Genomic DNA, 57,671 nt, shown 5'->3' with positions numbered 1-57,671 from the left:
GAGCAGCCATGAGAATATCGACGTCCGCGAATATCGCGCTTGGTCCGATGGCCGGAATCGTTATCTTCTCGCCCCGTACAATGACTGGCGCTCCCTTGGAATTAAATCCATCCACCGATGCGGCCGTAGGTATGGAGATGAACGGAACGCCCGCGGTATAGGCGGCGTAACGGCTAATATCGTGAATCGTCCCTCCGCCTACCGCCAGCACCGCCTTCGCTCCGCTATGCTGGATATCCAATATGACCTGGATCAGGGATACTTCATCCGCGATGACATCTCCCTTCCGGTCCGGAAGCAGCCGGGTGACCTGGACCCCAATCGAGGATTTCGCGAGCAGATTCAAAAGCCTCTGGCCCGCTTGGTCATAGGTATTGCCGTCCACGACCATGACCACCGAGGTCCACCTTTTCGTCTCAAGGTAGCCCGCCACCTCGTCTAATGCTCCGTGCTGGATCTGAACCAGCTCTACTTCGTCCAGATTCGCAAGCTGATGGGCCGGTAAATCCGCTGCTAGACTCCGGACATTCGATAAAATGGAGGTCATATCCGCGCACCCTTCTTTCCGGTTACCGCCATCGCCGGCAGCGGGTCATTGCAGGTCATGCCGGTAACCCCGCACTCCAGCGAATACCGGACGCCCTGCTCATCGTCCGGGCAATAGCTCCAGACCAGCAGACCCTGTGCCTGGAACCCGGCAACGATTTCCGGCGTAAGCAGTGACATCTCCACGCCGATCCCCCACATTTTGGCGTAGGTGCCCTCCTCTCCGAAGTCAAAGCCGGACATTTTCTCGCCCGGAAACCCCTGAGTCTTTTGGCCATGCGTTTCATGGATATAGGTCAGAACCTGAGCATCGAAGCAGGTGAATACGCAGCGCGGCAGGTACCCGTACCGGTTCAGTATGTCCATCGCCAGGTCGGCGGCCTCTTGGGCATCGGGACTGGGCTTAATCTCCACGTTGCATAGAACCTCGGGGTATTCCCGAAGCAGTTCGCAAAGCTCCGTAAGCGTCGGGATCTTCAAGCCTTCGAATTCCCGGGCAAACCAGCTGCCCGCATCCAAAGCCTTCAGCTCCGCAAGCGTATAATCCCTTACCTCGCCGGCACCATTGGTCGTACGCTGAACCGTTGCATCATGGATAACCACCACCTCCTTATCCTTCGTCAGCCGAAGATCAAACTCCAGCATGTCAACGCCTAACTCCAGTGCCTTGCGAAAGGCCAGCAGCGTATTTTCCGGATAAGCCGATTTATACCCGCGATGTGCAGCCACCATCATAGAGGATGGTTCCCGTAGTCGTTCGATCATATATCCTGCCACTCCTTTACCTGTTGTTATTGGCCCAGAATCCGCTCCGTCTCTTTCTTGAAGGTATCCAGTGTTGCCGGGATATCCTTGCTGTCATACATGATCGCTTCCATGGCCGAGAAGAACTCATGCATAATCTCAGGCCATGCCACATCCTTATTGGTATCTGTAGCGAATTCCAGCTGATCATAGGCGACTTTGCGGTTCGGTTCTTTGGCCCACAGTTCTTGGATCTTCTCCGACTCCACCATCTTCTTCGTGAAAGGCAGGTAACCGGATTGCAAAATAAATTCAAGAGCGCCTTCCTCTTCCATCTCCATCCACCGGATGAACTCCCATGCCGCTTCCTTGTTTTTGGAAGAAGACAGCATCGTCACGTTCGCGCCTCCGGTCGGATTCGCATACACTTCGTCCTTAGGCAGGAATGCCGTCACGTAATCGAAATCCACCGCGCTGGACAATCCGCCGATCGATCCCGTGGATTGGTACATCATCCCGACTTTGCCTTCCACAAACATGCTGTTTACGATGTTTCCGGAATCCTGAGCGGGCGGATAATACAAAGCGCCCGTGCTTTGCAGGTCTTTCAGGTAAGTGAACATTTTGACACCGGCACCGTTATCCGAAAAGCCGATCGACGTATTGTCGTCATTGAAGAACGTGCCGCCGGCTTGCGAAATCATGGCAATCGGATACCAAGTGTCGTAAGGCATCGTGACGCCGTATCGCTTATACTCGCTGCCTTCCTTGACCACCAGCGCGTTCGCGACCTCCTTCATTTCCTCCCATGTCGTCGGGATTTGAAGCCCGAGCTCATCCAGCAGGGTTTTGTTCACGTGCAGGATCGGGGTGGAACGGTTCAGCGGCAGCGACACCAATTGATCATTGAAGGTGGAGTGTCCCATTAAACCGGCAGTGAAGTCGTCTGCGCTGATGCCGGAGCCTTCAAGAAAAGGCGTCAGATCCTCAAGGACCTCCGAATCCGCGAACATCTGGATGTAGGCTCGCTCGAGCATGCTGACATCCGGGCCGGTGCCGGATGCAATGGCCTGCTGCAGCTTGGTTACCGTTTCGTCGTAGCTGCCCTGGAAGGTGCCTACGACTTCGATATCCTCATGGGATGCATTAAAGCGCTGAATGAGCGCGTCCATGTATTCCCCGTTCTTGCCTCCCAGCGAGTGCCAGAACTGTACCGTGGTTTTCCCCTTGTCTCCGGACGGGGCTTCGGTTCCCCCGCTTCCCGGCGCTTCGCCGGGCTCAGCCGAACCTCCTCCACCGCATGCGGCAAGCAAACTGAACAGCAGGATGACGGATAGGCGTGTATACCATTTGGATTTCATGTGATTCATTCCTCCATTAATTATTCGATTATGAATGGCTGAAACCTGTCATTTCCTGTAATTATTTAATGCCTGAATAAACAAATGCCTTCACGATGTGCTTCGAACAGAACAAATAGACAAGCAGGATGGGCACTACCAGAATCACGTTGCCAGCCATGATGATATGCCAGTTGCTGATGCCCTCGGTCTCCCGCAGCATGGCGATCCCCAAGGTCAGCGGCCGGACGGCTGCCGAATCGGTCATGACAAGCGGCCAGAAATAGTCGTTCCAGTGACTGACGAAGCTGAACAGCGCAATGGTGGCAAGTGCCGGCTTCGACATGGGAATCATGATCTTCCGGATGATTTTGAACTCGCTGGCGTTATCCAGACGGGCCGCTTCGATGATTTCCTCCGGAATCTGCATGAAGTATTGCCGCAGCAGGAAGATGCCGAAGGCATTCGAAATGAACGGAATAATCTGCGGGAGCAAGGTTTTGACCAATCCCCAATCCGCCATCATCAGATAAACCGGGATGAACGTAACCTGCCCCGGGATCATGAAGGCCAGTAGGATCATCCCGAACAGCAGCGTTTTTCCCGGGAATTTATACTTGGCAAAAGCATACGCGGCCGGAATCATGATCAGGAACTGCAGTACGATGATGGAGCCGGTGACGACAACCGAGTTCCTGAAATAGGTCAGGAAAGGCCCCGCATTCATCGCTTCCGCGAAATTCCCCCACTGCGGCGAAGCCGGAATCCACGTCGGCGGAAACGTCATCGTCTCCCGGAATGTCTGGAGCGATGTGGAGATCATCCACAGGAACGGAAAGATGAAAATCATGAGCACTGCAGCCTTCAGCAAATAGCCCAGCGCCGTCCATACGATTTTTAAGTCAAAGGTCTTCAAACCGTGCCTCCTTTCTTCGTGGCCAAAGCCTTATAGCCTTATTGATAGTGGACCTTCTTGGATAACAGCCGGAAATAGATGAACGTGAGCAATCCGATAATGGCCATGAGCACAACGCCTGTCGCGGCCGAATAACCGATATTGGTCGTTCGGAATCCGTATATGTAATACACAAGCGTTGTCGTTGCATTGTTCGGTCCTCCGCCTGTCATCACCTGAACAGTGTCGAATACCTTGAAGGAGCCGATCGTCATGATGATGAGAATAAAAAACAGCTGCGGCGAAATCATCGGCAGTGTGATTTTATAAAACACCTTGAACCTGCTCGCATTATCCAGCGCGGCCGCTTCATAAATGCTCGGCGATATGCTCTGCAAGGCTGCCACGATAATCAGGGTGTAATAGCCGATGGCCTGCCAGACCGACACGATAATGACCGATATCAACGCGGTCTTGGAGCTTTGAAGCCATGCCGACGGCGGGAGTCCAACCAGCTTGAGCAGATAGTTGAGCAGTCCTTGATTCGGCTCCATCAGCCACAGCCAGACCAGCGAGATCGATACGATGGATACGACGTGCGGCGTGAAAATCCCGGCCTGGACGATCGAATTGAAACGGCCTTTCTTGTTCAGCCATACGGCGATCAGCAGGGACAGCAGCATGGTCAAAATGACGACCCCGGCCGTATAGACGGAGGTGTTCCAGAGTGCTTTGTAGAAATCCCCGCGCCCGAGAATCTGCGTGAAATTGTCCAATCCGACAAATTTGCTCTTGTCTTTGTTCATCAGGTTGTATTTGAACAAGCTTAAGTAAATCAAATAACCTACCGGATACATCACGAACAGCAGGATACCCGCCATGGCTGGCGCGATCAGCACATAGGGCCTGATCCCTTCCCAGATCCTCCTCTTATCCATGGGCCAGCCCTCTCAGCCGCTCCATGAACTCCCTGTGGCGGTTGTCCTTCTCGTCCACCCGGTTCTCATCCGGACCGAAGAAAAACAATTGGTCGGCCGGCACGCCGAGACAGACTTGCTGATCGACATGGTATCTGTCATCCGGACATTTCACCATGAATGCATGACCATCGGTCGTCTTCACCTGATAAATCGTCTCGGAGCCCAGCATTTCTCGCGTGATGACCTCGCCCTTGGCCGTGTAGTGAAACGATTCCGGTTCCGTGCCGATCACAACGCTTTCCGGACGGAACCCGAACGTCGCGCGATCGTCCCCCAGCGGCGCAATGTTCATGGGAGGAACCCCGATGAACTGGGCCGCAAACAGATTGCTGGGCTTGCGGTACACCACCTCGGGCGGCGCCTCCTGCTGAATGACCCCATTGTTCATCAGCACGATGGTATCCGCCATCGACATGGCCTCGATTTGGTCATGGGTCACGTAAACAAAGGTCGTCCCGAGCTTCTTGTGCAGCTCGATCAGCTCGATCCGCATCTGAACCCTCAGCTTGGCGTCCAGATTGGACAACGGTTCATCCATCAGGAAGACGGACGGATCCTTAACCATGGCCCGGGCTAAAGCCACCCGCTGCCGTTGCCCGCCGGACAAGGTGGAGGGCTTGCGGTCTAAATAATCGTTCAGTCCCACGGTTGCCCCTATGGTTTCCACCAGTCGCTTACGCTCGGCTTTGGGAACCTTATTGTTCACGAGGCCGAATTCGATATTCTCGCGGACCGACATCGTCGGGTAAATGGCGTAGTTCTGAAACACCATGGCCACGCCGCGCTTCCCCGGTGCAATGCGCGTGACATCCTTGCCGTCGATCAGAACGGAACCGGAGGTTTGAGGGTCTATGCCCGCGATCATCCTTAGGAGCGTTGTTTTCCCGCAACCTGACGGGCCGACCAGCACGGTGAATTTTCCGTCCTCGATGGTAAGATCCAAGTCCTGTATGACGGTTTGACGATCAAACGACTTGCTCACTTTCACAAATTCAATGGATGCCAAGAGCGATCCCCCTCACCAATGTGTAATGATGCTGTCATGACAAGCGAAAAATGAACGATTCCATAACATGAAATCCCTTACATGCACCTGATAATAAGTACGCATCAAATGCACATGTAATGATCACTTTTGTTCATTTTTATTTAATTCGATTGTAGATCTGCAATATTAGGAGAGTGTTAGGCCTTCGTACGGATTGTGTAAATTCGCTTCGCAGCAAGGGATTTAACATGGCATTAACATAACGGGAGTACACTAGATAGAAATGGAGCCCATAAGCATAAAAAAGCAAAAGTGCGCATTGTATGTACAAACGCACGCTGCTGCTCATTGTCCAATTAGGAAGGGAGAAATTATCGATTGCTGGCACATGAACGAAAGAAAAGGATCATTGATTACGTAAGGCAGTACCGTACGGCAACGGTTGCCGCCCTGGCATCCGAATTCGGCGTCCACACGGCCACCATTCGCCGCGATCTGGCGGAGATTGAGCAGGAAGGCGCTTTGAAGCGCACGCATGGCGGGGTCATCATGGAGCAATGGACGCATAACGAGCCATCCTTTAATGAACGGACCAACTTTCATCGGGACGAAAAAATACGCATCGGCCAGCTCGCGGCTTCACTCGTGGAAGACGGAGAAAATATCATCATCGATTCGGGGACAACCACCCTTCATATTGCTACGCATCTTGTGCACCGCTCGGATATTACCGTCATAACCAACGATATGAACGTTGCCGTCGAGCTTCGCGATGCTCCGGGCATTAAAGTCATCCTGACCGGCGGGGAGCTGTACCCCTCGAGCTACATGCTAAACGGCATGTTTACCGACCATGTGCTGAAATCCCTGCATGTCGAGAAAGCGTTCATCGGCACCCCTGCCCTGCATCCCCAGCATGGCCTCATGCACCCGGAGGCGCTGCTCGTCCCGGCCAAGCAGAACATGATTCAGGCCGCCGGCGAGATTGTCGTAGTCACCGACCACAGCAAGATCGGCAAGCTGTCCCTGCATACGGTCGCTCCCAACAGCGCTATTCATACTCTCGTTACCGGCAGCGAGGCTTCCGACTCGGATGTCAAGCCTTTTCAGGAACGGGGCATCACCGTTTACAGGGTTTGAGACTAGCAAACTTTGCCTACCTTTGCATACCTTTGCATACCTTTGCATACCTTTGCATACCTTTGCATACCTTTGCGGACCTTTGTGGACCTTGGCATGCCTTTGCATACCTTCGTATCTTCGCGGACCTTTGCATGCCTTCGTATTTGCGGACATTTGCATATCTTCGTACCTTTGCATGCCTTCGTACCTTTGCGCACCTGGCATGCCTGAACATACTTCTTGCAGAAAGCACAAAAGGCACCCCGGGGGGTGCCTTTTTCAAGCTGCTGATCGCCAGCGGCTTGCTTATTTATATTCCACTGCTATGTTACCCATCCATACTCGCTTTTTTTCGCGATTCCCCGCTTAGACCAATAGAGCAAACAGCAGAGATTCACGGAACGTCTATAAACACAATCGACATGTCATTCAATATGTCCAAAATTCAATGGTCGACAGCCAATCCAAGCATGCCCCGGACTACGCACCGTGCGCACAGGGAGCAGTGCGCACGATGTACTTGTTCTTTGGTATAAGGAATAAGGACTTCCTAACGGACTCAGAATACCTTATTACATAGAAAATAACCCTTTTAGTAACTTTAGCGAACCCAGCGGACCTTATTTGCTGTTTTAATCGGTATTTGCTCCTGTATTTCTCATAATAGCGGATCTGGAGTCCGGTACATTCTGAAAAATCGGGTTATAATCTTGAATAACGGAACTAGGGTCCGCTAAAGCTGACGAAAGTCATGAAATCATCGAATGAAGAACATCGACGGTCAGTGAACCGTGAACCCACAATATTTCTATAGGTAATTCCAAGAGCCACCAGGGTCAATGCGTAGCCGACGGAAGCTATCCCCTCTACGCTTATTAGAAACTATCTCCTCTATGCTTATTAGAAGCTATCTACTCTACACTTATTAATGGAAGTAAAAGAAAGAATCCACCCCCCCTTCTCTCATTCCCTCCATACGCATATCGGATGGTTCTTTGTTTCGCGCGGTTCACGCACTCAACTGGCTAAAGCTAAAGAAAAATCCGGCAGTCATTAGACGCCGGATCCGGTCAAACGATCGATTTAAGGGATAACCTTCCAAACTTCGGCAGATCCAGGTGTTTCGCCTTGAGTCCACCATTTTGCTTCATAGTTCACGCCATTGTGGCTGACTTTGCTGCCGCCTAAATAAACGGCTGTTGCGCTCCATGCCGGATAGGTCGTGGAGCTTCCGGATGTTGAAACCGTAAGCGGAGCCGATGCCGATGATTTACTGCCTGAGCTGCTGACGGCCACCACAGTGTACGTATAGGACGTTCCTGCGGTTAACCCCGTGTTGGTATAAGAGGTTGAAGTCGATGTACCCACAAGGGATCCGTTACGGTAGATTTCATAACTGGAAGCCCCGGTGGAAGCTGCCCATGCCAAGGATACGCTGCTGCTTGTTTGGGATGGGGAAGTAAGTCCCGTCGGTGCCGGAACGCCTGGGTTCGGAGTTCCGCCGCCACCGCCGAAGTCTACATCGATGACGTTATAGAAAGCGTTAGCCGTGTCAGCTACTTCCCATACAGCCAGAATGACATGGTAACCGGACTTGGCAGGAACGTTACATGTGGATGCATAGTTTGTCGGAGGTTTTACGCCGCCGTAGTTAATGGAGCAGAAAGGCGTCAGATCGAACGAAGCTCTGCTCAGCGGAGCGTTTTGATCCCAGCCGTCTTTCGTAATGTAGTATTTCCAGCTTGCCGTCGCATGGTTGGCCGTCAAATGCCATTGGAACGTCGTGGTTCCCGGGGAAATGCTTACTTTGCTCCAGCGAGTTGCGGACTGCTCATCGAGTTTAGGGAACGCGCCGCCTGCACTCGCGATTTTGCCATCAGCGGGACCTGCGTTCGGCCAACCTTTAGGAGCTTCCAAGCTTTGCGGCTCATACACGATGGCGCCGCAATCGGTGTTTTGCCCCTGCTTACACAGAATGGCGCGGCTTCCTGGAGAATCGACATATCCGTGGGCAGAAGCTTTATCCGCAAATAAAACCATGAACAAGGTCATCAACAGCATCGTGGAACCAGCAATGATCAAATTCTTGAGCCAAGCTTTGTTCGGCAAACTTAAAGTCATACAATTAATCCTCCTTTAATATAAAAGATAATAAATAAAGCGTTTACACAACCTCCGGCTGCTCAGGCCACCTCCCCTTCTTTGACTAGTTGCCCTCTTAACTTACTGATAACTTGACTGAACTTGGAATCTTCCACAATCATTGTCCAAGCTTTACCAGTACTATCATTATTTTAAAGCATCTGGAAGTCGTATCCCATAACACTAATCAACGATTTGTTACACATTTCAATGAAATTGGATAAATATGTAACCTGGAATGTTATGAAAAACACACGGAACTTGCAGAAAAAAATCGCAAAAAAAAGCATGCCTCCCTGGGGGAATCATGCCTTCATCCATGCTGTTCGATCCGTTCAGACCGCGGAACAACTCCTATTCTACGCCGTCCTTAAAATGCTTCCGGTAATGTTTATCCCCTTTGTGCTCCAAATCCTCGATCGTAAGCTCCAAGGTATGGATAATCTGTTCCTTGACCTGATTCAACGTGTCAAAATACACGTTCTCCTCCGCTCCAACGATGCGTGTGCCACTAAGCGCCTGAACGGCCTGGTAAACCCGGTGCTGTTCGGCCAAATCGTCGACGGCCTTCAGCGTATGTTTCATCTGAAGGAACAGATCCTTATGATGCTGGGTGGTCAAACGTTTTTCAAGCTCCTCGATTCTGGCATTCATGGCGGCTCTCTCCTTCGCAATAAGATGCTTTCGATTATACTTTCTTGGAATCCCCTTTTCCAATAAATTCTTCTTATATATATCACGGTTTCTTTAAGGTGAAACAGGAAATTGACCACTGCTCAGCGAACTATGATAACGTTAACATTTTGCATAACTACATACACTGAGAATGACGAAATCGATCAAACATTTGGAGGTAACAATGGAAAACAACGGACTCGGAGGAAAGAGCATTATCCTCAGACTAGAAATGAATACTCAAGAGATCAAATTCGGTGAAGTTGCATCCGCCATATTTGAAGCCGGGGGAGACATGGTTGCCATCGACGTCATTCAAGCCAGCGGCCACATTACCGTGCGCGATATTACCATTACGGTCACCGACAGCGTCGATATCGAAAAAATTACAAATACAGTAAAACATTTAAAAGGCGTTCGGCTCGTCAATGTTTCCGACCGCACCTTCCTGCTGCATCTCGGTGGCAAGATCGAAACCCAGCCCAAAATCCCTATCCAAAACCGCGATGACCTGTCTCGCGTCTATACGCCTGATGTCGCCCGCGTATGCTCGGCCATTCAGGAGGATCCGAAAAAAGCCTACACGCTCACGATTAAAAGAAATACGGTGGCCGTTATTTCAGACGGAAGCGCCGTGCTCGGTTTGGGCAATATCGGCCCTTATGCGGCCATGCCGGTCATGGAAGGGAAGTCGATGCTCTTCAAACAGCTGGCCGGCGTAGACTCCTTCCCGATTTGCCTTGACACCCAGGACACCGAAGAGATTATAGCCTGCATCAAAGCGATGGCGCCGGCATTTGGCGGCATTAACCTGGAGGACATTTCCTCTCCGCGCTGCTTCGAGATTGAACAGAGACTGCGCGACGAGCTGGATATCCCCGTATTCCACGATGATCAGCACGGTACGGCGGTCGTTCTGTACGCGGCGCTGATCAACGCCCTGAAAATCGTCGGAAAATCCATCGATAACGTTCGGGTCGTTGTGTGCGGAATCGGGGCTGCCGGGGTGGCATGCAGTAAAATCCTCCTGTCGGCCGGCGTTAAGGACATCATCGGCGTCGACCGCGAAGGTGCGCTGGTTGCTGGAAGAGAATACAGTAATAGTATGTGGCAATGGTATGCTGAGCATACGAACCCGAACAAAGTCGAAGGTTCCCTGCGCCAAGTGATCCAAGGTGCCGACGTGTTCATCGGCCTTTCCGCAGGCGGCCTGCTTCGCCGCGAAGACGTACAAGCCATGGCTGATCAACCGATCGTATTCGCGATGGCCAACCCTACGCCGGAGATCAGACCCGAAGAGGTCGAAGATATTGTGGGCGTCATTGCGACCGGACGTTCGGATTATCCGAACCAAATCAATAACGTCCTCTGCTTCCCGGGTATTTTCCGCGCAGCCCTGGACTGCAGAGCAACTACGATTAATGAGGAAATGAAGCTGGCCGCAGCCGAAGCCATTGCATCCGCCGTATCGGACGAGGAACGCAACCCGTCGTATATCATTCCGAGCGTGTTCAACCAGAACGTCGTAAAGGCCATTCGTGAGCTTGTCGTGAAAGCAGCGGTCAAGACAGGGGTTGCCCGGAGAATTCCGCGTGAATAAGAATTCCCTCATCCGAAAGTTCAATAGACAAGCTCCTATATATGAAAGGAACACCAGGCAGCGCAAACTCGGAGAATGGAGACAGCGACTGCTTCAGGGGGTTGAGGGCAAAGTGCTCGAGGTAGCTGTCGGCGCCGGCGCCAACTTCCCCTTCTATCATCCTGATACGGTGGACGTAACGGCCGTCGATTTTAGTCCCGAGATGTTAACCCGGGCGCGCCAAATGGCATCCGAGCTTGGCATTCGGGCCACTTTCCTGGAACGGGACATCGAGACCCTGGAGCTGCCGGAACGTTCCTACGACTGCGTGGTTTCCACCCTGTCGCTATGCGGCTATGAAGACCCCGTAAAGGCATTGAACAACATCAACCGCTGGGCGAAACCCGGCGGCCGCATTTATTTGCTGGAGCACGGCATGAGCACGAACCGGCTGCTCGGCGCCGTGCAGCATCTCGTCAACCCCGCGGCACGGCGGATATCCGGGTGTCATTATAACCGGGACATGATCGATATCGTGAATGCCTCGGAACTGAACATCGTCAAGACGGAACGCTATTGGAACGGCATCATCCATCTGATCTGGGCCCAAGCAACCTGACCGTTCATACATACATTCATTTGGACCTGGCGGCATAATTTTAACATGAGCTCTTAATCATGGATATGGAGGAACTTGTTATGAACACAAGGCCTAATGCTAACGAATATTTGCCCCTCGGCGAAAAATACGTATCGCTTGTCCCTGAAGGCCATATTGCCGAGATCTTGCAGCGGCAGCATGACGAGACGTTAAGATCGCTGAGCGATCTGACGGAAGAACAAGCTAATTTCCGCTATGCGGAAGGAAAATGGAGTCTCAAGCAGGTGGTCGGCCATATCGCCGATGTAGAGCGTTTATGGAGCTACCGCATTCTCTACATTGCGCGCGGGGATGCCCGTGAATTTTCAGGGTACGACCGGGAGATTTTTGTTCAGAATTCCCCGTTCGGCCAGCTTCCTCTGCGGGAGGCTCTTAAAGATTACGCTGCCGTCAGGCAGTCCACCATTACGCTGGTCGGAAGCTTGACGGAGGAAGCGCTGCTGCGACAGGGCACGTTCAACAATTACCCGCTCTCCGCCCGGGCGGCCGCCTATGTCATTGCAGGGCATGAGCTTCATCATATGAATATTTTGCGGGATAAATATTTAACGTAATTGATGAAGCTGCTTAGCGGCATGGTCTAGTATTACGTATTCTTAAACAAAAAGGGGCCCCAAAAGATCTTAGATCTGACGGGAACCCTTTTTTCTGTTAGGAGACGCTCCGTGTACAAATCGTTCCTCCCATCGCTGTTGCCCCCAAATTTCTCGGAATGGTTCAAAGCATGGAAGAAATTCGGGGACAAATGAAAAGGTTGGCAGCGCAGCTGGCTTAGCTCCAATTCCATACCTCGATGCGGCCCAGACGGAATCCCCAGAATTCCGACTCCTCCTTCAGCTTCTCCAGTTCCCGCACAGGTCCCGTGACGGCTGCTCCGTAAACTCGAACTCCATTTTTCTTCAAGTAGGCCAGCCGTTGTTTGTCATCATCCACGCCGTTATATTTGATATTGTTGGTCATCCAGTCAACGTCGGCGATCAGCTGCAACACGTCGTCCGATATTCCTGCCTCCAACGAGAAAATAGTATGCCATGCAGAAAGGAAATGGTTGTCGTCAAACATAATCCTGGGCCTCAATGTAAGATGGGGAATCGTGTGACCAGCGCCGCTAGAGCTATAAGTACCCAGTTTAAACGCCTTCATTTCACCTGAAAAAACAGCCATATTGGTCGCTCGAACATCATAGTCCGACAGGTGCTCCAAAACCTGCTCCGGTGACTTCAACGTTCGAAGCGAGAAGAATAATTCCGCTACGTTGCCGTCCTCCAGTTTCTCTAACTGGTTCATTGCACCATTCGGATGAGAGGAGTCTGTAATCTTCCCACCATCCAGAAGCGCAGAATGCAGAACATAAGGGTCCCTTTCTTCGCGGTTCAGGTAAGGCCCCTGTTCTTCAACGGAATAGGTCAGTTCTCCCCATAACCTCTTCTTCGCGTGAAGCTCTCCGACAATCAACTGCCATTCCCCCACATCCTTATACACTTTCAGCGCTTTCTTCTGGGTGAGGAAGGGCGTCACTTCTACCGAAGACAAGCCGCGTTTATCTACCATCAGTCCACTCTCATGCAATTCAACCGTCGTCATGACAGACCTTATAAATTTATCGTTCAGGCCATTTTTTTCATAATAAATTTGGACGGCTATATAATACATGACATAAGTAAGGAATACGGCCAACGCAGCTAATAAAGCATTAAAGAGCAGCGTTGCCCTTGTCCGCCAGGTCATCCGATGAACATGCAGCATTCGTATCTTCTCCCCCTTCTCACTTAGACAACGGTTTGATTTCGCAAAGGTTACGGTAAAATAAAAAATCGCTACGGCAGCTAGAACACAGCTATCGTAGCGATTCCGTTCACGTTATTCGATTATGGCGCTTTTCGTGGTTGGGCTGTCATGTCCATCCCAGCACTCCACATCCTGAAGCCCCTTGATGCTGTCTTTAGCGAAGACCGGATCGAGGCCTGCCCGCTTCTGCTTCAAGTAGTCATTCAGCGCGGCGAAGGCCGTTCGGGATAGCAGCGCGATGGCGATGAGATTCACGATTACCATCAAACCCATGAAGAGGTCGGCCAAATCCCACACCAGCTTTACGCTGGTTACGGAGCCGAAGATGACCATGGCCAGCACGGAAACCCGATAGATCCATACCCAAACCCGATTCGACTTCAAAAACTCGATGTTGGTTTCCCCGTAGTAATAGTTACCGATCAAGGTACTGAACGCAAACAGGAAAATCATGACCGCCAGGAAGTCGGATGCCCACGCGCCCATCTCCATGGCCAGCGCAGCCTGCGTCAGGGCGATTCCATCAAGTCCGGTCTGCTGGTATGCGCCGGTAAACAGAATAATGAATGCCGTGCTTGTACATATGACCAGCGTATCGATCAGGACGCCCAGCGCCTGAACCAGACCCTGCTTCGCCGGATGGCTTGTCGTTGCGGTCGCCGCTGCGTTCGGTGCGCTCCCCATGCCGGCTTCGTTGGAGAACAGGCCTCTTTTGATCCCGTTCATGAGCGCGGCACCGATCGATCCGCCGACCACCTGCTCATACCCGAACGCGCTTTTGACGATTAGCGCAAAAACATCCGGCAGCTTGGTGATGTTCGCCAATACGATAAACAGCGCGGCACCGACATACAGCACAGCCAGAATCACGACGATCAGCTCCGACATTTTGGCAATTCGCTTCACTCCCCCAAAGATGATGGCCGCAAAAACAACCGCCATGATGATTCCGAGGGTTAAACGATCCGTGCCGAAGGAATTCTGGAAAGCTATCGTAATCGTGTTGGATTGAACCGCGTTAAACACAAGGCCGAAGGACAAAGTGATCAGGATCGCAAACAGCACGCCCATCCACCGCTTTTTTAATCCTTGCTGCATGTAATAGGCGGGACCTCCGCGGAATCCGCCCGCTCCATCCTTTACCTTATAAATCTGCGCCAACGTGCTCTCGATAAAGCTGGAGGCCGATCCGATGATCGCGATGATCCACATCCAAAATACGGCCCCCGGCCCCCCAAGCGAGATAGCCAGGGCAACGCCGGTGATGTTCCCCGTCCCGACGCGGGCCGCCATGCTGATGGCAAACGCCTGAAACGGAGAAATGCTGCCCTTCGTTTTGCTCTTGGGTTCGCGGATGACCCGGAACATCTCCCCGATCAGGCGAAACTGCAGGAACTTGGTGCCCACCGTAAAATACAGGCCAAACGCTATCAGCAATACGATAAGCAGTTTAGACCATAGAAAATCGTTAAAGATAGTAACTACCTGCTGTACAATCTGATCCATTCTCTACCCTCACTATATATATGTCATCACCCATGGTGTAGGTTTGTGAAAAATAGCCCATGTTACATCTAACCATTACTCCCCCTTGGAGACAAGAGGTTAATTGTGGAAGAGGGAGGCAGGGTGAACAGATCAAGGTCCTTCAAGGGAACCCCTATAAAAAAGACCCTCTCCTCGCGGGTGAGCGCAGGAAAGGGTCTTATCCGTAAGGCTTCTTGCTTCAGCTTGCCTACAATGATGCAGGATTCGTGCCCGTGTAAATCAGAATCGCATCGCGGAGGAACTTGGCGGTTCCAGGCTGCTTCTCGTCATAATGGGCGGTAAACCGCTCATCGTCAACATACATCTGGGCAAGGCCGGCATGGGCTTCTTTGCTGTAATCATTCCAATAATAGGTGAGCCAACGCTTGTGAAGATCGGCCGCCTTCTGGGCGAGCTCGCCGGCAGGATCGCCCTGCTTAAACGCTTCGGCCAGCGTTTCGTACAGCTCCTCCGCCAGACGCGTTACTTCATCATGCTGCGCTTGCGTCATATTTTTCAGCTTGGCATTGGATTTATTTACAGTTTCGTCGCCATACTTCTCGCGAATTTCCTTGCCGTATTTCTTCTCATTATCATCAATCAGCTTCTGCTTGAATCCTTCGAATTTCTCTTGGTCACTCATCGTTTTTCTCCCTTCGGCGGAGGCTATCGTGTTCTCCACATTGGTAATCAGCAAATCCAGCTGCCTTCTCTTGTCTAGGAGCTGCGCATGGTGATCCTGGAGCGCCTTGGTCCGATTGAAGGATGGTGAGGTCATAATCTCTTTGATACCGTCCAATTGCAGCCCAAGCTCCCGGTAAAACAAGATCTGCTGCAATTGGTCAACCTCCTCCTGCCCGTAAATCCGATATCCCGACGAGTTGATTCTGGCCGGCTTCAGAATCCCGATCTCATCGTAATAACGGAGGGTTCGCGTGCTTATTCCCGCCAACTTCCCAAGCTTCTGCACCGTGTATTCCATGGTTTCACCTCCTGACAAACTCAATGTACACCTTTACGTAACGTTAAGGTCAACACTTCGTGAGAAAAAAATGATGAATTTCTTATATATAAAAAAAGAAACTGAATGTATTCTTAATAGAATACCATCCAGTCTCTTCAGCAATCCAATCTCGATTCAATCGTTATTCCGTATCCTCATCCGTTTCTCCCGCAGCCGCAGCCGACTTATCAGCGTCGGTATGCTTCTCGTTCACCCATTGCTTCAAGGGCTCGGTCATTTGATCTTTCAGCTTCTGAATCAGTTGATCCTCCGTCATTCCCTTCGCCGCTGCGATCTCGGCCAACGATTGTCCTTCTTCCATTCCAGCCTTCAGCTCGTCCTCCGACACTCCGAGCAATGCCGCGATTTCTTCCGGATTACCGAATTTGCCGAACCCTCGTCCTCCTTTGCCATGACCTTTTCCAAAACCGGCGTCGCTGCTCTCTACGATTTGGGTAAGACGGTCGCTCAGACCCTCTTTCCACTCGGCTGCTTCGGTTTCCGTAATGCCGCCCTCACTCAGACGCTCATCGATGTTGGCGGTTTCCAGCTCAATCAGCTTCTGAACGAACGCGGATTTGGCCATTCCTTTGCCTTCGGCAATTTCGGCAAACGTGCTGCCCGCTTCAAGCGCCTTTCGGATTTCGGCCTCCGTCAGCCCAAGGATTTCGGCCGTTTCCTTCACGATGCTGCCGCCCCGAGGTCCGCCCGCCTTATGACCCATCCACTTCCCTTCCCGGTTCTTCACTGCATCCGAAGCCGTTGTGTCCGTTCCCGTCTGACCGTCCTGAGCTGCCGAGGCTGCCGTATCCGTGCTCGCTGCGGCAAAGGTTTTGTTCTGAAGATACCCGGCTCCCCCCAGCACGATCGCTGCCGCCATGCTGCTTACTAATACTTTTTTGCTTATCGGATTCATCGTCATCTCTCCTTCTAGGATCATGGTTTGTCTTGCTATTTGAAGTATAGAGACGGAATCTGAAAGCAATCTTAGGGGAAGGTTATGCCAGGCTTAGGCTAAGCTGAAGGTTTGCTGAATGTGGCGCTATGCCAATCGGCTTACGTACATCATGAAGCTGCGGAGTACACCCTAGTCGGAAATGGGTGCGGAAGCTAAACAAGCGAAAGAAGACGGGACACGCCAAAAAACCGCGCACAGCTGGATGGCGAGCGCGGTATCCGCAGGTACTAGCGAAAAGACAACGTGCGGGCGGAGGCCAGCTTGCGTACCGTTAGCCACAGGGACAAGAGGAGCAGCAGCTCGAATACGTTCGTGGCAGCCGAGCTTTCGATCGGGATCGGTATGGCGCTCCCGGCAGCCATCAGCACCGTGCCGATGAACAGCAGCGGCGTCTTTTTTCTCCGCCATACGATAATGCCTGCCGTCAGCAGCGGGATCAGGATCAGAATCACCATCAGCGGCGGCCCCCCGGATTCGGACGAAACATAACGCAGCGCTCCATACTCCATGGATGACTGGAGCTTGAGCGGCAGCGTCTCCGTCACCACCTCGAGCACGATCAACGCTGCGGTGAAAAGCCAGGCCCCCCATGCGGCGGCCGGTCTGCTGGCCCAAGGGCTTCCGGCCTTGCGTATCAGGTCGAACGACACGAGTACAAGCAGCGGCGTGGCCAACGCATGCACCCAGAAACGCGCAACGTTAAGCCCCTCCAGCAGATCACCTTCCCCCATGTATTTCCCGATGCCGATCACCCCGTTATCCCAGACCAATCCGGCCGTTACGATCAGCAGCAAGTACCGAAGCCCCGGTGACGCATCCCGCCTCAACAGCACGCACCCATACAGAAACAGCACGGCATATATAGCGGCCAAGCCCAAATACAGCACAGAATCCATGGTTACATATCTCCTTTCGTCCTAATCCCTCATGAGCGGATTTCGATCGACTCGTATAGTACGTACTGATAGGTTTTATACCCGTTAGCCCGCCATCCTAACCTAAGTGTATGTATATGAAGCAGAGGCTGCAGAAGATGCCGCGATTATGTAATGGAGCCGCAAAAGGGAATGTCCGGCGCGCGAAGCGCAAAAAAACCGTAGGAGCAAGTTCTCCCACGGTTTCTATCCTTATTTCCTGCGTTGTTCAATAAGTGGCCTATTCTCTCGTCCGATCAGTTCAAGGCTCCTGATTTTCCTTCACCTCCGCTTCCGAAAGGGCCCGTTTGGCCAAATTCGTCAGCACGACATCATCCATCGGCGGATTATGAAGACCTGCCCGGACATCCCGGTACATACGCTCCAACGGGAGCTTCCGGGAGAGACTCAATCCCCCTACGATCCGCATGGCCTGATCGACAATCCGGACCGCCGCATTGGTCACGACATACTTGGCAAGCCCAAGCTCGGGTTTGAGCGCGGCGCGGTTCTCCGCTTCCTTGTCCCAGCGGTCGGCGGTTTGGTACAGATAGCTGCGGGCCGTCAGCAGGTCCGCTTCGATTTGGGCGATCTGCCTTTGGACGTTCGGCAATTCGGCAATGGGCACCGTCAAGGAGTTCGGTTGATGATGACGGGCAAAATCGATGGCAAAATTCCGCGCGGCATAAGCAATCCCCATATAACATGCCGGGATATGAAGCAGAATGCCTTCCGTAGGCACTTGAAACTCAGGCTTCTCATAATCGGGTCCCCGAATGACTTCCGTGTCCGGCACGAATACGTCCTCCAGAATCACGTCATGGCTTCCCGTTGCCCGCATGCCCATCGTATTCCAGGTCTCTTCAACCTTGACCCCTGGCCCGCTGCGAACGAGGAACGCGCCGACCTTCTCGCTATGCTCGATTCCGGCCGTAACCACGAATTGCTTCAAGATCGGGCTTAACGTGCTGAAGGTTTTGCGTCCGGTGATGTGCCAGCCGCCCGACACCCGCCGTGCCGTCGTCTCCGGCCTTCCGCCCCGGCTGGGGCTCCCCGTCGCAGGCTCGCTCGCCAGTTCATTAATGACCGTGCCTTCTGCTACAACGTCTCTGCACAATCTCTCAAATAACGGCTCCGGCCAAGCCCCGGAAAGGCGCAGCTGCAGTATCTGCCCGATATGCCAGCCTACGGCCAGCGCCGTAGACCCGTCTCCTCGGGCGAGCCGTTCCTGGGCAAGCACCATTTCGTATACGGAGGCTTCTTCTCCTCCAAAGGCTGCCGGAACGGTCAGCTTTAGATAACCGGACTCCTTCAAATCATCAAAATTCTCGAACGGAAACGATCCCTCCAGATCGTGCTGAGGTGCTCTTTCCGCGAATATCGCTCCAAGCTTGTCGGCCCGGGTTGCGATCATCGCTTCGCGTTCATTACGTATGAATGGATCTGTGGAACCGAATCGATTCAAGTTCGTCCCCTCCTTGATAACCCTTGTATTCCGATGGATATATACTTGAAATTGTAGCAACCCTGTTTTGGGGTGTCAATGAAAGGGCTCAGATACCGTTAGATTCCTTGTTCTGACAGAAATGAAGCGATCGCCTCGTTCACATCGTCGGGGTTATCCAAATTCGTTGCGTGATGAGCGTTCCGGATCATTTTCAATTGAGCGGTCGCGATGTGTTCCTGCATATATGCCTGCTGCCTTCCGATCATCGTGTCGCTTTCGCCTTGAAGCAGCAATACCGGGCACTGGATTTTGTGCAGATCATGCGTGCTGTCCATTCGGGTAACCGCATCCCATATCCGAATCCAATCGGAATGAGCAATGGAGCCAAAAGCCTGCTCAATATAGGCTTGATTGCTCTTATTAAATTTGGATAGCATCCTGCCTTGTATTTTTCCGGATAAGGACATCGGCATCAGATAACTTGTTAAGCGGTTTACCGGCACGAACATGCGCTCGAACCAATTAAACGCATTCGTGAACGGCGTGCCGATCAGTACCAGGGCCGCAACCTTCTCCGGATAGCGAACGGCAGTCTGCAGCGAAATATGACCGCCCAGGGACAGCCCGCAAAGCGTCGCTTGTTCAATGCCGAGTTCGCCTAGCAAATCCGCCAAATCCCTGCTGAAATCCTCCGAATCCACCTTGCCGTGCGGCAAGGAAGAGGAGCCATGCCCCCGGATATCCCACACCACGGTTTGATACCGACGGGAGAAGGCATCGACTTGAGGCCGCCACTGTTTATGGTTCCAGGAAGCTCCGTGCGTAAACACCAACGGCTTCCCTTCTCCCTTCACTTCATAATACAAATCGACTTCCCTTCCTTTGTAAACCGGCATAGCCCTCCACCTCTCCATAATAAAATGGGCATTATTCGGTACCGCCTTGAACGAGCGAGGCGAATATGACCTGAAAGCACTCGTCAAACAGTTCGTCCAAGCTTCGGTCAGACTCTTTGATCCAGATCAGCATGGCGCCGCTGATCGCGGCTTGCAGCACCCGGCTGACCCGTGCCACGTCACATGGTACGATCTCGTTGTTCGTGATCGCCTGATCCAGCATCTTTCGGGTAAACTCATCGATGAGCTGCAGCCGGTACCGGGTCTTCTCCAACAAATCCGGATCATTCGTCCCTTCTAGATAGAAGGAGGTGTGGTTGGCCAATTCCACAGGATCCTTCATATGCGAGACGGCGTCCCTGAACACCGTCTTAAGCGCCTCGATTTGGGATTGGCCGGACAAACTCGCATCATGGAAAGCTTGCTTGGTTAATTGAATGACATAATCGCTGTAGGCCAGGAGCAGATTCTTCTTCGAGCCGAATCGCTTCATTAAGGCTGCCGGCGAGATGTTCATTTCATGCGTGATGTCGGTTAAGGCTAACTGGCCGTACCCTTTTTTGCATAGTGCCCGGTAGACACCGTGGAAGATCACCTCGTCTTGAAATTCGCGAGGTCTTACCATGCGCGTTCCTCCCATCGTTAGTGAATGATCATTTACTAACCATTATTTCATAAACGTTATTCCATGTAAATGTAATATTGGTCATGTTGATGGCGCTGGACATAACTGGCGGCTTCCCTGGCAGCAAGATATTCAATGGACCATCCAATGATCGAAATTTCGCTATTTTGTTGATCGTTTGATAGAAATAGCGCAACTTCCTTATACTCTTGGGCGGAATTAACCTCTATACTGTCAGTAGAAGGAAACCATAATCTAGGAGGAGCTGAGCACATTGCGTACCAAATTCATTTACCAGGCACCTGCAAACGGTTATCCCGAATGGAATAATAATCCGAATATTTTTCAGTTGAACCGGCACAAGGCCCATGCTTACATGATGAATTTCCCGACGGAGTCCGAGGCGCTGAGCCTTAACTACGCCATGTCCCCCTGGTATCAGTCCTTGAACGGGACCTGGAAATTCGCTTTCGCCAAAACGCCTGAAGAGCGCATTCAAAATTTCTACGAGGCCGATTACGATTCCGGGAGCTGGGCCGATCTTCCCGTCCCTTCCCATTGGCAGCTTCAAGGCTATGACTATCCGCAATATACGAATGTAAGATACCCCTGGGCCGAATCGGAACCCGAATTGAAAGCTCCCTTCGCACCGACCCGATACAATCCCGTGGGCTCCTACATCCGTGAATTCACGGTACCTGACGTTTGGAAGGAACAGCCCGTTTATATTAGCTTCCAAGGCGTTGAATCCGCTTTCTATGTATGGGTGAACGGCGAGATGGTCGGGTATAGCGAGGATACGTTTACGCCGGCCGAGTTCGACATTACCCCCTATCTGGTTGAAGGCAAGAACAAATTGGCCGTTGAAGTATACCGATGGTGCGACGCGAGCTGGCTTGAGGATCAGGATTTTTGGAGGCTTAGCGGAATCTTCCGCGAGGTCTACCTGTATTCGGTCCCTGCCGTGCATATCTCCGATTTCTTCGTGCGCCCGGTTCTTGACGACGAGTACCGGCATGCCGAGCTGCAGATCGATGCAGCTGTCACCAATTATTATAACGAGACCATCGACAAGGACACGCTCATGCTGGAGGCGCTTCTCTACGATCAGGACCGGCAGTTGGTCCAAAAACAAACACTCACCATTGCGGATTACATCATTGACGAGGGCAGCTTTACCCTGAGCATGAACGTCCCCGAACCCGAGAAATGGAGCGCGGAATCGCCTTATTTATACACCGTTGTCCTGGCATTGAAGAATACGGACGGAGCTTGCCGCGGAGCCGTAAGCTGCCGCACGGGATTCCGCCGCTTCGAGCTGAAGGACGGGCTGATGCGAATCAACGGTCAGCGCATTCTGTTCAAAGGCGTAAACCGGCATGAATTCTCCCCGGATACCGGACGGGCTCTCAGCCGTGAAGACATGATCACCGATATTGAGCTGATGAAGACGCATAACATTAATGCGGTACGGACTTCCCATTACCCGAATCAATCCGTATGGTATGACCTCTGCGATGAATATGGGTTATACGTTATTGATGAAACGAATTTGGAGACGCACGGGACCTGGAGGTATGGGCAGCAGGAGCTGGAAGAAACGGTGCCCGGCAGCAAGCTGGAGTGGCGCGACAACGTATTGGACCGCTGCAATTCGATGTTCCAACGCGACAAGAATCACCCCTCCGTCATCATCTGGTCGCTTGGCAACGAATCGTTCGGGGGCGACAACTTCATTGCGATGCACGATTTTCTGAAGGAGGCCGACCCGTCGCGGCTGGTTCATTACGAGGGAATCTTCCATTACAGGGCGTCCGAAGCGGCCAGCGACATGGAATCCACCATGTATGCAAGGCCGCAGGATGTGGAGAAGTATGCCAACAGCAATCCGGACAAGCCTTATATCATTTGCGAGTACAGTCACGCGATGGGCAATTCCTGCGGCGGGCTTCACCTGTATTGGGAGCTGTTTGAGAAGTACGACATTTTGCAGGGGGCTTTTATATGGGATTGGATCGACCAGGCGATCCGCACCCAAACGGCGGACGGTATACCCTATTTGGCGTACGGCGGGGACTTCAACGAAACGCCGCATGACGGCAACTTCAGCGGGAACGGCCTGATCTTCGCGGACCGAACCAAAACCCCTAAGCTGGACGAAGTGAAAAAATGCTACCAGAACGTCAAGTTCGAAAGCCTGGATCCTGCCGCAAGCCGGATTCGGGTCAGCAACCGCTTCTTGTTTACCAGCCTCGATCCGTATCTTGTACAATGGGACGTAACGCTAAGCGGCAAAGTCAGCCAATCCGGCACGCTCGAGCTCTCGCTTCAGCCTGGTGATCAAACGGAAATCCATGTTCCGTACTCCCCTCTGGATGACGAAGGAAAAGAAGCGATTCTCACCGTCTCCCTCGTTCGGAAGGAGAGCACCAAGTGGGCGCCTGCGGGACATGAGGAGGCTTGGGAGCAGTTTGTGCTTACGCCGCATATTGCCGAGCAGCCCGAAACGGACGCTCTTGCAAACGTGCAAGCACTGGAAGCTGCCGAGTCGGATGAAGAGCTTATCATCAGGGGTTCTGCCGTCTCGTTGCGTTTCCGCCTTGGCACCGGGGATCTAACATCCTACGCACTGTCCGGCAGGGAATGCCTGCTGGCGCCGGCAAGACCGAATTTCTGGCGGGCCGTCACCGACAACGATCTGGGCAACCGGCTCCCTGAACGCAGCGGCGTGTGGAGAACGGCCCATGATCGGCGAAAGCTGCTGTCTTTGCGCTGGCATGCGGAAGGCCCTGCCGTCGTGGTCTCCAGCCACTATCGGATCGAGACCCATCCCGTATCCAGCCTGACGCTGGAATATCGAATCTATCCGGACGGTACCGTCCGCGTGCTTGAAACCTTGATCCCTGGCGCCGGTCTGCCCGACATTCCGGAAGTCGGCATGCTGTTCTTGCTGGATGAAGGACTCGATACGATCAGCTGGTATGGGCGGGGACCACATGATAATTATTGGGACCGGAAAACAGGAGCCAAAATCGGCCGATACGAGGGCAAGGTCGCTGAACAGTTCGTCCCTTATCTAAGGCCTCAAGAGTGCGGGAATAAAACGGATGTGCGCTTCGCACTGCTAACCGGGGAGAATGGCGGGGACGGACTGAAATTCGAGAGTTCCTCCCTCATGGAGGTATGCGCACTGCCGTGGACGCCGGAGGAACTGGAGGGCAGCGACCATGCGTACAAGCTGCCGCCAAGCGATAAAACCGTCCTGCGCATCAACTACAAGCAAATGGGCGTCGGCGGCGACGACAGCTGGGGAGCGCCGATCCATGAAGAATTCACGCTGCCTTCCAACCGCACGTACAGCTTCGGCTTTACGATGGGGGCAGCACGGTAGCATGCTGACCTACTCGATAGGACACATGCAAAAAGAGCAGCTTCGTGTTGAAGCTGCTCTTTTATGTTTCGGTTATTCCATGCCCTCTCACCACGGAGGGGTGGCCACAAGGACGTTTAACCCTATTCCAGAATCGTGCCCGATGCTGGTTCGCCTTCGCTTAGGCGTGTGCCCCCTGCAGCTCGCGGCGATCCGATTCGTCCCGAATGTCGCCCACGATCTCCTCCAGAATATCCTCCATCGTCACCAGCCCGATCGCCGTGCCGGATTCGTCCGTCACGACAGCCATATGCACGCGGATTTGCTGCATTTTGATCAGGACGTCCTTGATCGAAGACGACTCCGGAAAACGCGGCATGTCGTGAATAAAGTCATTCACGCTGCAGTTTCTTCCAGCCGCTATGCCCGTCAGCATCTCCTTCGTATGGATAAACCCGATGAAATCCTCCGCGCGTCCCGATTCCGTCACCGGGTAACGGGTATAGTCGTACTCGCCGAGAACCTCCAGGATATTGGCAAGCGGCCACCCTCGTTCTACCGTAACGATGCGATCTCTCGGTACCATGATTTCGCGCAAGGTGCGCTCCTCAAAAGCAAATATATTGGTCAAATACCCCATCTCGGTCTGGTTAATTTCGCCGCTCTCGTAGCTCTGGTCCACGATCCACTTCAATTCCTCCTCGGAATGGACCGTTTCATGCCCTGCCGGCTTTACGCCGAATACTCGAAGCAGGAGACGCGAAGCTCCATTCAATGCATAAATGAACGGATACATGATCTTCCCGAACCAATACAAGGGAGATGCCAGCAGCAGCGTCATTTTCTCGGCAAATTGGATCGCCAATGTTTTAGGCGCCAGTTCCCCGATGACGACATGCAGGAACGTGATGATCCCGAGGGCAATGGCATAAGAGAGCACCGTTGCCACCGCCGCCGGCACGTCGAATCGTTCAAACAACGGATGCAGCATCCTTTCGACGGTCGGTTCGCCCAACGCGCCCAGCACGAGAGCCGTAATGGTAATTCCAAGCTGGCAGGCGGACAAATAGTAATCCAGCTCATGGGCTACCTTCCTGGCCGTGACCGCCCGTTTATTCCCCTCGGCGATCAATTGATCGATCCGCGACAGCCGCACCTTCAAGATGGCGAATTCGGCCCCTACGAAAAATGCAGTCAGTCCTATGAACACGGCTACCAAAAATAAATTCAACGCGATTATTCCGTCCAATGATTTCCCTCTTGCGAGGGATTCACCTCCAAAAAAGTTATGGTCTGAATGTACACGGGATCATGCCATGCCCTTGATCATCCGTGTCTGAGAATGACGTGTTTGATCTGAAAATTATCCGTTTCCGCTACGGCCCATATATGCTCGCCATGCTGGATCTCATCGCCGTCCTGAGCCGTCGTGCCTTTCTGGTACTGAATCCAGCCGCCGATCGTATCCATCTCCTCGTTATCCTCGAATACCAAACCGAAGCGCTTCTCAAGCTCCTCCAAGAGAACCCGTCCGCTTATCAGGTATTCGCGTTCCCCGATCTTCCGGATATCCGCTACTTCATCTTCATCGAATTCGTCGCGAATTTCCCCTACGATCTCTTCCAAAATATCCTCCAGGGTCAGGATCCCCGCCGTACCGCCGTATTCATCAATCACCAAAGCCATATGCATCTGCTCCTGCTGCATCTTCAGCATGGCATCCTGGATCGGCGTAATTTCAAGCACGACCGGGAGGTCCCGAACGAATTCTTCCAGCTTGCGGTCTCGTCCTGCCACGATGTGGGGCAGCATCTTCTTGACGTTGACGACGCCAACCACCCGATCCTTGCTGCCGTCCTCGATGACAGGGTACCGCGTATAGTTGTGCTCATCCAGGATACGGACGATGTCCGGGTATTCCATGCTTTTATCCAGGGTGATCAGATCCGTTCTCGGTACCATAATGTCTTTGGCCACGCGCTCATCAAACGAAAACACGTTTTCCATGTAAGCCAGCTTGGTCCCATTGATCTCGCCGCCCTGAAAGCTCTGCGCCATGACGATGCGCAGTTCCTCCTCCGTATAGGCCTGCTCATGCGGCGCAGGTTTCACGCCGAATGCACGAAGCAGCACGCGCGAGGCTCCATTCAACGCCCAAATGAACGGATACATCAGCTTGCCGAACCAATACAGCGGGGCTGCAAGGAGCAGCGTCGTCTTTTCCGAGAATTGAATAGCCAAGGTCTTGGGCGCCATCTCTCCCACCACGACATGCAAAAAGGTTACGAGAATGAACGCAATGGCGTAAGAGGCAATCGAGGCCGTAGAAGCCGATACGTCAAACCAATCGAATACCGGGTACATAATGCGCTCAACGGCCGGCTTGCCGATGGCCCCGAGCCCCAGCGCCGTCACCGTAATGCCGAGCTGGCAGGCCGAGAGATAGTAATCGAGATCGCCGGCTACCTTTTTGGCAACAACCGCCTTTTTGTTTCCTTCCGTTATCAATTGATCGATCCGCGACATGCGGATTTTAACGACGGCAAACTCGGACGCCACGAAAAAAGCGGTCAACGCAATCAGTATGGCAAGTATGATTAAATTAGTGATGGTAATAATGTCCAATGATTTCCCTCTTCAGAGGGATTCACCTCCAGATTGAATTAAAGGCCATGTGCTTTTGCATCTGAACAGGTCATGTCTCTATACGATATCTCCATGAAAAAGAGGTAGTTCGCAGAAGAGAATATTACAACCTAGTTCCGCAATTTGATCCATTTGCAATAACGCCTTCCCAATGTACTACCTCCTCTCCTGGAATCTATTTTTCATGTTTATGAAAAAATTATATCATGATCGCAATCAAACCATCCAGTTGCACGTTATGGTTTGCGGACGAATTCCAGCACGAATTCACATAATTCTCACTTGTTTGATGAGGTATATTCCTTGTTGATGCTAAATATGCCCTGTTATGTATTAAAGTGCCCACCCTATCCGGTGCTCATCCATACATAACCAATACGGGTTCCGTCTTGAAGGATATGCGCCCGGGTTCGGCTAACATAAAAAACCGCAGGATCGTGATGCTGGATCCTGCGGTTTTGCCACTGCTAATGAACATATTTCGTTATCAATGGAGATCTACGGTTTTGTTTATATCCGAGTCGCCCTTTGGCTCTTGGCCCACCATTTTCTTGAAGAAGGCTTTCACCGTTTTCGTTTTGTTTCCGGTTTCCCAATACTCCGCGGTGTCCGTGTCCACCTTGATCAGAATAATGTTGGGATCGTCATAGGACGTCTGCAGAAATTTTTCGTACGCCGCATTCCAGAGCGCCTTTTTCTTCTCCAGATCATTCACGACTTCGGCTTTGCCTCGGATCGATACGTAGGATTTCCCCACATAAGCGACATTCACGTTGGGATTCGCCAGGATTTCTTCGTATTTGCTGGTATCCCGCTTCGTTAAGAACCACAAGTCGCCGTCGAATTCGATATCCTGCGTCTGCATCGGCCTGGCATTGATCCCGCCCTCCGATATCGTGGAGAACATGGCCGTTTCGATATCCTTGATAATCTCCTTCACGGTTTCGACCGCTTCCTGGTTTACAACGGTTCCGTTTGCCATCTCAATCACCCCATCCTTGTATTTATCTCTAATTACACTTCCCATAAATAAGTTAAACGATGAATCATGTAACATTTCGTGTCCATTCGTAACGGTCTTCCTGCGTGGATTCAGGCCGGAACGGAACCGTTCCCTGCGCAGAAAAAGCCGGAACTGCAGGCGCAGTCCGACTTTATCGCACGAAACATTCATTTTTAAAAGGACGGCTTCATATCATCACACCTGAGCTCTGAATTCCAGCGCGTAAACGGATGAAGGCCGCAAGTCGTAACCTTGGCGCCATGCCTCTGCAGGAACCCTGCTTTCCTTGCACATAATATGTTCCGGCTGAAAAACGGAGTTGATGTCATCGTAAGAATCGCCGGTGATTTCGTAAAGGGTCGTTTCCCCGGAAGCCTCGAAGGCTTTCAAATCCAGCACGGCCCTAACCGCCTCCAGGCTTCGATTTACGATCAACACGGTGACGATGCTGCCGTCGTCATTCGTCCCCGCCACGATGTCCAGGTCCGGAAGCGCGTCAAGCGCCATAGGCGTCTCCTTCCTCGAAGCCACGGAGAAGGTTCCGCATTCCGCTTGGACGGGAAGGACGCGCCGAACGTCCCGATTGGCGTAAAGCTTCAGCACTTCATAGGTCGGCGTCCCGTAGATCGTAAGGGGATGCCTGCTCCACCCGGGCTGCTTGCCGCAGTATTGGTCCGCATAATAGTCCCCGACGCGTATGCAGCCGCCCAGCCAACCATTTACCAGGTCAGAGAAGCTGCCGATGTGCACCATGTCGCTGCAGCGCATCATTTCATTCAGGTTGGCAGCATTGGCCACCGCGGCTCCCAGCGTGTGCTCATTCGGCAGCCCTTTCCGTACCGTATTCGGATAATACATCGTGTTGTATTCAGTGATCGCCAGCTTGACGTGGCTGTGCTCCGGGCGGGACCGGATCAGCTCCGTCGTCTGCCGGACATGGTGCCGGGTCCACTCGGGATAAGAGGCAATCGCCTTATAGCGATCCTCCGCCGGCGTATCCCGGTTCATGCCGAAAGGGCCGTAGCCGTGATACAAATGCAGCGTCAAATAATCGATGCTCTCGCCGGCCAGGTCCAGCACGGCCTTATTCCAGTTCTGCTCGTAATGACCGCAGGCCAGCAGCACGATGGAAGGGTCCGCCTCCTTCATGGCCTTGGCAAACGATATCGTCCGCTCCGCAAACTGCTCGGCCGTGCAAGTTCCGACCTGCCATTGGCCCCACACTTCGTTGCCGATCTCCCAGTACTTGACGTTATACGGCTCAGGGAAGCCGTTCCGGGCACGTAAAGCCCCCATCGGCGTATCCGCGCCCCCGTTGCAGTATTCGATCCACTGCGCGGCTTCTTCAGGGGTGCCCGATCCGTCGTTCACGCAAATCAGGGGCTCCACCTGCAGCTCTCGGCAAAAGCGGATGAATTCGTCCGTTCCGAAATATTTGCTGGTCCACCCTCCCCAGGCCTCATTGTACATGACCGGCCTTTCCAGGACCGGACCGACGCCATGCTCCCAATGGTAAGCGCTGATGTAATTGCCTGCGAGTCTCATCATGCCCGCATTCAAATCTTTAGTCATCTCGACCACTTCGCGTTTGACCATGGCGATGCTGTCGACGGGCAGCAAAGAGACGTGATCGATCCAGAGCATGCCGGTGGACACGTGATCGATCCACCTTGGATGCTCAGCCGGAACATATACCCGGATTTCGGCATTTCTGCAAGCGCGCGATATGGACAGCTGCGCCTCGCAGTGCTGCCAGTTATGGCTGCCAAGCTCCATGCGAAGCCGCCCAAGCGTCTCTTCCGTGCGCCGGTCCACGGCTTCCACCGTCACGTATTGAAGCTCGACGGAGGCCCGGGCGACAAGACGAACCGTATAGTTCATCGGCCCCTTTAATGCCGCTTTCTGCGTTATGCCGGCATAAGCTTCATCATCGCTCAGGATGCGGATGCGCTGGGTTCTCCCCGAATGCCGGGGCGCCGGTGCTTCCATCGCATACTGGGTGTTGCGTCCGTTCGTATACGCGCGCCAGCTTCCCGATACCGGCGTCTTCGTTTCTGCATCGCTCTCAAAATCCATGTCCTTCAGCGGAAACGCGAGCATCGCCTCCATATGGTCCCGGATATCCTCCACAAAATGACCGAACAGATACGGATTAATCTCATGCTCGCTCTTGCGGCTGCAATCAATGGTAATCGTTGCGTTCGTATTCAAGAATATAACCTCCAATGGAATTTTAAGTTGAGCGGTGCGATCATACCGGCATTACCCTTTGATCGAGCCGATCATGACGCCTTTCACGAAATGCCGCTGCACCAAAGGATACATCAGCAGTACAGGCAAACTGGATACGATAATGACCGCGTATTTGATGCTTTCGGCCAGCAGGATGCTTTCTTCCAGTCCCACGCTGCCGTCCACGGCATCCGATTGGCTGATCAGCAAAATTTCGCGCAGCACCAGCTGAAGCGGGTGCAGGTCTTCGTTTCGGATGTATATGAGTGCATTAAAGAACGAATTCCAGTGGCCGACCGCATAGAACAACACCATGACCGCCAGGATCGGCTTCGATAGGGGGAGAATGATGCTACACAGCAGCCTCCAATTGGAGCAACCGTCGATATGGGCCGCCTCCTGCAGCTCCCAAGGAATGCTCGATTGGAAATACGTCCTCATCACGATCAGGTTGTACGTTGCGATCGCCCCGGGTATGATCAGCGCCCACATCGTGTTGACCATTCCCAAATCTTTGACCAACAGATACGTCGGAATCAGCCCGCCGTTGAAGAACATGGTCAGCGTGATCAGCACCATGATCCCGTTGCGTCCGGGAAGGTCGGGTCTCGACAGCGGATAGGCCGCCAATATCGTCATGATGATATTGATCGCCGTGCCGACGGTCGTGTAGAGGATGGTATTGCGATATCCCGTCCAAATCTTGTCGTTGTGCAAAATATTCTCATAGGCATCCAGCGTCACGCCCTTCGGCAGCAGCCAAACTTCGCCGTTCAATACCCGTGCCGGGTCGCTGAACGAAGCGCTGACGATAAACAACAGCGGGTACAGCACGATGACGATAATGATCGCTGCGATCGCGTAGATCATAATGTCGAATAGCCGTTCACTCGAGGCACCTTTTACTGTTGATGGCTTGGACATGTCCGTCCCCCCTTTACCATAAGCTCGTCTCCGACGTCTTGCGCGCAATCCGGTTCACAAGCAGGAGCAGCACCAGATTGATGGCGGAATTAAACAGGCCGATTGCAGCCGTGTAGCTGTACTCCCCTTTTAAAATGCCCGTCGTGTAGACAAACGTGGAAATAACGTCGCTTGATTCCAGATTCAAGTTGTTCTGCATCAATAATATTTTCTCGAAGCCCACGTTCATGAAATGGCCGATATCCAAAATAAGCAAAATGATGATGACAGGCGCAATGCCCGGCAAGGAAATATGCCAAATGCGCCGCAGCCTTGAAGCCCCGTCCATCTTCGCCGCCTCGTACAGCTGCGGGTTCACGCCGCTCAGCGCCGCAATGTAGATAATGGACTGCCATCCCATGTTCTGCCATATGTTAGAACCGATAAAGATCGTCTTGAACCACCCCGCTTCCTCCAGAAAGCGGATCGGCGTGCCTCCGAAGGCCTCGATCAACAGGTTGACGGGACCGCTGGTCGGAGACAGGAACACGTTCAAGATGCCGACGATGACGACCACCGAAATAAAATGCGGGATATACGTAATGTTCTGCAGCCATTTGCTGAAGGTCTTGCTGCGAATTTCGCTGATGATTAGGGCCAGCAGGATCGGAATCGGAAAGGCAATCAAGAGCGAGAACAAATTGATGGATAGCGTATTCCACAGCAGCCGCCAGAAATAATACGAGTCGAAGAAGCGTTCAAAGTGTCCGAAGCCCTCCCAGCTGCTGCCGAGAATGCCTTTGGCCGGATTGAAATTTTTAAAGGCAATCTGAAGCCCGTACAACGGACCGTAGTGAAACACCAAATACCAGACGATGGGCAGTAGCAGCATGAGATACAGATCATACCGCTTGGCCATTTGCTTTAAGAGGCGGGGGCCCCGCCTCGAATCGCTTCGAGGCAGAGCCATCGCTTTATCGGCGTTGGCGCTCTTCATGGGCATCCACTCCTTCACGATGATGTGGCAGCTTTATTTCTCCATCTTGTCATAAGCATCCTGATACAATTTCTCCAGTTCGCCGATTTTCATCTTTTGGAGCGTGGATTGGAATTCTCCCCACTTGTCGAAGCTAAGCGCGCCCACAATGAACTTCGTGCTTTGCTCCTCGTAGTATTTGTCGATGTCGTTGCGCAGAATGTTGACCTGCTGCGCGGTTTGCTCATCAAACATCGGGGCGGCGTAACGAACCTTCGGCATGAACGGATCCAGCTGCTGCTGCGCCTCCTGCACCTGCGGCGGGTTGATGAACGAAGCGACCTGTTCGCTGATGATGTGAGGGGCCCCTCCTCCCGCATAAGGCGTGATTTTGGCCTGATTGGTAATATCCTTCAGGAAATCCTCCGTATAGTATGGAATCCCGTCCTTGAGCTCGTAGTGCTCCCCTTCCCTGCCGAATCTCAGAAGCGTCGATCCTTCGTCGCTGTAAAAATAATCGATCCAGCGCATCGTGACTTCCGGATACTTGTTGATGGACGTGATGGCAAAGGCACCGAAGTCTCGCGCAATCGGCAAGGCCTGGCTTTGCATCCGGTCTCCGTTCGGACCTGCGGGCGGCGCGATTCCGGTATATTGATCCTGAATCGACAAGAAGTTATTGTTGGTTTGGTCAAAGAAGAATCCCGCATTGCCCGACCCTTGCTTGGCCAAATACTGCGCTTCGGTGTGCGAGAAGATCTCGGGGTCCAGCAGCTTTTCCTTATAAAGCTTGTTTAAGTACATGAGCATCTCTTTATTCTTGTCGCTGCCCATCCAGATGCTCACTTTGTCGTTGTCGATATTGATGTTATATCCGAGCTGCGTATCGAGACCGAATGAGCCGCTCATCGCGGCAACGATCGCCAATCCGACACGGGCCGTCATCGGAATTTCATCCTGCTTCCCGTTGCCGTTCGGGTCACTGTCGCGGAAGGCAAGCAGCACCTCATACAGTTCGTCCGTCGTCTCCGGTACCTCCAGATTCAGCTTCTCCAGCCACATCTGGTTGATCCATTTCTTATCCGTCCGCGCCGCGCCCAGCGTCACAATGCCCGGAACCGCATAGATATGTCCCTCCGGCGTCGTGATGCCCGCGCGGATTTCAGGATATTCCTCCATCAATTTCTTCAGGTTCGGCGCGTATTCGTCGATGAGGCCTTCCAGAGGGATCAATTGGCCTGCCGATCCGTAGCGAACGGCCTCGAGCGGCGACAGACCGGAGCGGAACAAGGCATCAGGCAGCTCGTTGGAAGCAAACAGCAGGTTTTTCTTCTCCTGGAAGCCGTCCGTCGGCGCTTCGATGAATTCCACCTTGACGTTGCTCAATTTCTCGTAATCCTGGAACACCGGCATTTCCTTGAACGGACCGTTCACGGGCGCAATCCGGGTGAACATTTTCAGTTCCACCGCTTGATCGACGATCGGAAACCCCGTGGTATGTACGACATTCTCCGCAGCTTCGGGTGCGGCTTCCTTCTTCGATCCTCCATCGGAACTGCATCCGGCCAGCATCAAGCTGGAAACGATCATGGAGATGACCGCGTTTCTTCCCCATCGTTTAAGCATGTATCAGCTACCCCCATATCTCTTAATCACCAACCCCTTTTGTAAGCGTTTACTGTTGGTGTGTGCTTATTATAATTCACGCGCCCCGACGGCCCGTTACAAAAATTTGACCATTTACTCCACATATTTTACGGTTTATAACAAGGCGGCTTTCGAGTCCGTTTTCCTGCCCATCCGAATACTTGGTTTTATCCTTATCCTCTTCCCAGGCGGTTCAAATACTCCTGCGGGGTCAGGCCCGTCATTTCCTTGAATACCTTGAAAAAATAATTATGGGTCGTAAACCCCACCTGCCCGCTGATTTCCTTGATCGAATATTTGCCGCTTTCCAGCAGCTTGCGCCCCGCATCGATCCGAACCCGATTCAGGTACTCCGAGAACGTCCGCTGCGTCTCTTCCTTGAATATTCGGCTCAAATAGGAAGAGTTCAGGCCGATGGCGCCCGCGGCAAGCTCCAGCGTCACATAACCCGGGTACCGCTCCAGAATAAAGTGTATGGCCTGCGTGACATGCCGGGAATAAGGCCCTCCCGCCCGATGCTGCTTCAGCAGTCCGAGCAAGCCTGCATAGAAGGATTGCAGCCACTGCACCAGCTCCCCGACGCTGCCGATCCTTCCGAGCTCGCTTCGGGACGGGAGCTTTACCTTGGCGTCTTCCGTCCCTGGCATCCAGGTTTTCAAAGCCTTGTCCCCGGTTTGCATGAGCTCGCTGACCATCATCTGGACCGTATGCGAATGGATCGGCAGATGGTGGATGGAAGCAAAAACAGAATCGATTAAACCGTGCACGCCTTCGATGTCCAGTCGTTCAATCGAAAGCAGCAGCTGTTTGTGCTCCTCGATCGTTAGAGACACCCGCTGGTGGTATTCATCGGCAAGCCCGCCGGCCCGGCCGGGCATCCTGAGGGCCGCGCTGTTGCCGGACGGCTCCGAGCGGGAAGCGTCGAGTAGCCGTTCGGCGGAGCCGTAGCTTGTGCCGAGTTGGGTCAGGCTGGTGCACACATGTCCGACGGCGCTTACGCATTTTAAATTGAGGAACATCTCAAGCGCATGCTGAAGCTTCCTCATCTGTCCGTCGATTTCGCTCTTTATGGCATGTTCGCTCCGTTCCTTAAACGCAAACACGATCATGAAGCGTCCATCCTCCACATAAGCTGCCGTCCGCTCCCGGATATCGCCAAGGCTCTGCTGCATCATATCGACCACCTGCTGAACCAGCCGATTCGTCTGCACGTCGCTGTACGACTCCGTCAGCAGCAGGAACGGAACAATCTGCAGGGCCGCGGCCGCATAGCTTGACGCACCGGTGTACAGGCCGTTTTCTCGCGAAAACGCCTCAACCTCCAGGGTGGCCTCCTTCCGTCCCCTGACCAGATGCACGATATAGTCGCGGATGTGCACGGGATTTATCCGCTCGGTCTTAACCTTGCGGGCCTCGCTCTCTTCCGGCAGCCGATCCGCCTGGCGCAATTCAAGGACCGCTTTGTTAAGCAGGGCAGCAAGCGTCGCACCGTCCAGCCGATGCTTCAATAAATAATCGATGGAGCCGTTCTTCAGGCACTCCCGCACGTAGTCATAATCATCAAAGCTGCTGAGCATGATCGTCTGAATGGACGGAAACCGTGCCTTAATCGCCCGATTGAGCTCCACGCCGTTCATTTCCGGCATATTCACGTCTATAATCGCGATATGCGGAGGAGACTGCTCGATCATCGCGAGCGCCATGATGCCGTTATGCGCTTGGCCGCATAATTCGAATCCATGCTCATTCCAGTCCAACAGCGTTCGCAGATCATGCCGCACCAGCGGTTCGTCGTCAACAAGCAGCACTTGAAACATGGCCTTATATCACCTCTTGTCGGGATTTATCCTTATTCTCCACTATGTTCGGAAGCCGAATCTCGGCCTTCGTATATAAACCCGGCTCACTGTACAATTTGACGCCGTAGCCATCGCCGTACATGTGAACGATCCGCTCATGCACATTGCGTACCCCCATGCCGCTGAAACGGGACGTGTTCCCGTTCTTGCCCGTCTCCCCCAACAGTTGTTCCTGCTGCCCCGCCGTCATCCCCTTGCCATTGTCGATCACTTCAATCTTGAGGTCGCTTCCCTCTTCACATACGCGTATCAGCACGAGTCCCTCCTGCTCCAGCGGTCCGATGCCATGAATGATGGCATTTTCCACGAGGGGCTGCAGCATCAGCTTCAGGACCCGGCATTCCAGCAAAGCATCGTCCTCCACCTGGGTGACCATCCGGATCGGCTCCATATACCTGTACTTCACGATGGAGATATAGCGTTCTACATAATCCAGCTCCTCTTGAACCGTTAAAAATTCGCTCGAATTGCCCAAAACGCCGCGCATGAGCTCAATCAACGATCCGGACACCTCTTCGATATTCGGCACGCCGTTCATCTTGGCCAAATACTTGATGGTATTCAGCGAATTGTATAAAAAATGAGGATGAATCTGCGCCTGTAGCGCCGTTAATTCGGCCTCCCGCTTCTCTTTCTCGCTGACCCGGATCCCTTCCAGCAGCCGCTTCAAATCCTCCACCATGCTGATGAAGACGCGGTACAGCTGTCCGGTCTCGTCCTCGCTTTTGATTTCCTTTTTCGGAAACGTCAGATTCCCTTCCTTCACGAACATCATCAGGGATTTCAATCGCCTTATGTTGAGGGTGATTCGGGAAGATACCTGCAGCGAAGCGATCAGGACAACGATAAACACGATGATGGATACCTCCGCCAACAGTTTGCGGAGCCTTGCCGATTCGCTCAGCAGCGAGTCCATTGGTATCAGGGCCAGGGTGCTCCATCCCGTATACCCGGATTGACGGCTCACAACGATGTAATCTCGGCCGTCTATGCTTTGCTTGATGGCATCCCCATTCCCTGCAAGGTCCGGATGAATGCGGAGAATCTTATCGAACGACGGGGCGAAGGCTGGCGCCGATTCGGCTTCATAGACGAAACCGCCCTGCTTGTCCAGCACATAAATCATGCTGTCGGTGGTCGGCTTCACGCCGTATGTTTTTTGGATAAAATCATAATTCAAATCCACCATGACCACTCCGATCGTTTCGCGGTTATATCGAATCTCCCGGCCGATCGTGATGGCATCCGATACGCCCGACTGCTTGAAATAGGCATGGCGCGATCCGTTGTGGAGCATGTAATCCATCATGGGGCTGCCCAAAACCGTCTTGTCCAGCCAAGGACCGCCCGAGAAATACACCTTCCCGTTCAAACCGACCACCGCAATTCGCGAAATATAGGGCTTGTAATCGATCAGAACGGAGAGAAACTCGTCGATCCGCTTCTGTTCCTGAAACCATTCATAACTAATCTCTTCATGGGGGCTCAGCAGCGTGTCGATCACCGTGTTTTTGTTGGTCACCACGACGGTGTTCAGCCGGTCGATTTCCTCCAGCATCATATTCAGCGATTCATCCGCCTGCCGGATGCTGTCCGAAACCGAGGTGACGGCATTTTGCATGATCGTCTCGCGCATGCTCATATACACGATGACCGTAATGGAGACGATGGACACGAGCGTAACCGCACTGAACGCAATGAAGATTTTCCCTTGAATGCTACGTCTGGGCGATAGCCATCTTTGAATCGTAGAGAGCTTCATGGCGAGTGTCTCCTTTTTTAGGTTCAGTAGAACCGGGCCGTAACCGTTTTCAAAAGTATATAACGCTTCCAGAAATCAGCATGGATTTTCACGCATCGTTATGGGCGGCACCTTGAAGTAAATCTTGAACGCCCGGGTGAATGAATACAAATTGGGATAGCCCAGGGACAGGGCAATCTCGGTGATCGTGGCGTCCGTTTCCGCTAGTAACCGTTTGGCCTTTTCCATTCGGATGCGCTGAAGGTACTTCAGGGGGGGCATTCCGACCTGACTCGCGAACATATTGGAGAAGTACGAGCGGTGCACCCCCGCGAATTCGGCAACCTGCTGTACGGAAATTCCCTCGGTAGCATGCAATTCCATGTAATCCAAACACTCGTGAATCCATCCCGCAAGCTCCGTCGGCTCTGCGGAAGCCGCATCGGGAACCATGCCCGCGAGCAGACCATAAACCAAGCCGTGCAGTTCCAGCGATACCGACGGCTTCCAGCGCTCGACGCCGGCCAATGCATCAATCACGCGTTCGGCGGACTCTTCGACCCGGGAGGATATCATTTGTCTGCCGAACGGGCTTTCCGGCACCAAGCCGGCCAGCTCGAGCAGCGGCCCGACCCTGTTTCCGTCCAAGGCCAGCCAGCTCATCCGGAGCGGTGCATCCGAGGGAAGCAGGTGATAGTAATAGGTCCGGCCCGGAAACAGGCAGAACAGATCATTCTTCTGCAGATCCACTCGTTTGCCGTCGAACTCCAGCCGCACCGTTCCCTCATGCACGAAGTGCAGACTGTAACACTCGATCCGTTTCGGCCCGACCCTGTAATTGGGCTTGGCTAAACTTCGCCCCGCCCGGACGGGCCAGATCTGTGCTTCTTTATCCAAATATCCCGGCGTATAGTAGATAAACTCGGCATACTCGTATTCGTACTCCTGCAACTCGACTTCCCCCTCTTCCCTTCATTCTTTCATCAAGAATAACAAAATGACAACAAAAATATAACACGGTGCTATTTTGATAACCCCTATTTTTCAATATCATCCATACTAGGAGGGGATTACACTTGTCGAGAAGACCTAACATTTTGCTAATCACTAGCGATCAGCAGCATTGGAATACGATCGGCGCGTTTCAGCCTGAAATCTCTACGCCGAACCTGGACCGCCTCGCGCGTCAAGGTACGACGTTCGAACGGGCGTACTGTCCCAATCCGACCTGCACGCCGAGCCGGGCTTCCATCATTACGGGGCAGTACCCGAGTCAGCATGGAGCCTGGACCTTGGGAACAAAGCTGCTGGAAGACCGCCATACCGTGGGCGAAAGCTTCCAAGACGCAGGCTACCGGACCGCACTGGTGGGAAAAGCGCATTTTCAGCCGTTGAAATCAACCGAAGATTACCCATCCGTGGAGGCCTACCCGATCCTTCAGGATTTGGCGTATTGGCGAGATTTTCACGGTCCTTTTTACGGATTCGATCACGTCGAGCTGGCCCGCAACCATACGAACGAGGCCCATGTCGGACAACATTATGCCCTATGGCTCGAGGAGCAAGGATGCGCCAATTGGCGGGATTACTTCCTGCCGCCTACGGGAACCATGGATCCTACCCAAACATACACATGGCCCATCCCGGAAAAATACCACTACAATACCTGGATCGCCGAGCGGACCCACACGCTTTTGGACCAGTACAAGAAGGCGGAAGAGCCATTCTTTTTGTGGGCAAGCTTCTTCGACCCGCACCCGGAATATTTGGTGCCGGAGCCTTGGGATTCGATGTATGATCCGGAGAAACTCACGATCCCGTCCCTGACGCCCGGAGAGCATGACCGGAATCCGCCGCATTTCGGATTGACTCAGGAAGAGGAGCCCGATTTTTCGCATCTCGCTGAGACCGGGTTCGGCATTCACGGTTACCGTTCCCATCACTATTACGAATACGGCTCGAAATCCAGGTTAACGGAATACGACAAGAAAAAGCTGGTCGCCGTGTATTACGGCATGATCAGCATGATGGATAAATATATCGGCAAAATACTCGATAGACTGGACGAACTGGGACTGTCGGAGAATACGATCGTTGTCTTCACCACCGATCACGGACATTTCTTCGGCCAGCACGGCCTTCAAGCCAAGGGCGGGTTCCATTACGAGGATTTGATCAAGCTTCCGTTCATTGTGCGTTATCCGGGGCAGGTGCCCGCCGGGAAAAGGTCGAATGCAATACAGTCTCTGGTCGATCTGGCCCCGACCTTCCTATCCTTCTGCGGCATACCGGTCCCGCACGCGATGACGGGCATCGACCAAAAGGACGTGTGGCTCGGAGCCGTCGATACCGCAAGGCAGCACGCCCTCTGCGAATTCCGGCATGAGCCTTCAACGATTCATCAAAAAACGTACATCGAGCAGCGTTATAAAATCACCGTTTATTACAATCAAACCTACGGCGAGCTGTTTGACCTTGAGGCAGATCCCGGAGAACTGCACAATTTGTGGGACGAACCGGGATATGAGCAGCTGAAGGCGGAGCTGCTGCTTAAATATATCTGGGCCGAGCTTGGCAAGGAGCCGATGCCGATGCCGAGAATCCATCACGCCTAATGCAGAAGTTAAACGCGTACATGAACCGGGCGAAAGAACAAATAACGCTTCTGGCCCGGCTATTCTGGACCTTCTTTCGCATCGGCCCTTCCACCTTCGGAGGCGGATACGCGATGCTGCCCATGATTGAGCGCGAAGTGGTGAGCAAGAAAAAATGGGTGAACGAGGAGGAAATCGGCGAGCTGATCTCGCTTGCCGGTTCCGCTCCCGGCGGCGTCGGCGTGAATGCCGCCGCCATGATCGGGCACCGCCAAGCCGGCTTGGCCGGGGCCGTTTCGGCCGTGCTGGGCGTGACATGCCCCACATTTATCATCGTGCTCCTGATCAGCACGGCTGCGGTATTTTTCCGGGATCAGCCCAAGGTTGAAGCGGCTTTAAAGGGGATGCACGGCGCCATCATCGCGCTGATCGCGGTGGCTGCTTACCGGATGGCCAAATATGCCGTCTTTGATGCCACCACAACGATCACCGCCCTTGCCACCGTATCCGTGATGCTGTTCACCGGCCTCCATCCCCTCTATCTGATTGCGCTTAGCCTGCTCGGCGGCATGGCCGTCATCCAGATCAAAATACGGCTGGGGCTTCGAGCGGATACCGAGAAGAAGGCTGCGGCCGACAGCTGCCCGGAATTGGAATATTACATTTGAGCGAAACGAATCGGGGCGAAGGAAATGTATTGGGACTTGTTCATGATATTTATTGGCGTAGGCCTTGTGTCTTTTGGCGGCGGTTATGCGGTTATCCCGGTCATTCAGAAGGAGATCACGGAAAAAGGGCTGCTGACCGCAGCGGAATTCCAGCAGACCGTGGCGCTGGCCGGCATGGCACCCGGGTCGATCGCCACCAATGCCGCCACGCTGATCGGCTATCAGACCGCCGGCTATGCCGGGGCCGTCGTCTCGACCGCCGGCATCATCCTGCCGTCGCTGGTCGTCATCGTGATGCTCTCCGCCTTCTTCTACCGCATGCGGGGGAATCCATGGGTGAAATCTTCGTTATACGGCTTGCGTCCGGTCACGACCGGACTCATCGTCTATGCGGCCATTCATTTTGGTTATCCCGATGAGGGCGACGGGGTATTAAGCGGACTCATTCCCACGCTGCTGATTTGCGGAGCTTGTTTATTTCTCCTGCTCAAATACAAACTCCACCCGTTGTTGATTCTCCTTATGGCCGGCGCTGCCGGCATCGTTTTATTTTAACGCGGTAAGGTGAGGCGGGAAGCTTCAGACGGCTCCAACAGCATCCCAATATGGTTCCTTTGTACATCGTGTGCGCGGGTCCCTCCCTGAGGGGCCTGGTGCTTGGTCCGGGGCATGCTTGGATGGCTGGCTGCGAGTGTATGAGTGGTTACAGGGATGGCTTTCCCAAAGAAACGAATAACAAGCCGGAACCTTTATACGGTCCGGCTTGTTCTCGTTTCTTATTTATGGCGCCAACCGTTCCGAAATACGTTTGGCCATCCACTCGTTTACGTCCCAGAGATCCGCGACGGGAGCCCCTGTGAAAGGGAGGGTGTGCATGTACCCGGCCGGACCAAATTCAGGCGTTATGCTGGTGTGACTGAACCCTTGCTCTCTTCGGTATTGGACAATGCGTGACCACCAGGCTTCAAAGACTGTCAGCTCCCGGCCGTATTCAGGCGCCCCGGGATGGGGAACCTGCGGGCCCTGAGCGTAGCCTACGCGCGCGTGAATATGGACGGTCCGGCGTATGGCGGTTTCCATGTCTTCCGCATAGTCCTCCAGCAAGGACTCGGTCACGCAGCACCAGTGGCTGAAATCGGCCGTAATGCTCAGCTCCGGGAACTCCTCCAGCAAGGTGCGCGTCGTCCACGGCGTGAACATCGCCCGCGACCGGTGGGTTTCGTGCCCGATGGTGATGCCGACCTCCTGCTCTATTTTCAGCGCAGCCTCGAAAAAACGCAGCTGCTCCTCGATCTTCATGCCATCCCGGGCGCTATGGGACACGATCAGCTTCGGGCCGAAGGCTGCGGCCCGGCGCGCCTGCTCGGCAAAGGTGTCTTGATGGGGCACGGATGTAGTCACCTGGGCAATGTAATGAAGCTGAAATTCCTCCAGCAAATCCTTAAATTCGGCTTCCAGATTCGCCGGCGGCAGCGGAGCTTCAATTCCCGCGTAACCGGCCTGTGCAGCCCTCGTCAATTGGTCCCTGCAGCTTCCCTCCATGCCCCACAGGGCCTTATACAGCTGAATGTTCAATTCGTGCACGCTCCTTTATCCCCATCCGGGTTATTCGTTGACGAATTTCGTTCCGGCGATGTTCTTTCCACGGGCCAGCCACACCTTAAAACCGGGATTCTTATCCGGATAAACCAGCGCGTCCGTCGAGAAATACCGCATGGTGTACCCGCAGCGCCGGTACGGGCTTGTATTCGGCGCCGCGCCATGAATGATGCGCGAATCGTGAAGCGAGCATTCCCCTGGCTCCAGTTCGAAATAAACCGCCCTAGACTCGTCAACCGAGCCGGTCTTGATTTGGGTGTCGAACAAATTCTTTGTCCCGTCCACCTCCTCATAGTCCGAGAACCCGCTATGATGCGTGCCCGGAATGACGCGCATGCATCCATTTTCCTTCCAGCTGCGGTCGATTGCCAGCCATACGGTGATAATCTTGTCGAAGCTGCTTAATCTTCCGTTCCAGTAGGCCGAATCCTCATGCCAAGGCGTAGCGCGTCCGATATGCGGATCTTTGCAGATAAAATGGCTCGACCACAGCCCGATATTCGGTCCGATGATCGGTTCAACCAGATCAAGCACTTCATCGGCCAATAGGAAATCCAGCAGCCTTTCGTCACGGAAATGCGGGGTATCCAGTTCGTCCGATAGCTTGCTGCCCTTCTCCTCGAGCTGTTCTTCAAAGATGGAGGTCAGTACCTGCATTTTTTCGGCGCTAAAGAGCGGTTTCCGGTATAGGTAATACCCGTTCTCCTTATAAAACTCAACTTCCTGCTTCGAAAGCGCTTGCGTTGTCATCATCATAACCTCCAGTCAAGTAGAAATTTCACCAACTGAGGCCATTATATCCCGGACGGTGACAGCCATACTGCGCATTCGTTAGGAAAAATACTGCATATCTTCGGCTATCCCTGCATGATGGCGGTACTGCCTGGGGGACATCCCTTTTCGCTGACGAAACACCCTCTCGAAATGCCCTAACGTATTGAAGCCGGAGGCGTAACAAATTTCGGTGACGGGCAGCGAGGAAGCCCGAAGCAGCGATTCGGCAAATTGCATTCTGACATTTTGCAGGTAACGCTGAAAAGACTGTCCCACGGACTTCGAGAAACACTCGCTGAAATACGTAGCCGAGTATTGGGCCTGTGCGGCCGCATCTTCCAATCTCAAATCTTCCCGGAAGTGGTGGTGAATGTAGATCAAGGCCCTTTGCAGGTTTACGTTGAGCTGCCGATTCCCGGTCCCGTTCGTGGGCAAAGCGCAGTTTGCGGTACTGCCCCGATTCAGATCCACCAACAGCCGCTGAAGCGTAGCCCGAATCGCGATCTCGCTGCCTTCGCGCGAAGCTCCGGTTTCTTCCCTCATCCGTTCATAATCGGCGAATATCTGCCGGTGCTGCATCTCCTCGAGCTGTGCATGCAGCACCAGCTTGCCTCCGAACAACCAGTGATACAGGTTATCGTCCATCATGGCCTCGGTAAAAATGACATTGTATATTTCGAGAGGCTTTTCTTCCTTGGACACCAGCTCATGGAAGTCGGCCGGCGTCAGCAGGAAGAGGGTTCCGGAAGACAGCGGATACGCGGAGCCGTTGAGCCTATGCTCCCCTTCTCCCCCAACTACATAACTCAGCTCGTAAAATTCATGCCAATGCAGCGGAATCGTCCCCGGATGAATGCCGTGAAATACTTGAACAGGCGCGCGAGGCTGCAATCGGTAATCCTCATTGGTTAGCCTGGGAGGCTGTTTGGTTTCCACTTGTGACGCTCCTTTTCGCTTTTCAATTCACTAAAATCTCACGCCGTGGACGGTCAGGTCGGTACAGGCTAGAGCTCTCTCCGAGCCATGTTCTGCCGGTGCGATTCGGCCAGCCGAGCAAAGTACCGAATGGCAAAATCCCGGAACAGCACCGCCGTCTGCATAAGGTATCGGTCCTTGGGCCAAGACAAGGAAATCGAGCGCTTGCACCAGCTTTCTTCGAGCCTCAGCTGGACGACATCGGGTCCGGTTGATCCGCCCCATGTCACGACCGGCAGGAAGGCGACGCCCTGACCCGCTCGAATGAGACCGCGGACGGTGGCGGGGTCGTCGCTCTCGAATCGGATGCGGGGGGTAAAGCCGGCAAGGCGGCAGAACGCATCGGTCGTTTCACGCAGCGATTTGCCCGGAGGCAGCGTAATGAAGCTCTCTTCCTTAAGCTCCCGCAAGCTGACCCGATCTCGATCCGCAAGCGGATGGTCAGCGGGTACCGCAACCACGATCTCCTCTTCGAGCAAGCACACCGAGGTCGTTCCCTTCGGCGGCTCTGCGCCATCGGACAGGCATAAATCGAAGCTCGGCATCCCTACGGATGACAAAACATGCTGCTGCAATTGGAACTCGGCATTCGGGCATTCTTTGCGAAAATCAGCCAATAGATCCGGCAGCAAATGCGAGGAGACGCGCACATCGAGCGTGATGGCGGCGGAGGTGCTGCTGCTGGCATCCTGCAGCTGCAGCTTTCCGTCCTCCAGCGCCTGCAGCGCCATATCCACTTGATGGAGAAACAGCTTGCCATGCTCGTTCAGACGTATGGATTTGCGTTCCCGCTCGAACAGCTTGGTTCCCAGCTCGGTTTCTAGCGATGCGATCATTTTGCTTAATGCCGGCTGCGATATATGAAGGCTATGGGCTGCTTTCGTCATGTGCTGCATCCGGGCAGCAGTCTGAAAATACTTTAATTGCAACAGTTCCATCTCATTCCAACTTTCTTTGATACATAACTTATCAGTTATCATTTATATAATCTAATATATATTAGGGCTCATCATAGAAACAAGATATAATAATCTCATCTTGTAAGGATAGGAGACGGTCGACTTGATCGTGCAAACATTATCAGGCACAGTGGAAGGCGCCGATTTAAACGGCGTGCATGTATTCCGGGGCATCCCCTATGCTGCCGCACCTGTAGGCAATCGCAGATTCAAGCCTCCGGCCCCTCCGCTCGCTTGGACGGGCGTAAGGCCGTGCAAGCAATTCGGGCCGATCGCCCCCCAGCAGCATCAGCCGAACGGGAACGTGCCCGGGCTTGTTCAGTCCGAGGATTGCCTAAACTTAAATGTGTGGACAACGGGCGTCAGCGAGAAATTAAAACCGGTCATGGTTTATATCCATGGCGGCGGGTTCGTGTCGGGAAACGGAGCGGATTGCGATGGATCCCGCTACGCAGCAGAGGATGGGATCGTCTACGTATCGATCAATTACCGGATTGGTGCGTTAGGTTTTTTGTATTTGGGAGACCTGCTCGGCAACGAGTATGAAACCTCCGGAAACCATGGCATGCTTGATATCATAGCTGCCCTCCGATGGGTTCGGTTGAATATTGCCGCTTTTGGCGGCGACCCGTCGCGGGTAACCGTCATCGGCAATTCTGCCGGGGCCAAATGTACCGCCACCCTCTACGTGATGGAAGCGGCACAGGGCTTATTTCACCGGGCCATTGCCCAAAGCGGCGCAACGCAGTCGATACGGGATTGCCAAACCGCCAATGTCACGACTCTTAGGCTGCTTGAAGAGCTGGGGTTACCGCAAGCACAGGCGCATCAGCTGCTTGAACTTCCTGCGGAGAGAATCATCGAAGCGCAGTCGGCAATCGGCTCCGACACCTCGCGCAGCCTGCATATGTTCGGCCCGGTTGCCGACGGCCATGTCATTCCGTTGGATCCACTGGCGAGTCTAGCCGGGAACGCCGGCCTTCCGCCGCTGCTGATCGGCACGAATGAGAATGAAGCGGCTATTTTTATCCATAACGATCCGGCGCTTCAGTCCCCGGCTTTCGAGACGCTCGAACGATTCTTCGGAGAGAATGCCGCTGTGGCGTGGAATGCTTATGCTTGTTATGAGCAATCGATGGCATCGGGTGAAGCGTGGAGCAAAGCATTGACCGAACATCTCTATACGATCGGAGCGATGCAGTTTGCAGAAGCCGTGGCATCGTCAGGAACTCCTGTATGGATGTATCGGCTCCAATGCGGCGGCTCGCTCGGCGCGATACACGGGTATGAAGGCAGTCTCATCGGCGCGGCATTCAACCGAAATGCGATGCCCGCTGAATGGCACTCCAATGAGGATCCCTATTCCGTAGCCGCCGAGAGCTATGCGCTGGCACGCGCCATGCGGGAAGCATGGGTCGCATTCGTACAAAGCGGAGAGCCGAATATTCGTGCGCTGCCGGCTTGGCCCGTCTATGGGAGCGGGCACCCCACCATGGTACTGGACCAAAACAGCTGCGTTCGAGAGGACCTGCCGGTTCCGGCCGGAATCGGCGTGCCCCATCAGGTTTGGAGGATGGCCTGATGTTGTTGATCCAAATCGCCCTCGTTATGGTGCTGCTCGGACTACTCCTCGGTTTCGTGGGCGCAGGCGGATCGGGTTTTATTATTTCCATCCTGACGGTCGTATTCGGTTATCCCATCCATACCGCGCTGGGTACCGCACTGGCAGCGATGTTCTTCTCGTCGCTTTCCGGTTCGGTCAGTCATTATCGTGAAGGGAATATGGTGCTGAGAACGGGTGCCGTCGTCGGCTTAGCCGGTGCGGCAGGGGCGTGGGTCAGCTCAGGCTGGTCCTCGCTGATTCCCGAGTATCAACTGGGCTTTATGACATCCGGGATGCTCTTCGCCTCCGGACTGGCCTTATGGTTCAGGATGTTGTACGTCTCTCGGCGGTCCCAGGCTTCCGAGGTCTCGGCTCCACCGATTGTCCAGGGTTTCCGGTACTGGCTGCAGGCGCTGCTCATCGGACTGATCACCGGTGCCTTATCGGGTTTGTTCGGAATCGGCTCCACCCCGTTCATCCAGATCGGGCTCATGCTTGTCCTCGGCATGTCGCTGCGCTTTGCTGCCGGTACGACCATGCTGGTCATTATGCCGATTGCGCTGGCCGGAGGCGCCGGATACTTCTCCATCGGATACCTGGATGTTCAACTGCTCGCCGCCGTTGTGGTCGGGACGATGTCCGGGTCGTACGTCGGAGCAAAATTTACGAAGCGCGTACCCGTTGTCTGGCTGAAAACCTGCATGGTCCTTACCCCGATGATCGGCGCTGCCATATTGCTGCTGTAGGGGCTGCTGGAACAGCTTCTAGTTATGTAATAAAATACGGAAACAACAAAAAACCTTCCAATGATCGTCATTCGATCATTGGAGGGTTTTCGTTTTTTGAATGTTAGAATCGAGTCATAATTCGCAAGCGATGGCTTTTATCTATTTACGAACAACGGTATAGCCTTTATCCTCAAGCAGCTTCACGATGCCATGCTCACCCAGATAGTGGGCTGCGCCAACCACGATGAAGTACTCTTCTTTTTTGCCGTTCTTCAGGTATCCGTCGATTTTCTCGGCCATGCCGATGTTTCGGTCAATCAGCATCGCTTTGTTGTATTCCTCATCAGCGGCCATGCTGTTGGTGAACTCCAGCAGCGCCTCATCATTACCCGTCTTCCACATTTCAGCCAATTGCTCCACACCGTCATCCAGGACGTCGAAATTATCCAAGGCGATGTTGAGATTCTTTTCTTGCAGCTCTTTGGAGAAGCCATTAAACATGCCGAGCTGCAATTCATAGGATTCTAGCTCGATTACCGGAATCTTGCGCTCGATCGCTTTCTGGACGAAATACAGATCGATTCCAGCAGCGGCTTCGTATCCAGCCTTCACCGCTTTCAAGCTGCTGATCGTGGTTTCCACTACCCAAGGCTTGAATACATCCAAGGCATTCGGCTTCATACCGCTCTCCGTCAGGATTTTGCCTAGCTTGGCGTACGTCTCGCTGGACACATGATCCTTGAGCGTTGTTCCATCCTTATACATGCCCATATCCATGATCAACTGCTGCTGCGCTTCGTCAGCTGCTTTGCTGACATCAACCTCGACACCGAGATAGTCTGCTTCGGCAAAGGCTTCCTCAAATTCTGGACGCAGCGGGTAGAAGCTGTCATCCGCGATATGCATAGAGCCCACCAGGTACACAGTATTCCCGTTGCTCTCTACTTCCCACATAAACCCGCGGCCGCCGGTCTGCGCGGTTTCCGTCGCCTTGGAAACTAGCAGAACGGTACGGCTTGCTGCATTCCATTTGACCTCATAGCCGGCTGCGTCCCCGACAACCCGAATGGGCGCATAAGTTACGCCATTGATTCGTTTCAGTTTGCCTTTTAAGGTAATGGTCTTACCGTCCACCACCGCAGTAATGGTATCATCTGCAGCCCCCGTCAGCTTCACGTCCAGAGCCTGGAGCGTGCTTCTAAGCGGAACAAGCGTCGTGCCTTTTTCTATAACCGGTGTGCCAAGCGAATATTCGACAACTTGGTTATTCACTTTCACAGCCGGCTGCTGCGGCGCTGCCATGGCAGGCACTGACGTGGCAAGCAATCCCGCCGAAATCGTGAGAGACAAGAGCATGCGTTTCCAATTTTTCATGTATGTAAACTCCTTTATTTTGGTGTAGTCTGGTGCGATAAAGAATAGCCGTTTTATGGGGTTATGTCCGCCATACCGACGTCGGTATGGCGCCCCCGTTAACTCTACTTTTTTTGTTCCAGCAGCCCAAAGACTACTTGCAGCGCTTTACATCTTGTATGCTTTCATTGCTTTTCGAAGCTCCTTGAACGTAGGGCGTTTACCGTACATCAGGACGCCGGTGCGATAGATTTTCGCAGCCAGCCAGCCGAAGACGAGAATGGCCACGATCAGGATCGCCAGCGAGAGCAGAATCTCCCATACGGTAATGTCGCCTAGTCCGATCCGTACCAGAATCGTGGTCGGCGAGATGAACGGAATGTACGAGGACACCTTCATCAGCATCGAGTTTGGAGCGCTCAGGCTAAAGATCGCGATATAGAACGCCACCAGCGACAGCATCGTAATCGGCATGACCGCCTGCCCTAAATCCTCGGTACGGCTGACGATCGAACCAATGGCCGCATAAAGCATCGCATACAAGAAATAGCCAAGGATGTAGAAGATTAAACCGAACACCAGCAGCATCGGATCGATCGCGCTCAGGTCGAGATTCATCTCCTTCAATGTATCCAGGTTGTGCGGAAGCATCAGGTTCACGGCGGCCACGATGCCGAATGCGGCGATCTGCGACAGTCCCAGCAGGAACATGCCGATGACCTTGCCAAACATTTGGCTCAGCGGAGATACGCTTGTAATCAAGATCTCCATAATGCGGGAGCTCTTCTCTGTCGTCACTTCGGATGCGATCATGTTGCCCGTACCCATCAAGGTGAAGAAGAACAGAATAATCAGAGCGTAAACCACAATGTAGTTGATAACCTCGGAAGCCCCTTCCTTCTCATCCGAAGCCCCGTCTGCATCGCCTGATGGATTCGTGCTAATGCTGCGGGCGTCAATCTGAACCGGCGTGTTCAGTTCATTGATCTGGGCATCGGACAAATTGAGTCCTTCTACGATGCTGCGCGTCTTCGCCACCTGCAGCGCTGCTTGCAGATTGGATTGCAGTTCCGGGCTCATGGCCTCGTCTTCGGAGCTGTAGACCACGGTTGGGAACGTATTGCCTTCCTGCGCTTCAAATTTCAAATAACCTTCGATTACGCCGTCTTTAATGTCTTGATTCAGGGCAGCTTCATCTGTCGTTTCGTATTTGACGAATTCGTAGGAATTGGCCGGTAAGCTGCTCCAAGTGGTCTCCAATTGTTCGGCAAGCGTTTGTTCTTGTCCATATACCAGCCCGATGCGGGTGGTCTCGTCGGATCCAGCCTTATCCCCCGTAAACATTTGGATCAGAAAAGGAAGATTGATCCCGATCGTAATAATGAGTGCAAATATCAAGGTTGAAACGAGAAACGACTTCGTTCTTACTTTATTCATGAACGTAAATCGGATAACGGTCCACATATTATTCATTGGATTCACCTACCGCCTTTATGAAGATTTGATTGAGTGTCGGCTCCTTCACTTCAAACCGATGGATCGTGCTTTGCGACATGGCCGTATTCAAAATGTTCTGCGCTGCATCAACCTGACTGATCCGGATGGAGTAGCCGTCCTCTTTGCGCTCCACCGCCGTTACGCCAGGCAGGGCTTCAAGCCCCCGAACTTCACCGGACGTACCGAGCACCACCTCTTCACGAGGATACTTGGATTTGATATCCTTCAAATTCCCTTTTACCACCGTATTGGAGCGATGGAGAATCGTAATGTTTTTGCACAGTTCCTCAACGTGTTCCATCCGGTGAGTGGAGAACAGAATGCTCGTTCCTTTGTCTCGGAGTTCTTTTACCGTTGATTTCAGAAGCTCGACGTTAACCGGATCCAGTCCGCTGAAGGCTTCGTCGAGAATGAGAATTTGCGGGTCATGGACAACCGCTGCGATAAAGCCCATTTTTTGCTGATTACCCTTGGACAGCTCTTCGATCTTCTTGTCGTAATAGTCGGGAACTTCAAACCGTTCCAGCCAGTACTTCAAACTCTTGTCGGCGTCTTTTGCAGACATGCCCCGCAGCTGAGCCAAGTAGGAAATTTGCTCGCTGACCTTCACTTTCGGGTATAACCCGCGTTCTTCCGGCAAGTACCCCATAATGTGGCGAAGTTCCTTGTTGTAAGGCTTTCCGTTGTACAGGATCGTACCGTCATCCGGGTAGATCAGTCCAAGCACCATCCGCATGGTGGTGGTTTTGCCGGCGCCGTTCGCCCCGAGCAGCCCGTAGATTTCACCTTCCTCAACCTGAAGCGAAATCCGGTTTACTGCCGTTTTGTCTGCATAAATCTTAACTACATTGTCTAATTGCAATCGTTGCATCTTTTAAAAACCCCTCTCTATCCTAGTTCTGCACATTGGCAGGCATGTTTCCGTCAATCCATAATCGAAGCACTTCATCCAGCTCCAGGGAACGGGTCTGAATAAACGGGATGCCTGCAGACTGCAAGATCCTCTCCACTTCCAAGCATTCCGTCGTTATAAAAGAAATCGTGCTCGCTGTCTCTTGCTTAAAGCTCAGAATACCCGGCAGCTCCTCTACAATGGAGGCATCTCCCTGAATCCAGCATTCCCTCCAGTTGTCCAGCAGCGAATCCTTCTCCACCATGCCGAGCATCTTCCCATGATGGATGAGAATAACATAATCGGCCAGGCGCCGGATTTCATCCACCACATGGGTGGAGAGCACGATGGTTGTATCCATGGACTTCATCACTTTGTGCAGCTGATCGATCATCAGCTTCCAGGCGAAGGGATCCAGGCCCGAGGAAGGTTCATCCAGCAGCAGGAACTTGGGCCTTGGCGCCAGAGCAGCGGCAATCTCGAACTTGCGGCGTTCCCCCTTGGACATCTTGCGCAGTTTGACGCCCCGCGGGACATCGAACCGGGATAGAAGCTCATCGAAAAAATAACCGTCCCAATCGTCATACCAGGATGCGCGAAAGCTGGCCGCTTCATCCACCGTCATATGCTGTTCTTCTATGCTTAGCTGTTCAGGAACGAATCCCATCTGTTTACGGATCGAGACCGGAAGCTCTCCTCGGTAAGACTCGCCGAACCAGGTGATTTCGCCTTCGTCCGGAAACACGGTCTGCATCATCATATTCAGCAGCGTGCTTTTTCCCGAGCCGTTAGGCCCCACCAGGGCAACGATATATCCTTGGGGAATCGATAATTGTATCGGGCCGATGGTTTTCGTTCTTCGCCGTTTAATGACATTACGAAATTCAATAACATGCGGTTCCATGGAATGTTAGCGACCTCCTTTGGCATCATATTTTTCCCGGACAACTTCCATGAACATCTCTTTCATCTCTTCTTCATTGAATTGAACGGCAAGCCCTTTATCTACAGCATCCCTTAATGCCTCAATGACCGCATCGCGTTTATATTGTTCTCGGGCCTGGTCGCCGACGCCTGCAACGAAAGTTCCGGTACCTTGCCTCGTTCGCAGCAGCCCTTCATTCTCAAGATCCTGATACACCCTGCGCACCGTAATGACGCTACACTTCAGATCTCCGGCAAATTCCCTAATGGATGGCAATAACGTTCCCTCCTCGATTTGACCGCTAATAATGAGCGAGCGCAGCTGTGTTTCAATCTGGTGATATAAAGGCTCTGCGCTATTTTCATTGATCTGTATCAGAAGTCGCACCTTTTACCACCTCGCTTTTCTTTTGTACATAAGCCCGTGCCATTGCATGCCATACGGATTCATCTTAAGGCCCTTCATGATAAATCCCTGGTCTGCTGCCGCGTGTAGGTTAACTTGCTCATGAGCAGCATGGACGCCAATCCCGCAATCAGCGCACCCCACATCACCGGAGATAACAGGCCCCATTGCATGGCGGCGTTTGCTGAGAATTCGAATATGCTGTAACCCAGAAGGCTCAGTACAGCGACCGATCCCGCAATGAAAAAATTCAAAATAACGGTATTCCTTAGATACACCTTGCCGCTGCTCATACTTTCCCAGTAAATATAAGGTCCCGTTAATAAAAATCCAACCCCGACCCATGTCAGCATAAAGGCGATATAGCTTGGAATATCCATCACGCTTCTTAGGTGATTGCCTATAGCGTAGATGATTCCGTAAAACACGATGCTGTTGATGGCAAAAGCGATCAGGGAATTAATGATCCGGCTAACAAAAATAGCGGAAGCCGGCACCGGTATGCTCCGGTAGAAGTACAGCATTCGGGTGTATGAATCCTCGTTCAAATATTTGAAGGACTTTCTGTTAAATAAAAATCCTACAAAAGGAGCAAAAAGCACCATGATAAAATCGACAAACGGGTTATTGTATTCGTCTAGATGCTCGAACTGAACGTTTATGACGACGCTCGTGGCAAACCCCATGTACAGCATGAACAGTATCGTCCATATGATTTGGAGCTTATCGCTTGCGAAGTCTTTCTTCACGATCTTCATCGCATTATGGAAAACCTGTTGCAATGCGTCTCACCCTTTCATTCCTTCATACATTCATTTCGTTCTATCATCACAGTCTGAGTTACACTGTGCTTAGTGTGATTACTGTGCTCACTGTGTATATCTTTATACACAGTATATAGTGTGCATATAAACAGTGTCAATAGAAGTTGTAAAATTTTATAATTTCCTGGTTTCAACAGCGACCGGAACGGGTTCACTCCCCGTCTGCCCACACAGTACACCCGGTTGAGATAACCACGGGTGTTCCTTCCCTGCGGCGGCTCACTCAACAGCATCCCTGCTCAAGGGGAGTGCAGCCGTGGAGGAGACCTGGCGTTCGCCTTTGAAACCGGGAAACTACCACCTCCTCTAATCCCAGTTTCCTGGTTTCAACAGCGACCGGAACGGATACACTCCCCCTCCTGCCCACACAATACACCCGGCTGAGATAACCATCGGGTGTTCCCTTCCCTGCGGCACACTCAACAGCATCCCTGCACAAGGGGAGTGTAGCCGTGGAGGAGACCTGGCGTTCGCCTTTGAAACCAGGAAACCACCACCTCGTCTAATCCCAGTTTCCTGGTTTCAACAGCGACCGGAACGGATACACTCCCCCATCTGCCATCACAATACACCCGGCTGAGATAACCATCGGGTGTTCCCTTCCCTGCGGCTCACTCAAGGACATCCTGCTCAAGGGGAGTGTAGCCGTGGAGGAGACCTGGCGTTCGCCTTTGAAACCGGGAAACTACCACCTCCTCTAATCCCAGTTTCCTGGTTTCAACAGCGACCGGAACGGATACACTCACCCTCCTCTGCCCACACAGTACACCCGGCTGAGATAACCATCGGGTGTTCCCTTCCCTGCGGCTCACTCAACAGCATCCCTGCTCAAGGGGAGTGCAGCCGTGGAGGAGACCTGGCGTTCGCCTTTGAAACCGGGAAACTACCACCTCCTCTAATCCCAGTTTCCTGGTTTCAACAGCGACCGGAACGGATACACTCCCCCCTCCTCTGCCCACAATTGAGCCGCCAAAACAAAAAACACCCGCCAGATTTCTCTGACGGGTGTTCTCCTCCATTACATTCCAAATATGACTTTCCATACAGGCTGGGTATGTCCGCCCGGGTACAACAGGTACAGCAAGGTATACACGGCTACGCCGGTGATGGCCGTAAAGAACCAGATGATTGACGTAACCTTGCCCCACTTGCGGTGCGTGGAGAATTTCTCCTTGAAGCCGAGGACCAGCGTCGTGATCCCGAACACAGCGGCTACGGTAGCCAGTACAATGTGGAAGATCAGGAATACCTGGTAATACGGCTTCAGGTCATCAGGTCCGCCCCATGACGTGTTACCGATGAATACGGTGCGCGAAGAATAGATGATAAAGAAGATGACGGCTGCGATGGCCGCCCAGATCATCACTTTCTTGTGGGCCTCGCGCTTCCCTTTAATGATAAGTCCCCAGCCAATCGCCACCAGAACGGCGCTGATGACGATGAACGTTGTACTGACCGTGGGAAATATAAAAAACCAATCCATATGGATCCCCCTTCAATAAATCCTGTTACGCCTGATTGAGTTTGCCTGGAGGAATCTCGCCAGGCAAAGGATCGTCTTCCTGATTTTCTCGTTTGTACCAGTGAAAGAACACATAGGCCAGCATCGAAGCAAAAATGATTTCCTGGAAAAACTTCATGATGATCCCGCCCACTCGCTGGTCAATCGCTGGCTCCAGGTAGCCGAAGAACTCCGGCCCGCCGAACTGGCTGAGCAACGCGGTGGTATCGCCGGCAACGCAATAGCCCATCGCCTTCGCCCATACCACTGGATCGCTATAAGTTGCGTACATCGGTTCGCTTGAGAAAATAATGAGCCCGCATGCCGGTGTCAGCAAGACCATGTTGAGAAAGATGTATCCCATCTTCATAAGCCCTGACGAATTGTCCTTCTCCGGAATCGGTTTAATGATGGCCCACCACATCAGCAGCGAGGCGATAAACAGGATCAGGTAATACAGACGGTGCACCCAGAAGTTTAACATGACAAAGTCATGGATGACCGGGATGTGGTAAAACGAAAACAAGCCGTTAAACAGAACCGCGGCAACAATCGGACGCGCAAGGAAACCGAGCTTCTTAAACGGATTGACCTTGTCGAAGGCGCGCCACATCCAAACAGGAATACCCAGAATCAAGAGCGGCACTGCCATTAGATAGGACATGGCCATACTGACCATATGAAACGAGAACATTGTATGCCCGAGCAGTTCAATAGGTCCACCCTGTGCGAGATAGAACGTTAGCATACCGCCTACAAACAGTGTTTTCCTTCCTGCGGAAACCGGAGCACTCCCTTCAAAGCGACTGCTTAGCGGCCCGGTCAACAGGAAGTAGCCTGCCGTAACGAGCAGCATAAATGCCAGGAACAAGGGACTCCATTTATCTGCAAAACTAAAATATTCTAAGCCCAGCATGCAAAAACCTCCCCTAAACGGGTTAAATTCTGTCGAAATTGTGACACCTTCCTACGACTTAAAAAAAGAGGGGGCTGAAGTAGCCCACCTCTTTTTCATTTTACCACCAAACCCAGAACAGTGCCATGACAATACAGGTACTAGCTACGAAGAAGCCGCCAATCATGAACAGGATTGGCATCAGATGCCCTTTGTCCTTCAAGTGCATCCAGTAACCCATTTGCACGAACACCTGCAACACAGCCATAACCAGCAAAAGGATGATCGTAAATGCTGTGTTGATGCCACCGGCTGCGACAGCCGCAAAAGCAATCGCAGTCAAGACGATGGAGAAAATAAAGACGACAATGTGTTTCTCAGGACCTTCCACACGATGGCGGTGTTTCACTGTAGGCCCCTCATTGGATTGTTGATTCGCAGTCATTCCTTAGCCCACCTTTCCAAGAAGGTATACGACCGAGAAGATGAACACCCATACAACGTCGATAAAGTGCCAGTACATAGCAGACACATAAACCTTAGGTGCTGTAACCACGGTTAACCCTTTTCTGTACAGCTGAGCAATCAACAGGCTGATCCACACGACCCCGAAAGCAACGTGGGCGCCGTGGAAGCCAACCAGCGTATAGAATGCAGACGAGAATGCACTCGTCTTCATGTTAAACGATTCATGCACAACATATTCATAGAATTCATAAATCTCAAGGCCAAGGAATCCAAGACCCAGGACAACGGTCACGATCAGCCACAGCTTCAGCTTCTCGATATTATGACGGTGCAGCGCCTGAATGGCGAACACGCTGGTCAAGGAACTGACAAGCAATATCAGCGTTGCTGCTGCCGTGATCGGAAGCGAAAACAGCTCAGCAGCAGTTGGACCTTCGTTGTTCTGGCCGCGAAGCGCCAGGAACGTTGCAAACAACGTACCGAAGAGCACGGCCTCTCCACCGAGGAAGAGCCAGAAACCAAGAACCTTATTACGGCCTTCGAGTGTTGCCTTCTCGGGCTCGTGAGGAAGTTCGCCGTTTACATGTTCAGCGTGACTCATGCTTTACCCTCCCCTTCCAGTTCTTCAACTTCGATGTGATATCCATGATCATCGTACAGGGAACGAGCGATCATTGCCGCGAACGTAATCAGAAGACCAACAATCAGAACGATATATTTATTGAAGATTAAGCTCATGAACGAATTCGAGAAGTCTTCCGTGCTAAACATGAAACCAAGACCCGCGATAAACAGACCCAGTGACATCACAAACGGAAGGATGCTTGGCGAAGGCATGTGGATCGGACCAACCGGCTCGGATGGTGTCATCTCTTTATTGCCTGCCATCTTCTCTTTCCAGTAAGCGTCAATGCCGCGAACGAGCGGAATTTGCTTAAAGTTGTACTCTGGCGGTGGAGACGGAATGCTCCACTCGAGCGTGCGTCCATCTTCCCATGGATCCGCTGCAACGCCAACCGGTTTTCTTGTAGTGACGGCAATGTTAGCCAAGAAGAGCAATACGCCGATCCCCATCAAGATTGCACCGATGGTACTGATGAAGTTAAGCTCGTCGAAGTTCTGGTTCGGCAAGTAGGAGACAATCCGCCGCTGCATACCTAGCAATCCAAGGAAATGCTGTACGAAGAATGTCATGTGGAAGCCGATTGCGAACAACCAGAACGTCCATTTGCCCAGCGTTTCGTTCAGCATACGGCCGAACATTTTTGGCCACCAGTAGTGAAGGCCGGCGAACAGACCGAATACCAGACCGCCAACGATAACGTAGTGGAAGTGAGCTACAACAAAGTATGTGTCATGGAACTGGAAGTCTGCAGGAGCAGAAGCCAGCATAACACCGGTAACCCCACCCATTACGAACGTCGGTACGAAACCGATCGCAAACAGGTTTGCGCTGGTGAAGCGGATTTGGCCGCCCCACATCGTGAAGAGCCAGTTAAAGATTTTGATACCGGTAGGAACGGCGATCAGCATCGTTGCGATGGAGAAGAGCGCATTCGCTACAGGTCCAAGACCTGTCGTAAACATATGGTGAGCCCAAACCATGAAGCCCAAGAAGGCGATCAGGATGGTTGCAAATACCATGGAGCTGTATCCGAACAAACGTTTACGGGAGAATGTAGGGATAACTTCTGAGATAATACCGAACGCCGGCAAAATCAGAATGTAAACTTCAGGGTGACCGAAAATCCAGAAAATATGCTGCCACAATACAGGGCTTCCGCCTGCCGCAACATCAAAGAAA

Annotated in this window: 51 protein-coding genes (2 of these 51 running past the window's edge); 10 read left to right on the top strand and 41 right to left on the bottom strand. The window is 52.8% G+C overall.

Features of this window, described 5'->3' with window-relative positions; translation table 11 throughout:
• From M1D70_RS03910 to M1D70_RS03885, 6 genes are all read right to left on the bottom strand, one after another.
• Positions 1-547, bottom strand: partial view of a sn-glycerol-1-phosphate dehydrogenase gene (locus M1D70_RS03910; RefSeq protein ID WP_456289183.1) — the beginning only. Its footprint begins 674 nt before the window's first position; the window shows 547 of its 1,221 coding nt (coding positions 1-547); its start codon is at positions 545-547; its stop codon lies beyond the left edge, outside the window.
• Entirely contained in the window at positions 544-1,311 is a 768-nt protein-coding gene (locus M1D70_RS03905) for a glycerophosphodiester phosphodiesterase family protein (RefSeq protein ID WP_456289182.1), read from the bottom strand. Before M1D70_RS03905 ends, M1D70_RS03910 begins: the two co-directional genes overlap by 4 nt.
• A gap of 26 nt (positions 1,312-1,337) precedes the next feature.
• A complete protein-coding gene (locus M1D70_RS03900) occupies positions 1,338-2,651 on the bottom strand; it encodes an ABC transporter substrate-binding protein (RefSeq protein WP_456289181.1) in 1,314 nt (437 codons plus the stop codon).
• 61 nt (positions 2,652-2,712) lie between these two features.
• Entirely contained in the window at positions 2,713-3,546 is an 834-nt protein-coding gene (locus M1D70_RS03895; RefSeq protein ID WP_009590747.1) for a carbohydrate ABC transporter permease, read from the bottom strand.
• Positions 3,547-3,584: 38 nt separating this feature from the next.
• Positions 3,585-4,463, bottom strand: coding sequence for a carbohydrate ABC transporter permease (locus M1D70_RS03890; RefSeq protein ID WP_456289180.1), 879 nt, complete (start codon positions 4,461-4,463; stop codon positions 3,585-3,587).
• A complete protein-coding gene (locus tag M1D70_RS03885; RefSeq protein ID WP_009590770.1) occupies positions 4,456-5,511 on the bottom strand; it encodes an ABC transporter ATP-binding protein in 1,056 nt (351 codons plus the stop codon). The genes M1D70_RS03890 and M1D70_RS03885 overlap by 8 nt, the downstream gene beginning before the upstream one ends.
• 360 nt (positions 5,512-5,871) lie before the next feature.
• Between M1D70_RS03885 and M1D70_RS03880 the strand changes: the two genes are divergently transcribed.
• Positions 5,872-6,633 carry a DeoR/GlpR family DNA-binding transcription regulator gene (locus M1D70_RS03880; RefSeq protein ID WP_090912648.1) on the top strand — a complete coding sequence of 254 codons (762 nt, stop codon included), beginning with the start codon at positions 5,872-5,874 and terminating at the stop codon, positions 6,631-6,633.
• Between the two features lie 1,065 nt (positions 6,634-7,698).
• On the opposite strand, the gene M1D70_RS03875 is transcribed toward M1D70_RS03880, so the two are convergent.
• A complete protein-coding gene (locus tag M1D70_RS03875) occupies positions 7,699-8,736 on the bottom strand; it encodes a lytic polysaccharide monooxygenase (RefSeq protein ID WP_009590744.1) in 1,038 nt (345 codons plus the stop codon).
• Positions 8,737-9,111: 375 nt separating this feature from the next.
• Positions 9,112-9,411 (bottom strand): hypothetical protein, encoded by a 300-nt coding sequence (locus M1D70_RS03870; protein WP_433938356.1) that lies wholly within the window; start codon positions 9,409-9,411, stop codon positions 9,112-9,114.
• A gap of 205 nt (positions 9,412-9,616) precedes the next feature.
• Here M1D70_RS03870 and M1D70_RS03865 point away from each other — a divergent pair, with 205 nt between their 5' ends.
• From M1D70_RS03865 to M1D70_RS03855, 3 genes are all read left to right on the top strand, one after another.
• Positions 9,617-11,032: an NAD-dependent malic enzyme gene (locus tag M1D70_RS03865; protein WP_009590761.1), complete on the top strand. Its 1,416-nt coding sequence runs from the start codon at positions 9,617-9,619 to the stop codon at positions 11,030-11,032.
• Positions 11,025-11,630 carry a class I SAM-dependent methyltransferase gene (locus M1D70_RS03860; RefSeq protein ID WP_009590765.1) on the top strand — a complete coding sequence of 202 codons (606 nt, stop codon included), beginning with the start codon at positions 11,025-11,027 and terminating at the stop codon, positions 11,628-11,630. The genes M1D70_RS03865 and M1D70_RS03860 overlap by 8 nt, the downstream gene beginning before the upstream one ends.
• A gap of 80 nt (positions 11,631-11,710) precedes the next feature.
• Positions 11,711-12,226: a DinB family protein gene (locus tag M1D70_RS03855; protein ID WP_036671581.1), complete on the top strand. Its 516-nt coding sequence runs from the start codon at positions 11,711-11,713 to the stop codon at positions 12,224-12,226.
• Positions 12,227-12,443: 217 nt separating this feature from the next.
• Here M1D70_RS03855 and M1D70_RS03850 read toward each other — a convergent pair whose 3' ends face one another.
• The 8 genes from M1D70_RS03850 to M1D70_RS03815 form a co-directional block, all read right to left on the bottom strand.
• Positions 12,444-13,418: an anti sigma factor C-terminal domain-containing protein gene (locus M1D70_RS03850; RefSeq protein ID WP_456289179.1), complete on the bottom strand. Its 975-nt coding sequence runs from the start codon at positions 13,416-13,418 to the stop codon at positions 12,444-12,446.
• A gap of 114 nt (positions 13,419-13,532) precedes the next feature.
• The gene (locus M1D70_RS03845) at positions 13,533-14,966 is read right to left on the bottom strand and encodes an alanine/glycine:cation symporter family protein (protein WP_456289178.1); all 1,434 of its coding nucleotides are present in this window, start codon (positions 14,964-14,966) and stop codon (positions 13,533-13,535) included.
• A 229-nt stretch (positions 14,967-15,195) separates the two neighbouring features.
• Positions 15,196-15,969 carry a MerR family transcriptional regulator gene (locus tag M1D70_RS03840; protein ID WP_456289177.1) on the bottom strand — a complete coding sequence of 258 codons (774 nt, stop codon included), beginning with the start codon at positions 15,967-15,969 and terminating at the stop codon, positions 15,196-15,198.
• Positions 15,970-16,132: 163 nt separating this feature from the next.
• Positions 16,133-16,906 (bottom strand): hypothetical protein, encoded by a 774-nt coding sequence (locus tag M1D70_RS03835; protein WP_456289176.1) that lies wholly within the window; start codon positions 16,904-16,906, stop codon positions 16,133-16,135.
• Positions 16,907-17,175: 269 nt separating this feature from the next.
• Positions 17,176-17,844 (bottom strand): hypothetical protein, encoded by a 669-nt coding sequence (locus M1D70_RS03830; protein WP_009590771.1) that lies wholly within the window; start codon positions 17,842-17,844, stop codon positions 17,176-17,178.
• Positions 17,845-18,124: 280 nt separating this feature from the next.
• Positions 18,125-19,327: an acyl-CoA dehydrogenase family protein gene (locus M1D70_RS03825; RefSeq protein ID WP_456289175.1), complete on the bottom strand. Its 1,203-nt coding sequence runs from the start codon at positions 19,325-19,327 to the stop codon at positions 18,125-18,127.
• Positions 19,328-19,425: 98 nt separating this feature from the next.
• Positions 19,426-20,205: an alpha/beta fold hydrolase gene (locus M1D70_RS03820; protein ID WP_456289174.1), complete on the bottom strand. Its 780-nt coding sequence runs from the start codon at positions 20,203-20,205 to the stop codon at positions 19,426-19,428.
• A gap of 31 nt (positions 20,206-20,236) precedes the next feature.
• Entirely contained in the window at positions 20,237-20,830 is a 594-nt protein-coding gene (locus tag M1D70_RS03815) for a TetR/AcrR family transcriptional regulator (RefSeq protein WP_012818942.1), read from the bottom strand.
• Positions 20,831-21,104: 274 nt separating this feature from the next.
• On the opposite strand from M1D70_RS03815, the gene M1D70_RS03810 reads away from it, so the two are divergent.
• The gene (locus tag M1D70_RS03810; RefSeq protein WP_456289173.1) at positions 21,105-24,221 is read left to right on the top strand and encodes a glycoside hydrolase family 2 TIM barrel-domain containing protein; all 3,117 of its coding nucleotides are present in this window, start codon (positions 21,105-21,107) and stop codon (positions 24,219-24,221) included.
• 160 nt (positions 24,222-24,381) lie between these two features.
• On the opposite strand, the gene M1D70_RS03805 is transcribed toward M1D70_RS03810, so the two are convergent.
• The 10 genes from M1D70_RS03805 to M1D70_RS03760 form a co-directional block, all read right to left on the bottom strand.
• A complete protein-coding gene (locus M1D70_RS03805; protein ID WP_009590516.1) occupies positions 24,382-25,449 on the bottom strand; it encodes a hemolysin family protein in 1,068 nt (355 codons plus the stop codon).
• A gap of 77 nt (positions 25,450-25,526) precedes the next feature.
• A complete protein-coding gene (locus M1D70_RS03800) occupies positions 25,527-26,825 on the bottom strand; it encodes a hemolysin family protein (RefSeq protein ID WP_456289172.1) in 1,299 nt (432 codons plus the stop codon).
• A 508-nt stretch (positions 26,826-27,333) separates the two neighbouring features.
• Positions 27,334-27,828, bottom strand: a complete 495-nt coding sequence (locus M1D70_RS03795) for a pyridoxamine 5'-phosphate oxidase family protein (RefSeq protein ID WP_456290383.1) — start codon at positions 27,826-27,828, stop codon at positions 27,334-27,336.
• 216 nt (positions 27,829-28,044) lie between these two features.
• Positions 28,045-30,060, bottom strand: a complete 2,016-nt coding sequence (locus tag M1D70_RS03790) for an alpha-L-arabinofuranosidase C-terminal domain-containing protein (RefSeq protein ID WP_456289171.1) — start codon at positions 30,058-30,060, stop codon at positions 28,045-28,047.
• Positions 30,061-30,111: 51 nt separating this feature from the next.
• On the bottom strand, positions 30,112-31,005 hold the full coding sequence (locus M1D70_RS03785; RefSeq protein WP_456289170.1) for a carbohydrate ABC transporter permease: 894 nt from the start codon (positions 31,003-31,005) through the stop codon (positions 30,112-30,114).
• A gap of 13 nt (positions 31,006-31,018) precedes the next feature.
• Positions 31,019-31,981 (bottom strand): ABC transporter permease, encoded by a 963-nt coding sequence (locus tag M1D70_RS03780; protein ID WP_456289169.1) that lies wholly within the window; start codon positions 31,979-31,981, stop codon positions 31,019-31,021.
• A gap of 33 nt (positions 31,982-32,014) precedes the next feature.
• Positions 32,015-33,586 carry an extracellular solute-binding protein gene (locus M1D70_RS03775; protein WP_456289168.1) on the bottom strand — a complete coding sequence of 524 codons (1,572 nt, stop codon included), beginning with the start codon at positions 33,584-33,586 and terminating at the stop codon, positions 32,015-32,017.
• 194 nt (positions 33,587-33,780) lie between these two features.
• A complete protein-coding gene (locus M1D70_RS03770) occupies positions 33,781-35,424 on the bottom strand; it encodes a response regulator (protein ID WP_456289167.1) in 1,644 nt (547 codons plus the stop codon).
• Between the two features lie 4 nt (positions 35,425-35,428).
• Positions 35,429-37,228, bottom strand: a complete 1,800-nt coding sequence (locus tag M1D70_RS03765; protein WP_456289166.1) for a sensor histidine kinase — start codon at positions 37,226-37,228, stop codon at positions 35,429-35,431.
• A gap of 75 nt (positions 37,229-37,303) precedes the next feature.
• Positions 37,304-38,158: an AraC family transcriptional regulator gene (locus M1D70_RS03760; protein ID WP_456289165.1), complete on the bottom strand. Its 855-nt coding sequence runs from the start codon at positions 38,156-38,158 to the stop codon at positions 37,304-37,306.
• A gap of 125 nt (positions 38,159-38,283) precedes the next feature.
• Between M1D70_RS03760 and M1D70_RS03755 the strand changes: the two genes are divergently transcribed.
• From M1D70_RS03755 to M1D70_RS03745, 3 genes are read left to right on the top strand one after another with little or no spacing between them, the layout of a single operon-like run.
• Positions 38,284-39,822, top strand: a complete 1,539-nt coding sequence (locus M1D70_RS03755; RefSeq protein WP_456289164.1) for a sulfatase family protein — start codon at positions 38,284-38,286, stop codon at positions 39,820-39,822.
• Positions 39,822-40,469: a chromate transporter gene (locus tag M1D70_RS03750; RefSeq protein ID WP_050802792.1), complete on the top strand. Its 648-nt coding sequence runs from the start codon at positions 39,822-39,824 to the stop codon at positions 40,467-40,469. The genes M1D70_RS03755 and M1D70_RS03750 overlap by 1 nt, the downstream gene beginning before the upstream one ends.
• Positions 40,470-40,493: 24 nt before the next feature.
• On the top strand, positions 40,494-41,024 hold the full coding sequence (locus M1D70_RS03745) for a chromate transporter (RefSeq protein ID WP_456289163.1): 531 nt from the start codon (positions 40,494-40,496) through the stop codon (positions 41,022-41,024).
• A 225-nt stretch (positions 41,025-41,249) separates the two neighbouring features.
• Here M1D70_RS03745 and M1D70_RS03740 read toward each other — a convergent pair whose 3' ends face one another.
• From M1D70_RS03740 to M1D70_RS03725, 4 genes are all read right to left on the bottom strand, one after another.
• Complete coding sequence (locus M1D70_RS03740) at positions 41,250-42,053, bottom strand: sugar phosphate isomerase/epimerase family protein (RefSeq protein ID WP_456289162.1); 804 nt, start codon at positions 42,051-42,053, stop codon at positions 41,250-41,252.
• Between the two features lie 21 nt (positions 42,054-42,074).
• Positions 42,075-42,821, bottom strand: coding sequence for a phytanoyl-CoA dioxygenase family protein (locus M1D70_RS03735; RefSeq protein WP_456289161.1), 747 nt, complete (start codon positions 42,819-42,821; stop codon positions 42,075-42,077).
• A 78-nt stretch (positions 42,822-42,899) separates the two neighbouring features.
• The gene (locus tag M1D70_RS03730) at positions 42,900-43,778 is read right to left on the bottom strand and encodes an AraC family transcriptional regulator (protein ID WP_456289160.1); all 879 of its coding nucleotides are present in this window, start codon (positions 43,776-43,778) and stop codon (positions 42,900-42,902) included.
• Between the two features lie 68 nt (positions 43,779-43,846).
• Complete coding sequence (locus tag M1D70_RS03725; RefSeq protein ID WP_456289159.1) at positions 43,847-44,713, bottom strand: LysR family transcriptional regulator; 867 nt, start codon at positions 44,711-44,713, stop codon at positions 43,847-43,849.
• Between the two features lie 172 nt (positions 44,714-44,885).
• Here M1D70_RS03725 and M1D70_RS03720 point away from each other — a divergent pair, with 172 nt between their 5' ends.
• Positions 44,886-46,358, top strand: a complete 1,473-nt coding sequence (locus M1D70_RS03720) for a carboxylesterase/lipase family protein (protein ID WP_456290382.1) — start codon at positions 44,886-44,888, stop codon at positions 46,356-46,358.
• Positions 46,358-47,125: a sulfite exporter TauE/SafE family protein gene (locus M1D70_RS03715; RefSeq protein ID WP_456289158.1), complete on the top strand. Its 768-nt coding sequence runs from the start codon at positions 46,358-46,360 to the stop codon at positions 47,123-47,125. Before M1D70_RS03720 ends, M1D70_RS03715 begins: the two co-directional genes overlap by 1 nt.
• A 141-nt stretch (positions 47,126-47,266) precedes the next feature.
• Here the strand turns inward: M1D70_RS03715 and M1D70_RS03710 are convergent, their stop codons facing one another.
• The 11 genes from M1D70_RS03710 to ctaD all read right to left on the bottom strand — a co-directional run.
• Positions 47,267-48,481: a TraB/GumN family protein gene (locus M1D70_RS03710; protein WP_456289157.1), complete on the bottom strand. Its 1,215-nt coding sequence runs from the start codon at positions 48,479-48,481 to the stop codon at positions 47,267-47,269.
• 147 nt (positions 48,482-48,628) lie between these two features.
• A complete protein-coding gene (locus tag M1D70_RS03705) occupies positions 48,629-49,933 on the bottom strand; it encodes an ABC transporter permease (RefSeq protein ID WP_456289156.1) in 1,305 nt (434 codons plus the stop codon).
• Positions 49,926-50,828, bottom strand: a complete 903-nt coding sequence (locus M1D70_RS03700) for an ABC transporter ATP-binding protein (RefSeq protein ID WP_456289155.1) — start codon at positions 50,826-50,828, stop codon at positions 49,926-49,928. The genes M1D70_RS03705 and M1D70_RS03700 overlap by 8 nt, the downstream gene beginning before the upstream one ends.
• 22 nt (positions 50,829-50,850) lie before the next feature.
• A complete protein-coding gene (locus M1D70_RS03695; protein WP_456289154.1) occupies positions 50,851-51,753 on the bottom strand; it encodes an ABC transporter ATP-binding protein in 903 nt (300 codons plus the stop codon).
• A 6-nt stretch (positions 51,754-51,759) separates the two neighbouring features.
• Complete coding sequence (locus M1D70_RS03690; RefSeq protein ID WP_009590531.1) at positions 51,760-52,161, bottom strand: GntR family transcriptional regulator; 402 nt, start codon at positions 52,159-52,161, stop codon at positions 51,760-51,762.
• Between the two features lie 74 nt (positions 52,162-52,235).
• Positions 52,236-52,961 carry a hypothetical protein gene (locus tag M1D70_RS03685; protein ID WP_009590536.1) on the bottom strand — a complete coding sequence of 242 codons (726 nt, stop codon included), beginning with the start codon at positions 52,959-52,961 and terminating at the stop codon, positions 52,236-52,238.
• Between the two features lie 1,060 nt (positions 52,962-54,021).
• Positions 54,022-54,486, bottom strand: coding sequence for a DUF420 domain-containing protein (locus M1D70_RS03680; RefSeq protein WP_009590512.1), 465 nt, complete (start codon positions 54,484-54,486; stop codon positions 54,022-54,024).
• Positions 54,487-54,511: 25 nt separating this feature from the next.
• Positions 54,512-55,420, bottom strand: coding sequence for a cytochrome c oxidase assembly factor CtaG (gene ctaG, locus M1D70_RS03675; protein ID WP_009590521.1), 909 nt, complete (start codon positions 55,418-55,420; stop codon positions 54,512-54,514).
• A gap of 100 nt (positions 55,421-55,520) precedes the next feature.
• Entirely contained in the window at positions 55,521-55,844 is a 324-nt protein-coding gene (locus tag M1D70_RS03670; protein ID WP_012818913.1) for a cytochrome C oxidase subunit IV family protein, read from the bottom strand.
• Between the two features lie 3 nt (positions 55,845-55,847).
• The gene (locus M1D70_RS03665) at positions 55,848-56,468 is read right to left on the bottom strand and encodes a cytochrome (ubi)quinol oxidase subunit III (RefSeq protein ID WP_009590523.1); all 621 of its coding nucleotides are present in this window, start codon (positions 56,466-56,468) and stop codon (positions 55,848-55,850) included.
• Positions 56,465-57,671, bottom strand: partial view of a cytochrome c oxidase subunit I gene (gene ctaD, locus M1D70_RS03660; protein WP_374705894.1) — the 3' portion only. It continues 641 nt past the right edge of the window; the window shows 1,207 of its 1,848 coding nt (coding positions 642-1,848); its start codon lies beyond the right edge, outside the window; the stop codon is at positions 56,465-56,467. The genes M1D70_RS03665 and ctaD overlap by 4 nt, the downstream gene beginning before the upstream one ends.

The organism is Paenibacillus sp. AK002 (assembly GCF_053903045.1).
The sequence above is the reverse complement of the archived record's forward strand: the minus strand, read 5'-3'. Positions and strand labels throughout refer to the sequence as shown.

Excerpts from the sequence above, each read along its gene's own strand:
- M1D70_RS03905 (WP_456289182.1), bottom strand. The coding sequence starts at position 1,311 with ATGATCGAACGACTACGGGAACCATCCTCTATGATGGTGGCTGCACAT.
- M1D70_RS03900 (WP_456289181.1), bottom strand. The coding sequence starts at position 2,651 with ATGAAATCCAAATGGTATACACGCCTATCCGTCATCCTGCTGTTCAGT.
- M1D70_RS03890 (WP_456289180.1), bottom strand. The coding sequence starts at position 4,463 with ATGGATAAGAGGAGGATCTGGGAAGGGATCAGGCCCTATGTGCTGATC.
- M1D70_RS03875 (WP_009590744.1), bottom strand. The coding sequence starts at position 8,736 with ATGACTTTAAGTTTGCCGAACAAAGCTTGGCTCAAGAATTTGATCATT.
- M1D70_RS03870 (WP_433938356.1), bottom strand. The coding sequence starts at position 9,411 with ATGAATGCCAGAATCGAGGAGCTTGAAAAACGTTTGACCACCCAGCAT.
- M1D70_RS03865 (WP_009590761.1), top strand. The coding sequence starts at position 9,617 with ATGGAAAACAACGGACTCGGAGGAAAGAGCATTATCCTCAGACTAGAA.
- M1D70_RS03855 (WP_036671581.1), top strand. The coding sequence starts at position 11,711 with ATGAACACAAGGCCTAATGCTAACGAATATTTGCCCCTCGGCGAAAAA.
- M1D70_RS03850 (WP_456289179.1), bottom strand. The coding sequence starts at position 13,418 with ATGCTGCATGTTCATCGGATGACCTGGCGGACAAGGGCAACGCTGCTC.
- M1D70_RS03845 (WP_456289178.1), bottom strand. The coding sequence starts at position 14,966 with ATGGATCAGATTGTACAGCAGGTAGTTACTATCTTTAACGATTTTCTA.
- M1D70_RS03840 (WP_456289177.1), bottom strand. The coding sequence starts at position 15,969 with ATGGAATACACGGTGCAGAAGCTTGGGAAGTTGGCGGGAATAAGCACG.
- M1D70_RS03835 (WP_456289176.1), bottom strand. The coding sequence starts at position 16,906 with ATGAATCCGATAAGCAAAAAAGTATTAGTAAGCAGCATGGCGGCAGCG.
- M1D70_RS03830 (WP_009590771.1), bottom strand. The coding sequence starts at position 17,844 with ATGGATTCTGTGCTGTATTTGGGCTTGGCCGCTATATATGCCGTGCTG.
- M1D70_RS03820 (WP_456289174.1), bottom strand. The coding sequence starts at position 20,205 with ATGCCGGTTTACAAAGGAAGGGAAGTCGATTTGTATTATGAAGTGAAG.
- M1D70_RS03815 (WP_012818942.1), bottom strand. The coding sequence starts at position 20,830 with ATGGTAAGACCTCGCGAATTTCAAGACGAGGTGATCTTCCACGGTGTC.
- M1D70_RS03795 (WP_456290383.1), bottom strand. The coding sequence starts at position 27,828 with ATGGCAAACGGAACCGTTGTAAACCAGGAAGCGGTCGAAACCGTGAAG.
- M1D70_RS03785 (WP_456289170.1), bottom strand. The coding sequence starts at position 31,005 with ATGTCCAAGCCATCAACAGTAAAAGGTGCCTCGAGTGAACGGCTATTC.
- M1D70_RS03780 (WP_456289169.1), bottom strand. The coding sequence starts at position 31,981 with ATGAAGAGCGCCAACGCCGATAAAGCGATGGCTCTGCCTCGAAGCGAT.
- M1D70_RS03775 (WP_456289168.1), bottom strand. The coding sequence starts at position 33,586 with ATGCTTAAACGATGGGGAAGAAACGCGGTCATCTCCATGATCGTTTCC.
- M1D70_RS03770 (WP_456289167.1), bottom strand. The coding sequence starts at position 35,424 with ATGTTTCAAGTGCTGCTTGTTGACGACGAACCGCTGGTGCGGCATGAT.
- M1D70_RS03765 (WP_456289166.1), bottom strand. The coding sequence starts at position 37,228 with ATGAAGCTCTCTACGATTCAAAGATGGCTATCGCCCAGACGTAGCATT.
- M1D70_RS03750 (WP_050802792.1), top strand. The coding sequence starts at position 39,822 with ATGCAGAAGTTAAACGCGTACATGAACCGGGCGAAAGAACAAATAACG.
- M1D70_RS03745 (WP_456289163.1), top strand. The coding sequence starts at position 40,494 with ATGTATTGGGACTTGTTCATGATATTTATTGGCGTAGGCCTTGTGTCT.
- M1D70_RS03735 (WP_456289161.1), bottom strand. The coding sequence starts at position 42,821 with ATGATGACAACGCAAGCGCTTTCGAAGCAGGAAGTTGAGTTTTATAAG.
- M1D70_RS03725 (WP_456289159.1), bottom strand. The coding sequence starts at position 44,713 with ATGCAGCACATGACGAAAGCAGCCCATAGCCTTCATATATCGCAGCCG.
- M1D70_RS03715 (WP_456289158.1), top strand. The coding sequence starts at position 46,358 with ATGTTGTTGATCCAAATCGCCCTCGTTATGGTGCTGCTCGGACTACTC.
- M1D70_RS03710 (WP_456289157.1), bottom strand. The coding sequence starts at position 48,481 with ATGAAAAATTGGAAACGCATGCTCTTGTCTCTCACGATTTCGGCGGGA.
- M1D70_RS03705 (WP_456289156.1), bottom strand. The coding sequence starts at position 49,933 with ATGAATAATATGTGGACCGTTATCCGATTTACGTTCATGAATAAAGTA.
- M1D70_RS03700 (WP_456289155.1), bottom strand. The coding sequence starts at position 50,828 with ATGCAACGATTGCAATTAGACAATGTAGTTAAGATTTATGCAGACAAA.
- M1D70_RS03695 (WP_456289154.1), bottom strand. The coding sequence starts at position 51,753 with ATGGAACCGCATGTTATTGAATTTCGTAATGTCATTAAACGGCGAAGA.
- M1D70_RS03680 (WP_009590512.1), bottom strand. The coding sequence starts at position 54,486 with ATGGATTGGTTTTTTATATTTCCCACGGTCAGTACAACGTTCATCGTC.
- ctaG (WP_009590521.1), bottom strand. The coding sequence starts at position 55,420 with ATGCTGGGCTTAGAATATTTTAGTTTTGCAGATAAATGGAGTCCCTTG.
- M1D70_RS03670 (WP_012818913.1), bottom strand. The coding sequence starts at position 55,844 with ATGACTGCGAATCAACAATCCAATGAGGGGCCTACAGTGAAACACCGC.
- M1D70_RS03665 (WP_009590523.1), bottom strand. The coding sequence starts at position 56,468 with ATGAGTCACGCTGAACATGTAAACGGCGAACTTCCTCACGAGCCCGAG.